38 protein-coding genes, 3 tRNA genes and 1 pseudogene (1 of these 42 only partly in view) are annotated in these 41,119 nt (G+C 69.5%); 21 read left to right on the top strand and 21 right to left on the bottom strand.

What is annotated here, in order from left to right; genetic code table 11:
* Together IE247_RS26400 and IE247_RS26395 are read left to right on the top strand one after the other, a co-directional pair.
* Positions 1-206 (top strand): annotated as a pseudogene (locus IE247_RS26400) (hypothetical protein); the annotation flags it as partial.
* Positions 207-322: 116 nt separating this feature from the next.
* A tRNA-Lys gene (locus tag IE247_RS26395) sits at positions 323-396 on the top strand.
* A 486-nt stretch (positions 397-882) separates the two neighbouring features.
* Here IE247_RS26395 and IE247_RS26390 read toward each other — a convergent pair.
* From IE247_RS26390 to IE247_RS26380, 3 genes are all read right to left on the bottom strand, one after another.
* The gene (locus IE247_RS26390; RefSeq protein WP_190125782.1) at positions 883-1,470 is read right to left on the bottom strand and encodes a lytic polysaccharide monooxygenase auxiliary activity family 9 protein; all 588 of its coding nucleotides are present in this window, start codon (positions 1,468-1,470) and stop codon (positions 883-885) included.
* Positions 1,471-1,784: 314 nt separating this feature from the next.
* Complete coding sequence (locus IE247_RS26385; RefSeq protein WP_190125781.1) at positions 1,785-2,954, bottom strand: SPFH domain-containing protein; 1,170 nt, start codon at positions 2,952-2,954, stop codon at positions 1,785-1,787.
* Entirely contained in the window at positions 2,951-4,627 is a 1,677-nt protein-coding gene (locus tag IE247_RS26380) for a peptidoglycan-binding protein (protein WP_190125780.1), read from the bottom strand. The genes IE247_RS26385 and IE247_RS26380 overlap by 4 nt, the downstream gene beginning before the upstream one ends.
* Positions 4,628-4,766: 139 nt before the next feature.
* On the opposite strand from IE247_RS26380, the gene IE247_RS26375 reads away from it, so the two are divergent.
* From IE247_RS26375 to glxA, 3 genes are all read left to right on the top strand, one after another.
* Positions 4,767-4,840 (top strand) — tRNA-Lys (locus IE247_RS26375).
* Positions 4,841-5,304: 464 nt separating this feature from the next.
* Entirely contained in the window at positions 5,305-7,266 is a 1,962-nt protein-coding gene (locus IE247_RS26370) for a glycosyltransferase family 2 protein (protein WP_190125779.1), read from the top strand.
* Positions 7,263-9,215 (top strand): radical copper oxidase GlxA, encoded by a 1,953-nt coding sequence (glxA, locus tag IE247_RS26365; RefSeq protein ID WP_190125778.1) that lies wholly within the window; start codon positions 7,263-7,265, stop codon positions 9,213-9,215. Before IE247_RS26370 ends, glxA begins: the two co-directional genes overlap by 4 nt.
* 72 nt (positions 9,216-9,287) lie before the next feature.
* Here the strand turns inward: glxA and IE247_RS26360 are convergent, their stop codons facing one another.
* The 5 genes from IE247_RS26360 to IE247_RS26340 form a co-directional block, all read right to left on the bottom strand.
* Positions 9,288-10,286, bottom strand: a complete 999-nt coding sequence (locus IE247_RS26360; RefSeq protein WP_190125777.1) for a glycoside hydrolase family 6 protein — start codon at positions 10,284-10,286, stop codon at positions 9,288-9,290.
* 148 nt (positions 10,287-10,434) lie between these two features.
* The gene (locus tag IE247_RS26355) at positions 10,435-11,100 is read right to left on the bottom strand and encodes a class F sortase (RefSeq protein WP_190125776.1); all 666 of its coding nucleotides are present in this window, start codon (positions 11,098-11,100) and stop codon (positions 10,435-10,437) included.
* A 10-nt stretch (positions 11,101-11,110) separates the two neighbouring features.
* A complete protein-coding gene (locus tag IE247_RS26350; RefSeq protein WP_190125775.1) occupies positions 11,111-11,731 on the bottom strand; it encodes a hypothetical protein in 621 nt (206 codons plus the stop codon).
* 207 nt (positions 11,732-11,938) lie between these two features.
* Positions 11,939-12,718 (bottom strand): HAD-IIA family hydrolase, encoded by a 780-nt coding sequence (locus IE247_RS26345; protein WP_190125774.1) that lies wholly within the window; start codon positions 12,716-12,718, stop codon positions 11,939-11,941.
* 105 nt (positions 12,719-12,823) lie between these two features.
* The gene (locus IE247_RS26340) at positions 12,824-13,576 is read right to left on the bottom strand and encodes a hypothetical protein (protein WP_229869361.1); all 753 of its coding nucleotides are present in this window, start codon (positions 13,574-13,576) and stop codon (positions 12,824-12,826) included.
* 223 nt (positions 13,577-13,799) lie between these two features.
* On the opposite strand from IE247_RS26340, the gene tsaD reads away from it, so the two are divergent.
* Together tsaD and IE247_RS26330 are read left to right on the top strand one after the other, a co-directional pair.
* Complete coding sequence (gene tsaD, locus IE247_RS26335) at positions 13,800-14,900, top strand: tRNA (adenosine(37)-N6)-threonylcarbamoyltransferase complex transferase subunit TsaD (RefSeq protein ID WP_190125773.1); 1,101 nt, start codon at positions 13,800-13,802, stop codon at positions 14,898-14,900.
* Between the two features lie 65 nt (positions 14,901-14,965).
* Positions 14,966-16,054, top strand: a complete 1,089-nt coding sequence (locus tag IE247_RS26330; protein ID WP_190125772.1) for a Gfo/Idh/MocA family oxidoreductase — start codon at positions 14,966-14,968, stop codon at positions 16,052-16,054.
* Positions 16,055-16,073: 19 nt separating this feature from the next.
* Here IE247_RS26330 and IE247_RS26325 read toward each other — a convergent pair whose 3' ends face one another.
* Complete coding sequence (locus IE247_RS26325) at positions 16,074-16,829, bottom strand: YidC/Oxa1 family membrane protein insertase (protein WP_190125771.1); 756 nt, start codon at positions 16,827-16,829, stop codon at positions 16,074-16,076.
* A gap of 107 nt (positions 16,830-16,936) precedes the next feature.
* Positions 16,937-17,263 (bottom strand): DUF6412 domain-containing protein, encoded by a 327-nt coding sequence (locus tag IE247_RS26320; RefSeq protein ID WP_190125770.1) that lies wholly within the window; start codon positions 17,261-17,263, stop codon positions 16,937-16,939.
* A gap of 132 nt (positions 17,264-17,395) precedes the next feature.
* On the opposite strand from IE247_RS26320, the gene IE247_RS26315 reads away from it, so the two are divergent.
* The 5 genes from IE247_RS26315 to IE247_RS26295 all read left to right on the top strand — a co-directional run bounded on the left by IE247_RS26315 (position 17,396) and on the right by IE247_RS26295 (position 24,592).
* Positions 17,396-18,409 carry an SEC-C domain-containing protein gene (locus tag IE247_RS26315; protein WP_190125769.1) on the top strand — a complete coding sequence of 338 codons (1,014 nt, stop codon included), beginning with the start codon at positions 17,396-17,398 and terminating at the stop codon, positions 18,407-18,409.
* 154 nt (positions 18,410-18,563) lie between these two features.
* Positions 18,564-20,102, top strand: a complete 1,539-nt coding sequence (locus IE247_RS26310) for an ATP-binding protein (protein ID WP_190125768.1) — start codon at positions 18,564-18,566, stop codon at positions 20,100-20,102.
* Between the two features lie 38 nt (positions 20,103-20,140).
* Positions 20,141-23,080, top strand: coding sequence for a Z1 domain-containing protein (locus IE247_RS26305; RefSeq protein ID WP_190125767.1), 2,940 nt, complete (start codon positions 20,141-20,143; stop codon positions 23,078-23,080).
* A gap of 76 nt (positions 23,081-23,156) precedes the next feature.
* Complete coding sequence (locus tag IE247_RS26300) at positions 23,157-24,143, top strand: NaeI family type II restriction endonuclease (RefSeq protein ID WP_190125766.1); 987 nt, start codon at positions 23,157-23,159, stop codon at positions 24,141-24,143.
* An 11-nt stretch (positions 24,144-24,154) separates the two neighbouring features.
* Positions 24,155-24,592 carry a very short patch repair endonuclease gene (locus IE247_RS26295; protein WP_268247245.1) on the top strand — a complete coding sequence of 146 codons (438 nt, stop codon included), beginning with the start codon at positions 24,155-24,157 and terminating at the stop codon, positions 24,590-24,592.
* Here IE247_RS26295 and IE247_RS26290 read toward each other — a convergent pair.
* A complete protein-coding gene (locus IE247_RS26290; RefSeq protein ID WP_190125764.1) occupies positions 24,586-25,662 on the bottom strand; it encodes a DNA cytosine methyltransferase in 1,077 nt (358 codons plus the stop codon). The genes IE247_RS26295 and IE247_RS26290 overlap by 7 nt on opposite strands.
* 106 nt (positions 25,663-25,768) lie before the next feature.
* Between IE247_RS26290 and IE247_RS26285 the strand changes: the two genes are divergently transcribed.
* Positions 25,769-26,584 (top strand): HNH endonuclease, encoded by an 816-nt coding sequence (locus tag IE247_RS26285; protein WP_308433261.1) that lies wholly within the window; start codon positions 25,769-25,771, stop codon positions 26,582-26,584.
* Positions 26,585-26,615: 31 nt separating this feature from the next.
* On the opposite strand, the gene IE247_RS26280 is transcribed toward IE247_RS26285, so the two are convergent.
* The gene (locus IE247_RS26280) at positions 26,616-27,254 is read right to left on the bottom strand and encodes an ATP-binding protein (protein WP_229869360.1); all 639 of its coding nucleotides are present in this window, start codon (positions 27,252-27,254) and stop codon (positions 26,616-26,618) included.
* Between the two features lie 209 nt (positions 27,255-27,463).
* Between IE247_RS26280 and IE247_RS26275 the strand changes: the two genes are divergently transcribed.
* Both IE247_RS26275 and IE247_RS26270 read left to right on the top strand, forming a co-directional pair.
* Positions 27,464-28,309: a helix-turn-helix domain-containing protein gene (locus IE247_RS26275; protein WP_190125763.1), complete on the top strand. Its 846-nt coding sequence runs from the start codon at positions 27,464-27,466 to the stop codon at positions 28,307-28,309.
* Positions 28,309-28,518 (top strand): DUF397 domain-containing protein, encoded by a 210-nt coding sequence (locus tag IE247_RS26270; protein WP_190125762.1) that lies wholly within the window; start codon positions 28,309-28,311, stop codon positions 28,516-28,518. The genes IE247_RS26275 and IE247_RS26270 overlap by 1 nt, the downstream gene beginning before the upstream one ends.
* 6 nt (positions 28,519-28,524) lie before the next feature.
* Here the strand turns inward: IE247_RS26270 and IE247_RS26265 are convergent, their stop codons facing one another.
* Positions 28,525-29,304, bottom strand: coding sequence for an SDR family NAD(P)-dependent oxidoreductase (locus IE247_RS26265; protein WP_190125761.1), 780 nt, complete (start codon positions 29,302-29,304; stop codon positions 28,525-28,527).
* Between the two features lie 32 nt (positions 29,305-29,336).
* Positions 29,337-29,849 (bottom strand): COG4315 family predicted lipoprotein, encoded by a 513-nt coding sequence (locus IE247_RS26260; protein WP_229869359.1) that lies wholly within the window; start codon positions 29,847-29,849, stop codon positions 29,337-29,339.
* Positions 29,850-30,020: 171 nt separating this feature from the next.
* Here IE247_RS26260 and IE247_RS26255 point away from each other — a divergent pair, with 171 nt between their 5' ends.
* Positions 30,021-31,007, top strand: coding sequence for a CHRD domain-containing protein (locus IE247_RS26255; RefSeq protein ID WP_190125759.1), 987 nt, complete (start codon positions 30,021-30,023; stop codon positions 31,005-31,007).
* Positions 31,008-31,060: 53 nt separating this feature from the next.
* On the opposite strand, the gene IE247_RS26250 is transcribed toward IE247_RS26255, so the two are convergent.
* From IE247_RS26250 to IE247_RS26235, 4 genes are all read right to left on the bottom strand, one after another.
* A complete protein-coding gene (locus IE247_RS26250; protein ID WP_190125758.1) occupies positions 31,061-32,389 on the bottom strand; it encodes a DUF445 domain-containing protein in 1,329 nt (442 codons plus the stop codon).
* A gap of 155 nt (positions 32,390-32,544) precedes the next feature.
* Positions 32,545-33,588, bottom strand: a complete 1,044-nt coding sequence (locus IE247_RS26245; protein ID WP_190125757.1) for an ABC transporter ATP-binding protein — start codon at positions 33,586-33,588, stop codon at positions 32,545-32,547.
* 8 nt (positions 33,589-33,596) lie between these two features.
* On the bottom strand, positions 33,597-34,484 hold the full coding sequence (locus IE247_RS26240; protein WP_190125756.1) for an ABC transporter permease: 888 nt from the start codon (positions 34,482-34,484) through the stop codon (positions 33,597-33,599).
* The gene (locus IE247_RS26235) at positions 34,477-35,277 is read right to left on the bottom strand and encodes an ABC transporter permease (protein ID WP_190125755.1); all 801 of its coding nucleotides are present in this window, start codon (positions 35,275-35,277) and stop codon (positions 34,477-34,479) included. The genes IE247_RS26240 and IE247_RS26235 overlap by 8 nt, the downstream gene beginning before the upstream one ends.
* A gap of 132 nt (positions 35,278-35,409) precedes the next feature.
* On the opposite strand from IE247_RS26235, the gene IE247_RS26230 reads away from it, so the two are divergent.
* Positions 35,410-37,884, top strand: coding sequence for a transglycosylase domain-containing protein (locus IE247_RS26230; RefSeq protein ID WP_190125754.1), 2,475 nt, complete (start codon positions 35,410-35,412; stop codon positions 37,882-37,884).
* A 34-nt stretch (positions 37,885-37,918) separates the two neighbouring features.
* Here the strand turns inward: IE247_RS26230 and IE247_RS26225 are convergent, their stop codons facing one another.
* Together IE247_RS26225 and IE247_RS26220 are read right to left on the bottom strand one after the other, a co-directional pair.
* A complete protein-coding gene (locus tag IE247_RS26225) occupies positions 37,919-38,275 on the bottom strand; it encodes a GroES family chaperonin (protein ID WP_190125753.1) in 357 nt (118 codons plus the stop codon).
* 55 nt (positions 38,276-38,330) lie between these two features.
* Positions 38,331-38,651 carry a DUF3618 domain-containing protein gene (locus IE247_RS26220; protein WP_190125752.1) on the bottom strand — a complete coding sequence of 107 codons (321 nt, stop codon included), beginning with the start codon at positions 38,649-38,651 and terminating at the stop codon, positions 38,331-38,333.
* Between the two features lie 159 nt (positions 38,652-38,810).
* On the opposite strand from IE247_RS26220, the gene bcp reads away from it, so the two are divergent.
* The 4 genes from bcp to IE247_RS26200 all read left to right on the top strand — a co-directional run bounded on the left by bcp (position 38,811) and on the right by IE247_RS26200 (position 40,979).
* The gene (gene bcp, locus IE247_RS26215; RefSeq protein WP_190125751.1) at positions 38,811-39,278 is read left to right on the top strand and encodes a thioredoxin-dependent thiol peroxidase; all 468 of its coding nucleotides are present in this window, start codon (positions 38,811-38,813) and stop codon (positions 39,276-39,278) included.
* A gap of 136 nt (positions 39,279-39,414) precedes the next feature.
* Complete coding sequence (locus IE247_RS26210) at positions 39,415-40,041, top strand: HNH endonuclease (protein WP_190125750.1); 627 nt, start codon at positions 39,415-39,417, stop codon at positions 40,039-40,041.
* Positions 40,038-40,895 (top strand): HNH endonuclease signature motif containing protein, encoded by an 858-nt coding sequence (locus IE247_RS26205; protein WP_229869358.1) that lies wholly within the window; start codon positions 40,038-40,040, stop codon positions 40,893-40,895. The genes IE247_RS26210 and IE247_RS26205 overlap by 4 nt, the downstream gene beginning before the upstream one ends.
* An 8-nt stretch (positions 40,896-40,903) precedes the next feature.
* Positions 40,904-40,979, top strand: a tRNA-Leu gene (locus IE247_RS26200).
* 63 nt (positions 40,980-41,042) lie between these two features.
* On the opposite strand, the gene rdgB is transcribed toward IE247_RS26200, so the two are convergent.
* On the bottom strand, positions 41,043-41,119 hold the 3' portion of the coding sequence (gene rdgB / locus IE247_RS26195) for an RdgB/HAM1 family non-canonical purine NTP pyrophosphatase (RefSeq protein WP_190125749.1). It continues 526 nt past the right edge of the window; only the last 77 of its 603 coding nucleotides appear in the window; its start codon lies beyond the right edge, outside the window; its stop codon occupies positions 41,043-41,045.

Genomic DNA, 41,119 nt, shown 5'->3' with positions numbered 1-41,119 from the left:
CCAGGAGTACGCGGTGGGCACCGTCTGCGCGGCCGTCCCGCTGACCGCCGGGGCGGCGGTGGGGCGCGGCCGTCCCGCTGACCGCCGGGGCGGCGGTGGGATGCCTGGCGCTCTCACTGCCGATCGAGCACGCCCACCGGCTGCGCGCGGCGGCCGAGAAGCTGAACCGCAGGGCGGCCCCGGTGGTGCTGTCCCTGGTGCTCTGAGCCATACGGAAGCGGTGCTCTTGAATCGGAGCACCGCTCTCCACGGCCTCATGGGGCGGGAGGGTCGGGAGTGGTTACCAGCACTCCTCGGGACCAGGTAATATTTACGTCGTCAAGCGCCGCTAGCTCAGTTGGTTAGAGCAGCTGACTCTTAATCAGCGGGTCCGGGGTTCGAGTCCCTGGCGGCGCACATGAACACCTCGGGCGTTCCGGTTCATCCGGAACGCCCGAGGTGTTTGCCGTGTTCGCTGTGTTCCTCCGCGGTTCTGCTGTGTTCCTCCGCGGTTCTCCGGTGCGTTTCCGGGCCCGCGAGTTCGCCGGGGCCACCGCCGGACGCATCGGGACCGCCGGACCCCGATGCGCGCGCGGGCGGCACGGCCGCCGCCCGGACACACGGATACGCCCGGCCGGCGGCCCCGGCCAAGGCCGCCGAACCGAGCGGGAAAGCGTTCGGAGCACTGTGGGGCAGTGCTCCGCCGCAGTGCCGCGCCCTCCGTGGCACCAGGCCCACGGAAAGCGCGGCACACACGATCGCGCCGGAGGTCACCCGGCGGGGCTGAGGACCCGGCTCCGGTCCCTCGGCCCCACCTGGTGATCACTCCGCCGGTGTTTCACGGCCGCCGTACGGGCCGGTGGGCCCATGGCTCCCGTGATTCCGTGCTCAGCCGATCTCTGATCAGAACTTGACGTCAGAGCAGGCGTAGAACGCGTTGGGCGTGTCGGCGACATTCCACACCGCGAGGATGAGGTGCTTGCCCGAACGCGACGGCAGGTTGCCGGAGTGCGACAGCGTCTGCGGAGGCTGCTTGCCACCGTAGGGAACCGTCAGGAACGGCTGCGACTCAAGCGCCGACCTGGTCAGCGGCTCGCTGGGGTTCCACCCGGCCTTCGTGATGTAGTACTTGAAGTCCGAGGTGGCGTGGCGGGCCGTGAAGCGCCAGTTGAAGGTGTGGCTCGCACCCGAGGAGACCTGGGTGGCGGGCCAGTTTCCACCGCGCGGGTTGTCGAGCGGCGCGAAACCTCCGTTGCCGCCCGCGCAGATCTGGCCGTCGGCCGGACCGGCGGCCGGGAAGCCCTTGAGGCCTTCGACGCTCTGCGGCTCCCACTGGATGCTGCCACAGTTCGACACCGTGCCATTGGCACAGAGCTTCTGACGGCTGATCGGAGAGTCGGTGTAGCCATGGCTGTTGGCACTGCCAGTGGCGAGCACAGTCGCGCCCGTCACGAGAAGGCCGACAGCGGCGGCGGTCATCTTCTTGCGCATGCTTCGCTCCAGGGAACGTGGGGGAGTTCAGTGAGCCGTGCTTGCACGCGTGCGTGGGGGTGTATCTCAAAGCGGATTGGGAGCGCTCCTTTCGCGCCCCTTCAGGTCTAGACCAAGCACCAATGTATTGACGGAAGTTCACCATGTCCAGACCAATTGGCAACCTTCACTTGGCCGGACGCCCGCTTCCCCTTAACTTCTCCGGCGAATCCTGCATATCGCCGCACTTTGCCTACGGCATACCTGCGGTGCTTCACCGGGTGATGGACCAACCCCCTCCACCTGCCCCCGATCCAGGGGCTCTCACTCCCGTCTCACTCCTCCCGGGCCCCTGAACGACTCGCGTAGAACGCCACCGTCAAATCCTTGACCAGGGCCTTCCGTTCATAGTCGTCCAGCTCGACCAGCCCGCGCGCGGTCAGCCGGGTCACCGTGTCGTCCACCGCGTCCACCACCGAGGTCAGCACGCTGTCCCGGTGCCGCGCGTCGATCGCCGCGATCTGCCGGCGCTGCATCGCCGCCGCCACCTCCGGCGCGTACTCGATCCCCACCGGCTGCGCCGAGAAGATCTCGACCCCCACCGGAACACACTCGGCGGAGAGCATCCGGGTCAGCGCGCCGCCCACCGCCTCCGCGTCGCGCAGCGTCGGCGCGTCCTCGTGGAAGGCGTCCGCCGGGAGCTGCGAGAGCACCCTCGCCATCGCCGACTCCACCTGCTCGCTCAAGTACTCCTCGTGGTCCTCCACCCCGAGCACCGCCCGGGCCGTGTCGCGCACCCGCCACACCACCAGGACCACCACCCGCAGCGCCGTGCCGTCCGCGTCCACGGCCGGCATCGGATCGCTGCGCCAGTGCCGCAGCCGCACATCGACCCGGTGGCGCAGCAGCATCGGGCTCATCCACAGCATTCCGGTACGCCGCACACTGCCCCGGTACTCGCCGAACTGGGTGAGCACCCAGACCCGGCCGACCTGGCCGCGCCCGATGCCGCCGAGGGCGAAGAGCGCGATGACCACGCCCAGCGCGAGCAGACACCACAGTCCGAGACCGATGCCGTGGAAGGGGTACACGGTCAGCCCGAAGAGCCGGGGCACCATCTCCGGGAGGGCGCCCGCGCCCCACAGCACCGTGCCGATCCCGGCGATCGCGCACGCCCCGGCCGCCAGCCCCGTCCAGCCGGGCAGCACCGCGCCGGGGCGCTCGGCCAGCTCCGGATCGCCGGGCGGCGCGGGCCGCGAGGGTACGGGAACGGCGGCGGCGGGGGTGCGCGGGACGGCGGGACCGGGGCCGACCCTCGGCTGCTCCCCCGTGCCCTTGCGCCGCGCGACCACGGCGGGCCGCAGCGCCACCGGCGGGGCGTCGGTGTCGCGGAAGAGAAGGTGGACCGGGATCTCGGTGGTCGCCTCCTGGGTGATGACCGGGGTGTGCCTCGGCGCTTCGGCCGGGGCGTCACCGCCCTCCGGCCCCGATGTCGTGGTGTTCATGACTGCTCTCGCCTCTTCTGTCGGGTCACTGCGACGGTCTCGGCCGAGGCCGCCCCGGCCCCGGCGACGGCGGCAGGGGCAGGGGCAGGGGCGGAGGCGGAGGCCGGGCCGCCGAACAGCCGCCGCCAGGTCTCCGGGCCCGGGTAGCCGTCGGCGGCGGGCCCGCGCCAGCCCTGGGCCCGCTGGAACGCCTCCACATTGCGCCGGTCCTCCTCGGTCCAGACCGGCCCCGGCCCCGAGGTGTAGTGGCGGCCGAAGCCGCGCTGGACCAGCCGTCTGCCGAGCCGGTCGACCGGCGCGCCGGACCGCCCGGGCCGGAAGTGCCCGCGCCCCGGGTAGGGCGGCACGGCCGCCCGGGCCTTCGCGTCCACCGCGTCGGCAGCGGCCGGGTCGGGAACCGGAGCAGGAACCGGAACCGGAGCAGGGGCCGGGGCCGTCGGCTCCGCCGCGACGGGCTCCGGCGGAATGTCCTGGCCCTCCCCCGTCACCAGCAGCCGCCAGGTCTCCGGGCCCGGCTCCCCGTCCGCGTCACCGCCGCTCCACCCCTGGGCCCACTGGAACGCCTCGGTCGCCCGGCGGTCCGCCTCGCCCCAGACCGGGCCGGGGCCCTCCGTGTAGAAGCGCGCGCCGCCGCGCGCGAGCAGCATCCGGCCGAGCCGGGTGACGTGCGCGTTGTTCGCGCCGGGGCCGAAGGCGGACTCGCCCGGGTAGGCGTCGGCCGCAGGGGTCCCCGCCGTCAGGGCGCCGGTGTCGGTGTCGGTGTCCGTCAGCTCCAGCCTGCGGTAGGCGACGTACTGGTCGGAGTCGCTCCAGTAGGCCATGGGCGTGGACTGTCTGCGGGTGTGCGGCCTGGTCTGCTCATAGGCCAGATAGGAGGTGCGCGCGTCGTCGGACCAGCCGCCGAAGATCGTGACGTGCGAGTCCTCGTTCGGGGCGACCGGATTGTGGAAGAGCAGGATGTCGCCGGGGCGCAGCTCCTCCCGCGCGATGCGGGTGCCGTACTGGGCGAGGGTCCCGGTCCACTCGTTGCGGGCCAGGCCCCAGGCCATGGAGACGAATCCGGAGCAGTCCTGGCGGTAGCCGTCGCTCCAGTACGTCTTCATGCTGTACGGAACCTTGGCGGCGAGCCACTCCTTGGCCCGGGCGATGATCTCGGCGCGGGTCGTCGCCCGCACCGGCATCGGCGGCGCGGGCACCGGCTCGGCGGCCGGACCCGGCACGGGCGCGGGCACAGCGGGTACGGGCACGGCGGGCGCGGGCACGGCCGGCACCGGTTCGACCGGCGGATCGGGCAGGGGCGCCGCCGGCGGCACGGCCGGAGGCGCGGAGGACGACGGTACGGGAGAGGGCGCGGGAGACGGTACGGCCGGCAGCTCGGCCGCCGGTGCGGGAGACGGAAGCGGAGCCGTAACCGGAGCGGAGGCAGGACCCGGGTCGGGAGCGGACGCGGGCGCGGTGGCGGGTCCCGGCGCGACCGGCGGCGCGGTCACCGCGTGGACCGGACCCGCCGCCCCGCCGAGCACCACCCCGGCGGCGGTGAGGAGCACCAGAGCCCCGCGGCGTCCGTGCGCCGCCGGACGGCCCCCGGACGGCAGCGCGCGCGGACGCGGGAAGCACCCGGGACAGCCGCAGTCGGGAGCGGGCTCGTACTCCTCGAACACCGGCACGCTCATCTCCATCCCTTCCGGACTTGTAGCGATTTACCCCATTTTGCGGGACTGCCGGGAAAAACCGACCATCCGACAGGCCGGTACGAGCGGGCAATGGTCGGGAGCACCTCCCGGGGTCCGGTAGAGTTGTCCAGGTCAGCACGCGCCGCTAGCTCAGTTGGTTAGAGCAGCTGACTCTTAATCAGCGGGTCCGGGGTTCGAGTCCCTGGCGGCGCACGCGCACCGGAAGCCCCCTCGCCTCAGGCGAGGGGGCTTCTGTCGTACGCCCGTACCGCACTCCCGAGCCCCGTGGAAGCTTTTCAGCCATCCACACATGCTCCCGGCATTTTCACAGACCCCCTGTGAACCGCACAAATGACCGATTCTAGGCTATTTGACCCTTGCGATCACGTGATCGGTCGGAGACCCTATTCTGATTCCGTCACCCTTGGCCGCACATCCGTCGCGGCGCAGTTGAGGGTGCATGGAATGCATGATTCCGTTGTGCGCGCCGGGGTGGGAGTCCCCTGCGCGGCTCCATCCGGCAATAGACATCGTGCAACCGCCGGATCACTGTCCGCTGTCCACGGCGGCGGTGGCCCGTAACCCATGCGTTCAGGCCACCGAGTCGAGGGGGCTCGCGGTCTGACGCGCCGACACCACATTCACGCGCGCCGCATACGCGTGCGGGGGGATGATCCATGACGTCGACGCCGAACGGCGCCGAGGGGTCCAGCGACCCTTCCCTGACAACCCAGCTCAGAGTGGTGCCCGGCCGCACCGGCGGCCGGCAGCCCCGCCCCCGCAAGGCCCCGCCCAAGTACGACTACGAGCACTACAGCAGGCTGGCCGGCCCCCTCACCCAACCCGATCCGGTCAAGCCCTACACCGTCGAGTACCGCTCCCTGCTCTCCCAGGAGCCGCACCGGATACGCGCGGCCCTCCTGCTGGGCGCGGCGCCGCTCGTCTCCCTCGGACTCTTCGTCTGGCTGATGCAGCCCTCGCACTGGACCGAGCGCGACCCCAACCTCAAGAACGACACCCTGCTCGTCCTCGACATCGTCATGCTGGTGTCGATCGGGCTGATCGAGCTGTTCCGCACGCTGAACGTGCTCTCCAACGCGCACGCGACGCTGGTCGCCCGCGACCCGATACCCGTGGTCCCCGAGAGCGGCACCAAGGTCGCCTTCCTGACCTCCTTCGTCCCCGGCAAAGAGCCCCTGGAGATGGTCACCAAGACCCTGGAGGCGGCCGTACGCATCCGCCACCGGGGACTGATGCACGTCTGGCTGCTGGACGAGGGCGACGACCCCGAGGTCAAGGAGGTCTGCGCCCGGCTCGGTGTGCACCACTTCTCCCGCAAGGGCGTCGCGAAGTGGAACCAGGCCAAGGGCGCGCACCGCGCCAAGACCAAGCACGGCAACTACAACGCCTGGCTCGACGCACACGGCGACGACTACGACTACTTCGCCTCCGTCGACACCGACCACATCCCGCTGCCCAACTATCTGGAGCGGATGCTCGGCTACTTCCGCGACCCGGACGTCGGCTTCGTCATCGGCCCCCAGGTCTACGGCAACTACGACAGCTTCGTCACCAAGGCCGCCGAGTCCCAGCAGTTCCTCTTCCACGCCCTGATCCAGCGCGCGGGCAACCGCTACGGCGCGCCCATGTTCGTCGGCACCTCCAACGCCGTCCGGATCTCCGCGCTGAAGCAGATCGGCGGTCTGTACGACTCGATCACCGAGGACATGGCGACCGGCTTCGAGATGCACCGGGCCAAGAACCCGGCCTCCGGCAACCGCTGGCGCTCGGTCTACACCCCGGACGTCCTGGCCGTCGGCGAGGGCCCCACCGCCTGGACCGACTTCTTCACCCAGCAGCTGCGCTGGTCCCGGGGCACCTACGAGACGATCCTCAAGCAGTACTGGAGAGGCTACGGCTCCCTGCCGGTCAGCAAGCTCTTCAACTACACCATGATGATCATCTTCTATCCGATGTCCGCCCTCAACTGGATCCTGGCAGCCCTCAGCTGCGCCCTGTTCCTGGGCATGGGTGCCTCGGGTGTGCAGATCGACCCGCTGATCTGGATGATGCTCTACGGAAACGCCTCGGCTCTCCAGATCGGCCTGTACATCTGGAACCGCCGCCACAATGTCTCGCCGCACGAGCCCGAGGGCTCCGGCGGCCTCGCGGGAATGATGATGTCGGCGCTCTCCGCGCCGATCTACGCCCGCTCGCTGATGGACGCCGTACTCCGCCGCAAGAGCTCCTTCGTCGTGACCCCGAAGGGCGACTCCTCCAGCCCTGACACGCTGTTCGGCACCTTCCGGATCCATCTCTTCTTCATCTTCGTCTTCGGCGCCTCGCTCGCCTCGTCCTTCGTCTTCGGCCACGATCATCCGGCGATGATCACCTGGGCCACGCTGGCGATGCTGATCACGGCCGCGCCGATCCTCGTCTGGCGGCACTCCCTCCACGAGGAGAAGAAGAAGCGGAAGCGCCGCAGGCGGCGCGGCGGCGGAGCGGGCAGGGCGGCCGGGTCCGCCCCCGCGCCCACGCCGCCCCAGCCGTCCCAGCCGCCCGCGACGCCCCGGCCGCCCGCCGGAACAGGTGACTCCGAACAAACCATGCAGATCGCCCTTGGGGGACGTAAGAAATGAGCAGGAGAGCCGCGCGGACCGATCACCGCAAGAGGCGCGCCCGTCGGCTGGCGATAGGCGTGGCGGTGGTCGTCGCGGTGGCCGGGATGAACGGCCCGGCGATGTGGCGCTACGGCACGGCGAAGTACCACGAGTACAAGATCGACCAGCCGGAGTACAAGGCCGCGAACGGCAAGTGGAGCTTCCTGGACATCCCGTCCGAGTTCCGGGTCAACGCGATCCACGCGGCGCTGCTGCACACCGGCAAGGTGCTGCTGATCGCCGGTTCCGGCAACAACCAGAAGAACTTCGACGCCAAGAAGTTCGAAACGGTGCTGTGGGATCCCAAGACCGACGTCTTCAAGAAGATACCCACGCCCGCCGATATGTTCTGCGCCGGACACACCCAGCTGCCGGATGGAAAGCTGCTGGTCGCGGGCGGTACCAAGCGGTACGAGAAGCTCCAGGGCGATGTCACCAAGGCGGGCGGTCTGATGATCGTCCACAATGAGGACCCCGACGCGCCCAAGACCCTCCCCGCCGGCACCAAGTTCACCGGCAAGAAGAACGGCAAGACCTTCGTCTCCAAGGACCCGGTCCTGGTGGAGAAGGCGAAGAAGATCTTCGACGAGAAGACCGGGCGGTTCCTCCGGACCGAGGCGGGGCTGGGCCGGATCTATGTCGAGGCCGAGAAGACCGGCAAGGAGTACGAGACCGGCACCGAGGACAACTACCGGGTGCACGGCCTCACCGGCGACGACACCCGCAATGTCTACGCGATCGCCCAGAAGCTCGCGCTCGACAAGAAGGACTTCCAGGGCATCAAGGACTCCTACGAGTTCGACCCGGTGGCGGAGAAGTACATCCCCGTCGACCCGATGAACGAGGCCCGCTGGTACCCCACGCTGACCACTCTTGAGGACGGGAAGGTGCTCGCGCTCTCCGGGCTCGACGAGATCGGCGCGATCGTCCCCGGCAAGGACGAGATCTACGACCCCGAGACGAAGAAGTGGGAGTACACCGGGAAGATCAGGAAGTTCCCCACCTATCCGGCGATCTTCCTGATGGACAACGGCAAGCTCTTCTACTCCGGCTCCAACGCCGGTTACGGACCCGCCGACGTCGGCCGTGACCCGGGCGTCTGGGACCTGGACACCAATGAGTTCGAGAAGATCCCCGGGCTGAGCGACGCCGACCAGATGGAGACCTCGGCGACCGTGATGCTGCCGCCCGCCCAGGACCAGCGGTTCATGGTCATCGGCGGCGGCGGGGTCGGCGAGGACGAGAACTCCAGCGAGAAGTCACGGCTGGTGGACCTCAAGAAGGACAAGCCGCGCTTCGAGGACGGCGCTTCCCTGGAGAAGGGCACCCGCTACCCGAGCGCCTCGCTGCTCCCCGACGACTCGGTCCTGGTCACCGGCGGGTCCCAGGACTACCGGGGCCGCAGCGGCTCCAATGTGCTCCAGGCCCGGACCTACGATCCGAAGTCGGGCGAATACACCCGTGTCGCCGACCCCCGGGTGGGCCGCAACTACCACTCCGGCTCGCTGCTGCTGCCGGACGGCCGGGTGATGATCTTCGGTTCGGACTCGCTCTACGCGGACAAGGCCAACACCAGGCCGGGCGTCTTCGAGCAGCGGATCGAGATCTACGAGCCGCCGTATCTCTACCGGGACACCCGGCCCGAGGTCAGCGGCGGCCCCGAGCGGATCGAGCGCGGCGGGAAGGGCACCTTCAAGGTCACCAGCGAGAATCCGCTCACCTCGGCGAAGCTGCTGAAGCCCAGTGCGGTCACCCATGTCACCGATGTCGACCAGCGCACCATCGCGCTGGAGACGACGAAGACGGCGGACGGCGTCGAGGTCACCGTGCCGGAGAACCGGGCGCTGGTGCCCTCGGGCCGGTACATGTTCTTTGTGACGGACGACCAAGGAACGCCGTCCGAGGCGGTCTGGGTCGAGGTGCCGTAAGCGGCACACCGTCCACACGCGCGGCGCGGGGCTCCGGACTTGTCCGTCCGGAGCCCCGCGCCGTTTCCGCCTCTACGCGCCCCGGGCGAGGCCCAGCGCGTACTCGGGCCACCACTCGCCCGCCCTGGGGCCGCCCTTGCACTCCCCGTCCGACTCCCCGGGGCGCTTGATCCAGAGATAGGCGTCCACCAGCGGATCCCCGGTGTCGACGGTCGGCGTCTCGCCGAGCGCCCGGCCGGGCGGATTGCACCAGTTCTCCTTGGGGTCGCCCCCGGTGTACGGGCCCTCGCCGTTGCGGCTGGTGTCGATGACGAACGGCTTGCCGTGGATCTTCGCGGAGAGCTTCTTGCCGAACTCGGCGCTCGCGGCGGTCGGATAGAAGTTGGAGACATTGAGGGCGAAGCCGTCCGCCTTGTCCACACCGGCCCGGCGCAGCGGCTCCTGGAGCGCGTCGGGGTTCGACCAGCCGGCGTTCCCCGCGTCCAGGTAGACCTTGGTGCGGGGCTGCTTCTTCAGCCGGTCGACCGCGCCCCACAGGAGCTGATAGCGCTCCTCGTGGAACTCCTTGGGGGTGCAGTTGTCCACCAGGTGGAGCACCGCGTCCGGCTCCAGGATCACGGTGGCCCGCCGGTCGCCGATGCCCTTGGCCGCCTGGTCGATGAAGTCGCGGTAGGCGTCGGCGTCGGCCGCGCCGCCCTTGGAGAACTGTCCGCAGTCGCGGTGGGGGATGTTGTAGAGCACCAGCAGGGCGTCCCGGTCGGCCTCGGCGGCCGACTCGGTGATGCGCCGGGTCTCGGCCTCGACGTTCTCCGTGCCGATCCACTCGGCGACCGGCTGGGTGGCTATCCTCTCGATCAGCGCGGCCTTCTCGTCCTCGCCGTCCTCCCGGTAGGCCAGGACCTGCCGGGCCGCGTTCCCCTCCGGGTTGACCCAGTACGGATCGGCGGCCCGGGGGTGCTGACTCACCTTCAGCTTCGGCTCCCCGCCGCCCTGCGACGTACAGCCGGAGAGCAGCAGTGCCGCCGCCCCCGCGATCCCCGCCGTGGCGCGTCCGGTCCGACTCATCTGCATCCGCTCCCCCTTGGCCGTGCTGGTCCGAGGCATCTCGGAGCCTGACGCCCCGGCCAATACCGGTCGATTCCATCCTGGCACACCAGGTCAGCGGGGTAGGAGGCCCATGCCCCCGGCCCACTGCCCGGTCCATCGCCCGGGAGGTCTCCTACCGTCGTACGCCGGTGAGATAGGCGGATACGACCACATTGGCCGTGTAGCTTCCGGTCGCCCGGTCGAAGGTGCCCCCGCAGGTGATCAGCCGCAGCTCCGCCCGGCCCTCGCGGTGCGGTCCGTACACCTTCCGCGCGTCGAAGCGCTCCCGGCCGAAGACCTGGACGTCGTCGATGGTGAACTCGGCGACCGAGCCGTCCGCCCGGGTCACCCGGATCTTCTCGCCGGGGCGGGTGGCGCTCAGACCGTAGAAGACGGCGGGTCTGGTCTCGGTGTCCACATGGCCGACGAGCAGGGACGCGCCCCGCGCGCCCGGCTGCGTACCGCCGCCGTACCAGCCGACCGTCCGGGGGGTGGCGTAGGGCGGCGGGTCGATCGCGCCGGCGGCGTCCAGGCCGCGCGGCACCACGGGGGCGGTGACGCCTATGGAGGGGATGTCGACACGGCTGGGCCGGGCGGGCTCCAGCGGACGGTGCGCGGGCGGCAGCGGCACCCCGAGGGGTCTGCCGACGGCGGCGGCGTCGCCGGTGGTGGGGGCCGAGCTGCCGCCGGGGCCGCCGGTGACCTCGTGGCCCCAGAGCCAGAGCCCGAGCAGCAGCACCGCCCAGGCGACCCCGGTGAGGAACCGGCCGGAGCCCGGCGCGCGTTCGTCGGCGGACATTCCGGCCGCCTCAGCGGGGGCCGGTGCGACGGCGGCGCGAGGAGCGGAAGGCGACGGCGAGCGCGGCGACGGCCGTGAGCACCAGCCCGACGACGGTGTGCGTGGTGCCGGGACCGGCGCTCCTGGACTCGTCCTGGTGCCGGGCGTCCGCGGCGAGTGCGGCCGTGCCGCCGCCGCCCGCCCTGACCGGGGCGACGGGGGTGGGCTCACCGGGCCGGAGGTGGCCCCCGGCGACCCGCAGCACACCGGCGGCGCGGTGGTGGCGGCCGTCGCAGGCGACGGTGATGTCGTGCGCGCCGGGCTTCGCGTGGAAGGCGAGGGAGGTGCTCCCGGAGAGCGTCCGGGACTCCTGGCCGGAGCCGTGGCGCTCCTCCTCGTCCTCGGAACGCCGGTCCCCGCCACCGCCGCCGCCGCCGAGCCGCGCGTCCGAGGCGAAGACCCCGGACCTGGCGGTCCCCTCGCGGGCCTCGCAGCCCCGCACCCGGATCTCGATCTCGTCCCCCGGCCGGACCTCGGCGGGATGGACGGTGACGGTGACGGAGTCCCGGGCGTGGGCGCCGGCCGCGGCGGGGGCCATGACCAGTGCCACGGCCACCCCCGCGGCACTCAGAGCAATCGACCTTGAACGCATGGTGAACCTCCTGATACAGAAAGATTCACGCGTGTGGCGCGTTTTCGCATCCGCAGCATCCGCCGTTCACCTGCCGCACCCGCCTGAGCTGCGCGAATGAGGGAGAGGCAGGGGTGAACGGCGGGCCGACGGGCGGGCGGGGGCTTCCGCCGGCCCGCCGCTCGTCGCCCGGATGCGCTCAGCCTCGCTCGATACGTTCAGCTGCGTTCAGATGCGTTCGACCAGGTCGGCGATCGAGTCCACGACGGTCGAGGGGCGGAAGGGGTAGCGGTCGATGTCCGGCGGGGTCGTCACCCCGGTCAGCACGAGGAAGGTCTCCATGCCCGCCTCCAGACCGGCCAGGACGTCGGTGTCCATCCGGTCGCCGATCATCGCGCTGGTCTCGGAGTGCGCGCCGATCGCGTTGAGCCCGGTGCGCATCATCAGCGGATTGGGCTTGCCCGCGAAGTACGGGTCCTTGCCGGTCGCCTTGGTGATCAGCGCGGCGACCGACCCGGTGGCGGGCAGCGGCCCCTCGGTGGAGGGCCCGGTCTCATCGGGGTTGGTGCAGATGAACCTGGCCCCGCCGTTGATCAGCCGGATCGCCTTGGTGAGCGCCTCGAAGCTGTAGGTACGGGTCTCCCCGAGCACCACATAGTCCGGGTCGTGGTCGGTGAGGACATAGCCGATGTCGTGCAGCGCGGTGGTCAGACCCGCCTCGCCGATGACATAGGCGGTGCCGCCGGGCCGCTGGTCGTCCAGGAACTGCGCGGTGGCCAGCGCCGAGGTCCAGATGTTCTCGACGGGCACGTCGAGACCCATCCGGGCGAGCCTCGCGTGCAGATCACGCGCGGTGTAGATGGAGTTGTTGGTCAGGACGAGGAAGGGCTTGCCGGTCTCCCGGAGCTTCCTGATGAAAGCGTCGGCGCCCGGGATCGGGACGCCTTCGTGGATCAGGACACCGTCCATGTCGGTGAGCCAGGATTCGATCGGCTTGCGCTCTGCCATCAACGGGACTCCTGCCGTGCGCGGCGTACAAAATGCGAGATATGTGAACGCCGGAGGCACCGCCCTGTGTCACCCCGACACCAACAGCCTAATGCGACCGGACGATCAACGTCCGTGAGCGCGCAACCGGCGGGCCACCAGCGCGGACGCGCCACCGCCCAGCAGGACCGCGGCGAGGGCCGCGCCGAGCCTCAGCAGTGAGCCGGGACCGGTGGTGGCGAGTTCGTCGCGGGTGACGGTCGCGCCGTAGCCGTTGTCGTCCAGGACGGCGAAACGGTAGTCGCCGGACTCGCCGAGCCAGTCGCCGTCGTCGCCCCGGCGCTGCACGATCGCGGCGTTGACGGTGACCTGGTTGGGCGGGGTGTCGGCGGTGAGCGCCAGCCGCACCCGCACGGTGACGGCGGCCCGCGCGGGCACGGTGAACCCGCCCGCGCCGCTCTCGTCCAGGACCGCGACCACCTCGTCCTCACCGCTCGTCTCCAGATCGGCAGGGAGCCACCGCGAGACGGCCGGGTCGTAGAACTCCAGCATCAGCCGCTCCCGGGTCAGCCCCCGGTCGCGGGCGGCCAGGACGATCACCGGATGGATATTGCGGCAGGGCGCGGCGGTGGTGTTGGCCAGCTCCACGTACCAGTGCTCGAAGCCGCCGCCGGGGTGGTGGACCGGGGGCCCGCCGTGGATACGGGTGGCGATCGGGAAGTCCTTGACGGACGGGGTGCCGCAGCGCGGCTGCCGGGCGTCGGCGGCGACGGCCGCGTCCGGAGGACGGTCGGCGGCGGACGCGGGCGCCCCTGGGAGCGCGGGAAGCGCGACGGCGGTTGCGATGGCGCCGACGACGAAGGCAGTGCGCAGTCGCATGGGAGTGGGGTGCCCTTCGCTGATCGTGCCGCGGGGCCGGGCGGGAAGCCCGTCCGAGGCCCCCTCCCCCGCGCGGGCCGTCCGATCGCGTACCGCGGCCCGGTCACCCCCGAACAGCCGCGCGATCCCGCTCCATCAGCGTATTTCCGAGCAGGCCGCCTATCCTTATTGCACATGACTCGCAATAACAATTGATGAGCAGAAGTGAGAGGAGTGGTCTGCGGTGGGCGCTGCGGTGGTGCTGGGCATCGAGTCGTCGTGCGACGAGACCGGGGCCGGTCTGGTCCGGGAGGGCAGGCTGCTGGGCCACGCCCTCGCGTCGAGCATGGACGAGCACGCCCGCTTCGGCGGAGTGGTCCCCGAGATCGCCGCGCGGGCGCACCTCCACTCCTTCACCCCCGTCGTACGGCAGGCACTGGACCGGGCCGGGCTGCGCATGAGCGACATCGGCGCGGTCGCGGTGACCACGGGACCGGGCCTGTCGGGAGCGCTCCAGGTGGGCCTGGCCGGCGCCAAGACCCTGGCGTACTCCCTGGGCGTACCGCTGTACGGGGTGCACCACCTCGCCGGACACGTCGCCGCCGACACCCTGGAGCACGGCCCGCTGCCCGACCCCTGCGTCGTACTGATCGTCTCCGGCGGGCACACCTCGCTGCTCCTCGTGCGCGATCTCGCCCGCGACCCCATCGTCCATCTGGGCGACACCCTGGACGACGCGGCGGGCGAGTGCTTCGACAAGGTCGCCCGGGTCTTCGGACTGCCCTATCCGGGCGGACCCGCCGTCGACCGGGCCGCCCGCGACGGCGATCCGCGCGCCGTGCGCTTCCCCCAGGCGCTGACCGGCCCCGGCGACGACCCGTACGCCTTCTCGTTCTCCGGGGTGAAGACGGCCGCCGCCCGCTGGGCCGAGGGGTACCGGCTGCGGGGCGAGGAGGTCCCGGTGGCCGACGGCGCGGCCTCGCTCCAGGAGGCGGTCGCCGATGTGCTGACCCGCAAGGCCGTCGCGGCCTGCCGGGAGTTCGGCGTGGGGACGCTCGTCGTGGTCGGCGGGGTGGCCGCGAACTCACGGGTGCGCTCGCTGGCCGAGCGGCGCTGCGCGGCGGCCGGGATCACCCTGCGGGTGCCGCCGCGCGGGCTCTGCACCGACAACGGGGCGATGATCGCCGCCGTCGGCGATCTGCTGCTCCGGGCGGGCGCGGAACCCGCGCCGCTGGAGGTGTCCATCGACCCCTCCGCGCCGCTGGAGTACGCGTCCCTCACCCCCGTCGTCCGGGCTCGGGCCCCGCGACGCCCGGCCGGAGGCACTCTCGTACCGCCGCGGTGAGACACCACAGGTCCGGGGCGTGCGGGCGGGTCCCGGTCGCGGACCTCGCGTGTTTTAGTGACCCCATGACTGGTACTGGTACCGGCGCCGCCTTCCGCGTCGGACTCATCGGCTACGGACTCGCGGGCTCCGTCTTCCATGCCCCGCTGATCGCCGCCACCCCGGGCCTGGCCCTGGACACCGTCGTCACCCGGGACCCGGGCCGCCGTGAGCGGGCCCTGGCCGAGTACCCCGGCGTACGGCCGGTCACCACGCCCGAGGAGCTGTTCGCCCGCGCGGACGGACTCGACCTGGTGGTGATCGCCTCCCCCAACAAGACCCATGTCCCCCTCGCCACCGCCGCCCTGGACGCGGGCCTCGCGGTCGTCGTGGACAAACCGCTGGCCGCCACCGCCGCCGAGGCGCGCTCCCTCGGAGCGCTCGCCGAACGGCGCGGTCTGCTGCTCTCGGTCTTCCAGAACCGCCGCTGGGACAATGACTTCCTCACTCTGACCCGGGTCATCGCGGACGGCGAACTCGGCGACGTACAGCGGTTTGAATCCCGCTTCGAGCGGTGGCGGCCACAGCTCAAGGGCGGCTGGCGCGAGTCCGGCGACCCCGAGGAGATCGGCGGACTCCTGTACGACCTGGGCAGCCATGTCGTCGACCAGGCGCTGACCCTCTTCGGCCCGGCCGCCTCGGTCTACGCGGAGGCCGACACCCGCCGGCCCGGGGCCGAGGCCGACGACGACACCTTCATCGCGCTGACGCACACCAATGGCGTCCGCTCCCATCTCCATCTGAGCGCGACGGCCGCGCAGCTCGGCCCGAGGTTCCGGGTGCTGGGCAGCTCGGCGGGGTTCGTGAAGTACGGCCTCGATCCGCAGGAGGCCGCCCTGCGCGCGGGCGAGCGGCCCTCGGCGGACGGCGCCGGGTGGGGCGTGGAGTGCGAGTCCGCCCGGGGCCGGGTCGGGGCCGGGGAGTCCGCGCTGACCGGCGGGGGCCGCCCGGTGGAGACCGTCCCGGGCGACTATCCGGCGTACTACGCGGCGATCGCCCGGGCCCTTCGCGAAGGCACTCCCCCACCGGTCACCGCCGAGGAGGCGGCCGACGCGCTGGAGGTGCTGGAGGCGGCGCGGCGGTCGGCGGATTCGGGTGTCGTGGTCTCCCTCTGAGCCCTCTGAGCCCTCTGCGTCACAGAGGATTCGTGAGCGCCCCGGCGGCCGGCATGTCCCGGTAGAGGACGGCCCGCTCGACCGCCGACCAGGTGGTGCTGGTGACGATGTAGAGCGCGGCGGCGAGCGGCACGACCGCCACGGTGATCAGGGTCGCGAAGGAGAGCAGCGGCATCATCCTCGTCATCACGGCCATGCCGGGCGGGGTGCCCGCCTCGCCCGGGGCGACCGGAGCGACCGGGGCGGCGGCGAGCTGGCGCTTGGTCCGGCGGTAGTTGAAGGTGGCGACGGCGGCGACGAGCACGAAGAGGCCGAGGTAGACCGCTCCCGCGCCGCCGAAGACCCCGCCGTCCGCGAGGGCGTCGGTCCAGCGCTCGCCGAGCGGTGCGGCGAAGAGCCGGTGATCGAGCAGCGCGTTGGGCTCGCCGCCGATGCTCGTGCTGGAGAACAGGTGGTACAGCAGGAAGAACGCCGGCAGCTGGAGCAGGCTCGGCAGACAGCCGGAGAGCGGCGACGCCTTCTCCTTGGCGTACAGCTCCATGAGCGCCCGCTGCTGCCGCTCGGGGTTGTTCCGGTGCTTCTCGCGCACGGCCGCCACCTGCGGCGCGAGCCGGGCATTGGCCTTCTGTCCGCGGGCGGCGGCGCGGGAGAGGGGGTGGACCGCGAGCCGTACGAACGCGGTGAACAGCACGATCGCGGCGGCGGTGGCCGAGGTGAGGAAGAGCGGCTGGAGCAGATCCGCGAGCCGCTCGACCAGACTGGCGAAAACGGACATGGGTGAGCCCTCCGAGGGGTCTCGTCGTGCCGGGATGCGAGGACATGGCGGCATGACGGTTCCGCGTGAAGGGCTGCTGAGCTGGTGTGACCTGCTTCGAGGCTCCCCTACGCGGCCGTCGGCAGGGCTCGCCCCGGCGCTCGGGGGCGGGTGCGGCCCGAGGCGTCGGGATCGCGCTGGGGAAGGAAGGCGGTGCGTCTCTCACGGTCGCGGATGGCGGTACGGATCCGCGTGCGCGGTACGGCGGGGGCGCATCGGGCGCTGATGACGGCGCAGACGACGAGCGCGGACCCGGCGGCGGCCGTGGCGGTGACGGTCGCGGCGAACGTGAGGGCGGCGGAGAGTCCGCCGCCGTCGAGGATCAGGATCTCGACGAGCAGGAGCAGCGCGAGGACGGCGGGCCGGAGCGTGCGCGAAAGCGCCCTCCACTCCATGTCCCCTCCCTCACTGCCCAGTACACCCGTTATACAGGATCGCTTTCCCGTTCTCCCCGGTTCCCCGGCTCCCTCACAGGGGTACCGCAGCGGCCTCTCGGTCGGCGCGCCGACCGCAGTACCGTGTCCACCATGCGCCCCGACACGCCTGCCGACCACATCGCCGAAGCCGAGCGCCTGCTGCGTACCGCGGCGCGCTACCCGGAGGACTCCGAGCCCCTGCTCCTCCAGGCCGCGGCCCACCTCGAACTTGCGGGCGCCCGCGAACGCGCCTCCGCCCTCTACGACCGCCTCACCGCCGCCGGCCCGGAGCGCCCCCTGCTGGTGAAGGCCCTCCAGGCGGCGAACCTCTGGGAGTACGGCCACGAGGCGGAGGCCCGCGCCCTGATCGCCGGCATCCGCGCGGCGGCCCCCGCCGATCCGGCCCCCTGGGAGATCGTCGCCGAGACCCTGGAGTCCCACGACGAGCTGGAAGCCTCCCACTCCTGCTTCACCTCGGCGCTCACCCTCCTCCTTCCCCCCGGCGACGACGAGATCCCCTACGAGATCCAGTCCCTGCTCACCGGCCGCCACCGGGTCCGCCGGCTCCTGGGCCTCCCCCACGACGCCTGGGACACCCTCGCCGACCGCGGCCACACCGCACGGGCCGCCATCTCCCTCGACGAGCTCCACGACCCCAAACGCCTCTGGGCCCTCGGCTCCGACAACCCGGCCGAACTCCGCGCCGAAATCGCCCGCCTCCGCTCCGAACTCGGCTCCTACCGCTCCGCCCTCTCCCGCCCCTTCCCCGTGGCGGTCCTCCACTGGCCCGAGCCCGAGCTGACCGAACTCCTCGCCGCGTACCCCGCGCTCGCCTCCGAATACCCCACCCACGCGGCCCACCTCACCCACATCGAGTCCTCCCTCCGCGACCTCGCCTCCACCGGCACCGCCAACCTCGGCATCGTCACCTCCACCGTCCCCGCCTACGAAGCCTTCGCCGCCGCCGAACAGTCCTCCCCCACCAACTCCGACCTCCTCCCCCAATTCACCACCACCCTCGCCGCCCGCGGCCGCGCCCTGCCCTGGCCTCCGGCGAGGACGGCGGCTTGCTGGTGCGGGGCGGGGAGGGTGTATCGGGAGTGCCACGGGGCTGACCGGAACTGACCATTCAGGCACCCGGCGCTTTACCAGTGCCTCCCGGTAACTTCCAACCGGGCTGACATGCGCGATAACCGTGCAGTACCGTCGATGAGTCCTGCTGAACTGACGGGCCCCTTCCCCCCACTCAGGCCCAGTCCTGCGTGCGCGAGGAAAATTCATGCCCTATACCCCCTCCCCTGACTGGCAATTCGACATTCCCACTCAGGGCAGCAAGCAGTTGCCGCCTGCCGCACGGTACGTCGAGTCCCTGACCCACCAGGGCTACAGCTTTGAGGCTGCTATCGCGGACCTCATCGACAACTCCATCGACGCGGCGGCGCGCAATGTCGCCGTTATCTTCCTCCGGGATGACGACCGCATCGTCAGCCTTCTGGTGATCGACGATGGAAAGGGCATGGACGAGCCCTCCCTGGACATCGCCATGACAGTAGGAGGCCGTGAAGAGTACGCAGACGGGGACCTGGGCCATTTTGGTGCCGGCCTGAAGTCGGCTTCCCTCTCACACGCCGGGTCACTCACCGTCGTCAGCCGTACGAAGCGCAGCCCGGCGGCGGGCCGGCGGTGGCTGATGGAGCGAGCCCAGGCGGACTTCAGCTGCGACATCATCAATGCCCGCTACTGCCAGGATCTGGTGGACCGGTACGACGGGGTCATCGGCTGGCACGGAACCATCGTCAGATGGGACGAGGTCCGGGCCTTCCAGACGATCACAGCGGGGCAGACGGACCGGTTCCTCAATGACGCCATCGAGCGGCTGGAGACACACCTCGGGCTCTACCTGCACCGGTTCCTCTCCCAGAAGGACTTCCATATCGACATCGTCGTCGAGGATGTCCGTACGCGAGAAGAGCTGGACCACAGAGGCGTCGAGGCCATCGACCCGTTCGGCTACCGCGTCCCGGGGCAGGCCGGTTTCCCGCGCACGTACAAGGCCCCCGTCGAAGGCATCGGGGATGTGAGTCTCACCGCGCATATCTGGCCGCCCAAGTCTCCTCTGGTGTCCTACCGCGGTATCGGACCGCTCGCTGACCGCCAGGGGTTCTATATCTACCGCAATGACCGCCTGGTCCAGGCGGGCGGCTGGAACGGTACCCGCAGCGCCGAATCCCACCACAGCCTTGCCCGTATCGCCCTTGATCTGCCGTCGGCCCCTAATGAAGTCTTCAGTCTCACGGTCAAAAAGGACGGAGTGAGTGTCACTCCGGCGTTCGCCCGTGGCCTGGAGAAGGCCACGGACGACAGCGGAGAGCCGTTCGCCGCGTATATGGCGGCAGCGCAGAATACCTATCGCGAGGCCGCCAAGCGGTCCACCGAGGTGCATCGCAAGGACGCTGTCCCGCCGGGCAAAGGCGTCGATCCCAAGCTGAAGCGCATACTCCGCGATGAGCTGCCGCAGCTGGAGAACGAGGAACCGATCACCTTCCGGTGGGACACGCTGCCAGCGGATGTCTTCTTCGATATCGACCGCGACGATCACGTCGTACGGCTGAACAAGCAGTACCGCCAGGCCTTCAACGGACACCGCCGGGCTGGGTCCAACGATGCTCCCGTCCTCAAGGGCCTTCTCTATCTAATGCTTGAGAAGAACTTCCGGCTGGGCCGCTCCAGCGCTCAGCGCAATGATGAGATGGCTCTGTGGAACAGCGTTCTGGTGACGGCCGCGAACTGTGAACTCAATCGTGCCGAAGCAGAGTAGCCAGCGTCTCTTTCCGTCCCGATCGCTGAGGAATCCCCATGCCTGACCATCTGCTCAATCTCCATGGTGATGTGCTGGCGGCCATGCGCCGCGGGCCGAAGAACTTCGCCCGGCTCGCTTTCGCTCTGTCAGAGTCGGAAGAGCCATCCGATGTCCAGGAAAATCTATTTCTCGACCGGCTCGCCAGCTCGGACACCGACCTCAAAGCTCTATGGCTCCGGGCGCTGACAGCGTGGGACTTCGCAGAGACCGCCGCGTGGTCGGCCACCCAGCCCCGCACAGACGAACGCCGGACCGAGATGTACGCGAAGCTCGGCTTCAGCTCCGCCCTCGGCAAAGCTCTGGATGATGCTGCCCCCGTCGACAAGGGGCCCCGGCAGGTGGTCATCAGCACCAAGTCGCAGGGCTGGTACTCCAAAGACACGGCGGCAGTCCGGCCCTTCTACTGGACCGCCTACGAGAGTCTCCTCCGCCGTAAGGGATGGAGCGAAGCCGCCGTGGCAAGCCTGGACGAGGCATCGCACGGCGTCGTCGAACGCCTCTCCGACCCCTCACGGCCAGAGGCTTTCGGCGCACGCGGCCTGGTCGTCGGCTATGTCCAGTCGGGCAAGACCGCGAACTTCACCGGTGTCATCGCCAAGGCCATGGACGCGGGCTACCGGCTGGTCATCGTCCTCGGCGGCACTCTCAACCTGCTGCGCAGCCAGACACAGCGCCGCCTCGACATGGAACTCATCGGCCGGGAGAACATCCTCCGGGGGGCAGACCCGAATGATCTGGACGCTGTCGTCGGAGTCGACTACCAGGATGACGAGGACTGGCCGCACAAGTTCGTCTCCCATGTCCAGCGCCCTTCCGCGCTCGGTGCGTTCGACATCGAGCGCCTCACCACGCGTGACAACGACTACCGGGGGCTGATGCAGGGGATCCGCGCACTCGACATCGAGAAGGTCGACCGCACCCTGCCGCTCTACGATCCGGCGAACCTGCACCATGCCGCGGCCCGTGTCATGGTCATCAAGAAGAACAAGTCAGTCCTCACCAACCTGGTGAAGGACCTGAAGAAGATCGGTCCGATCCTCGGCGAGATCCCCGCCCTGATCATCGATGACGAGTCGGACCAGGCTTCCGTCAATACGATCAGCCCGAAGAAATGGGAGCAGGGCCGGGTCACCCGTACGGCGATCAACGGACTGATCACCGAGCTTCTCGGCCTGCTTCCCCGGGCTCAGTACGTCGGATACACGGCGACGCCCTTCGCGAACGTCTTCGTTGACCCTGATGACTCGCAGGACATCTTCCCTCGCGACTTCCTTATCTCGCTGCCCAGGCCGTCCGGCTATATGGGCGTGCAAGATTTCCATGACATGGACAGTGACCTTCCCCTTGAAGAGCGGCCCCTAGCCGAGTCGCAGGAGAGGGCCCATGTCCGGGGGATCTTCCAGACGGATGACCGCCTGATGGAAGCGATAGACGCCTTTGTCCTGGCCGGAGCGGTGAAGCTGTACCGCATTGCGAATGGAGTTCCAGAAGGAAAGTTCCGCCACCACACCATGCTCGTCCATGAGTCGGTGAAAATGGCCGATCATGCGGAACTGGCCCTCCGGCTGAACTCTATGTGGCACTCGTCTTACAGCAGCTCGCAGGCACACATCCGGCTCGCGAAGCTCTACTCGGACGACTTCCAGCAGGTCTGCGCCGCGCAGTCCGACGGTTCCGTGGCCCCTTCTTCCTATGAGGAGCTGAGGCCGTTCATCAGCCGTGCCCGCCAGCTGATCAGCTCCGGCGGAAACCCCGTGATCATCGTCAACGGCGATACTGAGAAAGACTACGAGCAGGCCGACCTCGACTTCGACCGAACACCCCACGTCTGGAAGATCCTCGTGGGAGGAACCAAGCTCTCCCGGGGGTTCACCGTCGAGGGTCTGACCATCACGTACTACCGCCGTAAGACCCAACAGGCTGACACCCTGATGCAGATGGGGCGCTGGTTCGGATTCCGTGACGGCTATCGTGATCTCGTCCGTCTCTATATCGGCCGCGAGGAGCCCTTCGGCCGGGACAAGACCATCGATCTGTACCAGGCGTTCGAAGCCATCTGCCAGGATGAAGAGTCATTCCGGTCTCAGCTCGCGCAGTATGCGGAGATGATCGACGGTGAACCTCAGCTGACACCGTCACAGGTTCTGCCGCTGGTGTCTCAGCACCTGGCGCTCGTCAAGCCGTCCGGACGGAACAAAATGTACAACTCGGAGCTGGTGGAGATCCGCTCTCCCGGAAAGCCGATCGAGCCTGCGGCGTATCCCATGAGCACAGCGGGCATCCGGCGCAACACCGAGCGCTGGAAGCCTCTGCTCCATATCTTCGGTGCCGACTCCACAGCACTCACCCTGCCGCCGGACGACAGCAGCCCGCTCACCCGGACCTTCCAGGCCAAGACTGCCCTCGTCTCGCATGACTCCCTGGTCAGTGTGCTCAGGCAGCTGGAGTGGGAAGGCGACAACCACTTCGCGCCGCACCTCAACTATCTGGCCCAGCTGGACGGGACACTGGCAAAGGTCGACGACTGGCTGCTAGTCGCCCCTCAGACCACCGCGGCCCGGCGTGTCGAAGCGAGCATCCTCGGTTCCGCCCCTTGCTCGCTTGTCAGGCGTAGCCGCCAGCTCGGAAAGGTGTCCTTCGGGCGTATCTCCGGGCTTGAGCACCGCAAGTGGGCCCAGGGCCTGATTGACAACGCCCGGGACCAGCCCGGTATCAACAACGGAGATAGCGGTCTGGCTGTCGGTCCCCGCACCGGCATAGTCCTGCTGTACGCGGTGATCGAGGCGGCGAACGACGCCGAACTCACGGCCGCCGCTCCCGGCGGGGTCGTCGACCCGTCCCGTGTCATACCGGCGTTCACTCTGCTCTCCCCTTCATCGGCCAACGACTCCACCCGCCGGCTGCTGCGCTACCGGGCGAAGCGGTCCGGCGCCTGAGACACACAAGCGGGGGTGGCCATGGATCTTGGCCACCCCCTCCGCCTAGGCTGACTCCCTCAGCTCAACTGACGGGATGAACTCCTTGCTGCCTCTGGACATCTCTGCCGCTGCCAACATCGAGTCGAAAGCTCTGCTGGAAGACCCTGAGCTAGCTGCCGTCTATGAACACCTGCGCAAGCTCGACCCCACCGGCCAGCGTTTCGCCAGGGTTCTCCGTGACACGATCGACCAGCTGCTCAACGGCGAAGTGACCGGCAGATACGACTGGCAGAAACTTTTCAAGACCGAGAAGACACATGCCGGCACTCTTGTTGAGATCAACCTTCAGCGTGAGTTCAAGTTCGCCGACGGCGTAGATATGGACTACCGGATCGCTGGCACGGATGTCGACTGCAAGTACTCCCAGCAATTCGGTGGCTGGATGATTCCGCCGGAAGCAGTCGGGCACCTCTGCCTGCTTGTCTGGGCTAACGACGAGAAGAGCCGCTGGAGCGCTGGCCTGCTCCGTATACGCCCAGAGTGGCTGAACGGCAAGGCCAACCGTGACCTGAAACTCACCGTGAAGGCTGAGCACCGGAAGAACATTCTCTGGCTCCGGCATGATGCCGAACTCCCTGAAAATGTCCTGCTTCATCTCAACAGCAGCACGCGCGAAGCCATCCTCACCCTTCCCACCGGCCAGGCGCGTGTCAACGAGCTGTTCCGCCGGGTGCAGAACCGGAGGATCGGACGGGGTGTCGTGCGCACCGTGGCCCAGCAGGTCGACTACATGGCAAGGATCAGGGAAGGCAAAGGGCGCGCCCGGGCAGTACTGCGGGACCATGGAATCCTCGTCGCCGGGCACTACAGCAGCCATCAGGCAATCGCCCGGGCTCTCGGCGCGGAGATTCCACGGCATGGAGAGCTGGTCAGCTTCCGGGTCGCCGCAGCTGAGCCTCACCACGGCAGCCGCCCGCGCGTTGAGCTGGAGAACCAGTTCTGGGTCCTTGCGGACGAGGATGATCCAGTCGTCGCGGCACCACGCCTCCCTAAGCACACCGAGAAAGAGAACGACGAGTGACTGAGGAGTGGATCCCACCAGAGGGTTCCTGGGCTTCATCTGCGGCCCGGCGCCGGAACATGCAGGCCATCCGGAGCCGGGACACAAAACCAGAGCAGCTGATCCGCAGGCTCGTCCACGCCAAGGGGCTTCGCTACCGTGTGGCCGCGAAGCCCCTCCCTGGATTCCGCCGGACAGCGGATATAGTGTTCCGCCCGGCGAAAGTCGCTGTCTTTATCGACGGCTGCTACTGGCACGGATGCCCGGAGCACTACGTTGCCCCCAAAACCAACCCGGGGTATTGGTCAGGGAAGGTCGCAGGAAATGTCGCACGCGACCGCGACACTGACCAGACCCTGAAAGAAGCAGGCTGGACCGTGCTGCGATTCTGGGAGCATGAGTCACCCGAGGCGAGCGCCGATAAGATCGCCCGAACCGTCAACAGGCTCCGCAGGGCTGGGAATCACTGACTCCGAGACTCCGAAGCCTGCTCCCTGTACGCCATCAACGCAGCTTTGATCTTAAGGCCGACAGCCTTGGCAACTGGAGGGGGAAAAGCGTTACCGACCTGACGGTACGACGCCGTCTTCTTCCCCTTGAAAATCCAATGCTCCTCCCCCTCTTCAGGATTGAAGCCCTGGATCATAGCCGCCTGGCGCACAGTCAGCATGGGGCCTTGCCCCTTGATGTTCTTACCGAGGTCACGGCCAGGGTCACGCGTCGTTCTGGTTTTCTCATCAGGCTCATCTGCGACACCAAGTCCATTGATGCCAAGCTGACCCCAGGCTCTTTTGGCACGCGTAGGCCCAAGGTCGGCACCGCCATGCTTCTTCGACCCGCCGACGAGGGTCGGAGCGATTCCCTTGGACGCCTCGCCGTACCAGTCCTCGAAGTCTTTACCCTTAAGGCCGCGCGCCTTCATCGAATCCTTAAGGAGATCGCCGACGCTGAGAGGCGGGGCCTGTCCATCTGGAGGCAGATGCCAGCTCTCACTGTCAAAGTGCTTCCACACTTCAGGCTTGAGTGCGACAAGAATGCTGCGCGGCCTCAGCTGGGAGACTCCGAAGTCGCTCGCTTGCAGCTCTTCCCAGCTGGTCTCATAGCCCAGCTCTGCCAGCTCATGCCGAATCTCGTCCCGGTAGCCGTCAAACTTCGCCTGCATCAGACCGCGGACATTCTCGATCATGATGGCGGGCGGATCGAGCTGCCTGGCGAGCTTGATCACCTCAGGAAACAGGTCACGCTCGTCGTCCCGGCCCAGTTGCTTTCCTGCCAGGGAGAATGGCGGGCAGGGAACACCTCCGGCAAGCAAGTCAATCTTGCCGCTGAGCTTCCGCGCGTCTTGGCTCTCCACGTAGTCACGAAGGTCACCTTCATGGACATCCCAGTCCGGCCGGTTGAACCTGAGCGTCTGGCACGCGCTGGCATCCATCTCGATCAGCAGGGCATGCTCAAACCCAGCACGCTCAAGCCCGAGCGCCTGCCCCCCTGCCCCGGCGCAGATCTCCACCGAGACAAAGCTCTCCTCAGTGCTGGTCACGCACACTCCTTCAAGACTCGCTCAGCGGACACACCTTGCAATCCGCCCTCACAGAGGGTGACTGACCCCACTGACAACGCCTCCCTAGTTTGCGGCACGAGGAGCCATGCCCAGAAACATCCGCGCCGGGCGCCCATCACGCCGCAACGAACACACGTACGATATTGCTATGCGTAGCCCTGCATGGACCCGAGATGAACTGGTACTCGCCTGTGCACTGGTCGTGAGAAACGGCTGGCGCGAACTCCGTGAAGGCGACCGAGCGGTACAGGAGCTGTCGGAGCTGCTGCGCTCGCTGCCCCTGCACGACGGCATCGCCCAGAAGCTCCCCCAATACCGATCTGTCGGCAGTGTGAGCCGGAAGACAACAGATCTGGCAACGAATCACCCTGAGTACACAGGCAAGCGCACCAGGTGCGGCAAGCTCGACCATGTGATGATCGCGGACTTCATCGGCCGAGAGGCCGAGATGTTCGCGGTAGCCCAGGCGATCGAGGATGGAATCGGGTCGGGGGAACTCAGCCTTATCCCGCCACAGCTGGATGAGGTGGCCGAGGACGGCACTACCGCCCCGGAAGGGCGCCTCCTGGCCCGCTGGGCTCTTTCGCGGGAGCGGGACCCCAAGCTGCGGAGGCGCAAGCTGGCCCAGGTCCGCAAGCTCGGAGTGCCGCTCCAGTGCGAGGTATGTGCGTTTCACTTCGAGCGTGTCTATGGAGAACTCGGCCGCGACTACATCGAGGTGCATCACATACTCCCCCTTCACATCTCCGGACCGCGCGAGACCAGACTCGAAGACCTCGCCCTCCTGTGCGCCAACTGCCACCGCATGTGCCACAAGAGCCACCGCGGCGCATCATGGCGCACTCCGGCTGCCGTGCGGGCTGAAATCGCCGAGGCCGCGCAGACGGCCGGCCCCGCATAGCTCCTGGTGCCGAATGGTTTGCTGAGCGGCGTCACGCGGCTCCGGTCTCGCAGTGCATCTGAGCCCGCTTGAGAATGGCGTCCGGGTCGCTGCCGCGAGCTGCCGCCCAGTGGAGCAGGTCCGAGATCAGCCCCGTCGTGGAGTTCTCAAGAGCCGACGGATGGCTGACCTCGGCCTGCCCAGGACCGCCTGACGCCCGCCGGTAGCTTTCCAGGACCGCCATCGCGCGCTGGCTCCGCTGGCAGGGCCCTTCCGGCCTGAGGTCAAACTCGCACCACACCGACTTGCCAGCCGCCGTCACGGTGGTTCCCCAGCCTGACGCCAGCCCTGCCAGCAGGTAGAGCCCCCGGCCATACTCGGCGCCGTACTCCAGGGCGGAAAGCTCGGGCGGGGACTGGCTCCGGTCGTGCAGCTCCACACGGAGCGACCGGTCACAAGGCTCCATGACCAGCATCGCGGTCGTCCCCAGTCCCACATGTTTGATCACATTCGTCGCAAGTTCGGTGACCGCCAGCTGCACCTTCTCCGAGACTTCAGGAATGCCCCACTCGTGGAGCTGCTTCCTGGCGAACAAACGGAGGCCGCTCACTCCGGCCGGCTCCGCCTTAAAGGGCAGAGCGCTCCGGAGCCTGGACCGGGTGTCGGTGATCCCGTTGCCGCACATGGCCATCCCCTCTCCGCCGCGACAGCGCTGCGCCCACCGTGTCCGCACGGATGCGCTGCGTAGCGATATGAAGGGAGTATGACACTGAGAACTCTCTCTGTGTAACTTCTCATGCGACTCCATCGGGTGAATCCGACGAGGTCCAACTTCTCTTCTGCGTAGCCTTGTTGCTACCGCAAGCAGCTGCGTCCGACAAACGATGGAAGGCCTCCGCCATGTCCGCACGAGCCACCACTCGTCGCCGCCACCTCGGGGCGACGATGCGCAAGTTGCGCGCCCAGAAGGGCATGACGCTTGAGGAAGCCGGTCAGCTCGTCGGCATCTCCAAGGCCACGGTCAGCCGGTACGAGACGCAGGAGGGCCCGGTGAAGTGGCCCATCGTGGATGCGCTGTGCCGGGAGTACGGCGTGAGCGAGGCAGAGCGGAACGCTGTCGTCTCCCTCGCCAAGGGTGCGAGGCAGCAGGGCTGGTGGAACTCCTTCGCCGACTCCATCCCCGAGACCATGAACCTGTTGCTCACCCTGGAGGACGAAGCCGTCCGTGAGGACCACTTCAACTGCCTCTACGTGCCGGGACTGCTCCAGACCCGCGCATACACGGAAGCTGTTCAGCATGCCTCCGAGATGCGCCTGTCCCCGGAGGAGATCGAGCGGCTGGTCGACATCCGGATGAAGCGCCAGGACATCCTGACGCGGGCCAAGCCACTGCACCTGTGGGCGATTCTCGACGAGTCAGTGATACGGCGAGTGGTCGGGTCCCGGTCGGTGATGAAAGACCAGTTGGACCACTTGCTCAACGCGAACGAGTCACCAGGCATCACGCTCCAGGTACTGCCCTTCTCCAGGGGCGCGCACTCTGCGGCGATGGGCAGCTTTGTCATCCTTGGCGGCGCTGAACCGTCTCTCGATGTCGTGTACGTCGACATCCACGCCGGCTCGCTCTTCATGGAGAAGACCGCAGAGCTTGACCGGTACCGGCTCGCCTTCGACTACCTGCGCGCCCAGGCTCTGGATATGGCAGCCTCGTCAGCCCTGATCGAACGCATCCATGGGGAGCTGTGATGCACGACTGCACGCCCGTCATACCAAGCGATGCCTGGTTCAAGTCCGCGTACAGCGGAGCCGGCACCAGTGAGTGCGTCGAGATAGCCGCGGTGGAGGGCGGTGCGGCCGTACGGGACAGCAAGGACCGCCCCGGGGCACTGCTCGCGTTCTCCGGCCCGGCATGGGCAGGATTCATCGCGGCGGTCGGCGGTGGGCGGCTCGGCTGAGGCAGGTCAGTGGACCGAGAAGCCGCCGTCGACGAAGAGGGATTGGCCGGTGACGTAGCCGGAGGCGGGGGAAGCGAGGAAGACGGCGGCGGAGGCGAAGTCCTGGGGGAGGCCGTTGCGGCCGGTGAGGGTGCGGGCGGCGAGGGTGGTGACTTGGGTGGGGTTGGCGGAGAGGTGGGCGTTGAGGGGGGTGGGGACGAAGCCGGGGACGAGGGTGTTGGCGGTGACGCCGTGGGGGGACCAGGCCTCGGCCTGGGAGCGGGCGAGGGATTCGAGGGCGCCCTTGGAGACGCCGTAGGCGCCGCTGTGGACGAAGGCGCGGTGGGCCTGCTGGGAGGTGATGTGGATGATGCGGCCGTAGCCGCGGGCGGCCATGGCGGGGCCGAAGCGTTGGCCGAGGAGGAAGGGGGCGTCGAGGTTCACCGCCATGGTGGTGTCCCAGACGTCGTCGCTCAGCTCGCTCATCGGCGGCCGGAGGTTGATGCCGGCGGAGTTGACGAGGATGTCGGGCTCGCCGAAGATCTCGGCGGCTTCCTCGGCGGCGGTGCGCACCGAGGCGCGGACGGAGAGGTCGGCGGTGACGCGGGCGGCGCGGCAGCCGGCGGCGGTGAGTTCGGCGACGGTGGAGTCGAGGGCCGCCTCGCCGCGGGCGAGGACCACGACGCCGGCGCCCGCGCGGGCGAGGGCCTCGGCGATGGCGCGGCCGATGCCGGAGCTGCCGCCGGTCACCAGGGCGACGCGGCCTTCCAGGGAGAACAGCTCGGAGAGGTACGTTTGTGCGGCCATGCCCCAGCCTAACCAGGGCGAATACGGGGACTTCAGGCGGGCTCGCGGACGAGCTTCCCGTCCGGGGCGACGGTGAACCAGACGCCGTCCAGGCCCTGGCCGTTGACTTCGCCGGCGGTGGCGTCGCCGACGTAGTAGTAGAGGGGCCAGTCGCCGTAGACGGCCTGTTCGGCGCCTTCGGCGAGCTTGGTCTCCGTCAGGAGGGCGGGCCGGAGGCCGGGGCCGGGTTCGAGGCCGCGGGTGGCGGTGAGGGCGGGCCAGACGGCGACGCAGTCGGCGTCGCAGGCGCTGTCGCCCGCTTTGGCCCTGTCCTTGGTGAATGCGTAGAGCGTGCGGCCGGCGCCGTCGACGAGGATCTTGCCGAGCGGTGAGTCGGCGACCTTGACGGAGGCGGCCAGGTCCGGGGCGGGGGCCGGGGCGGTCGCCGTGGACGGGGTGGTCTCGGGGGTGTCGTCCCGGCTGGTGCAGGCGGTCAGGGCCAGCAGGGCCGCCGGGGTGAGGGCGAGCAGGGCGGCTGCGAACGCGGTGAATCGGCTTCTGGGCACGGGTGTTACCCCCGGTCGGCTGGGCGATGCGGTCGCCAGGGAGAACGACTCCAAATCGCCTGTGGTTCAGCGAAGTCGGGGAAAATTCCCGGGTGAACCGTACGGCCCCGTCGGCACGTGCGTCTCCACGACCGGCTCGAACGGGCCGGCCTCATGAGAGGACCCGGAACCATGCAGAAGCGATTCCTTTCCGTGGCGGCGAGCGCCGTACTCCTCGGAGCGGCGGGCGTCGCCCCCGCCGCCGCGCACGGCGGCAGCGGCAGCAGCCATGGGAACCACGGCGTACACGGGACGGGCGGCACCGGGAACGGCCAGGTGGGGGCCCAGGACCACCACGCCGTCAGCACCCCCGCCCCGGCCGGCCCCGCCGCCGCGTACACCGCCAGGCTCTCCGGGGACCAGGAGGTGCCCGTACCCGGCGGGCCCGCCGTCGACGACCCCGACGGCAGCGCGACCGCGCTGATCACCGTGAAGGGCGACCGCGTCACCTTCGCGCTGCGCTGGAAGGGCCTCGTGCCCAGCCTCGGCCACATCCACCAGGGCGCGGCCGGCAGGAACGGCGCGGTCAAGGCGTCCCTCTTCGGCAGCGCCATGCCCGACAGCGTGGACGCGGCCGCCGGGCGCACCACGGTCACCGACGCGGGGCTGGCCGAACGGATCCGTACCGACCCCGCCGGGTTCTACGTCAATCTGCACAGCGCCGAATTCCCCGGCGGTGCCGTCCGGGGGCAGCTCAAGCCAGTGAAGGGCCCTGTCAACCCGCTCGGCGTCATCCGGGGCGGCCCGCTGCGCGCGTTCTCCGACGGCGAGCAGGAGGTCCCGAAGAGCGACGCGTCCAAGGTCGGCGACCCCGACGGGCACGCGGTCACCTTCCTCAGGCCCCGCGGCACGACCGTCGACTACTCGCTGGCCTGGCTCAATATCCAGAGCCCGGCCCTCGGCCACATCCACCGGGGCGAGTTCGGCAAGAACGGCGATGTCGTCTTCAACTTCTTCAACCGGCCCGTCCCCGACGGCGTCTTCGCCGTCTCCGGCAAGCTGACCGGCCAGTCGCGCGACGCCGTCAAGCGCGTCCGCGAGACCCCCGGGAACTACTACTCCAACATCCACACCCCGGAGTTCCCCGACGGAGCCGTACGCGGCCAGCTCTTCCGCTGAGACTGAGACTGAGGCTGATCATCCCTGACGGCCGGCCCGCGACAGACAGCGGGTCAGCCGCCCAGCCCGTGCGCCACCGTGTAGATCAGCAGCCCCGCCAGCGCGCCGACGACCGTGCCGTTGATCCGGATGAACTGGAGATCGCGGCCGATGTGCGCCTCGATCTTCCGCGAGGTGTGCTCGGCGTCCCAGCTCGCCACCGTCTCGGAGATCAGTGAGGTGATCTCCCCCCGGTACGTGGTCACCACATAGACCGCCGCGTCCTCCACCCAGCCGTCCACCTTCGACTGGAGCCGCTCATCGGTGGCCAGCCGCGCGCCCAGCGAGAGCAGCGAGGCACGGGCCCGCAGCCGCAGCTCGCTCCGGTCGTCCTCGGCCGCCGAAATGATCATGGTGCGTACGGAGGACCACGCCGAAGCGATCACATCCTGCACCTCCGCACGGGAGACCAGATCCGATTTCAGCCGTTCCACCCTCGCCCGGGTCTCGGTGTCCGACTGAAGGTCGGAGGCGAAGTCGCGCAGGAACCGGTCGATCGCCCCGCGCGCCGGATGCTCCGGCGCGTCCCGCATCTCGGTGACGTAACGCAGCAGCTCCCGGTAGACCCGGTCCCCCACCTTCCGGTCGACGAACCGCGGCGTCCAGCCGGGCGCGCCCCCCTCGACCGTGTCCATCACCAGATCCTCGTGGGCGACCAGCCAGTCATGGGCGCGGGCGGCGATCAGATCCACGGCACGGCGGTGCGCCCCGTCGCCGACGACCTTCTCCAGCGTCTTGCCGACCGTCGGCGCGATCTCGGCGCTGTTGGCGCGCCGGGTGATCGCCTCGCCCACCACCGCCTGGACGTCGGAGTCCCGCAGCACGGTGAGCGCGCCGCGCAGCGCGGTGGACAGCTCGGACGTGACCCGGTCGGCGTGGTCGGGCTCGGAGAGCCAGTCGCCCAGCCGGCTGCCGATGCCGACCGAGCGCAGCCGGGCGCGGACCACGTCCTCGGAGAGGAAGTTCTCCCCGACGAAGGAGCCGAGGGAGGCCCCGAGCTGGTCCTTCTTGTTCGGGATGATCGCGGTGTGCGGGATCGGGACGCCCAGCGGGTGCCGGAAGAGCGCGGTCACCGCGAACCAGTCGGCGAGCGCGCCGACCATGCCCGCCTCGGCCGCCGCCGCCACATAGCCGGCCCAGGGGCCCGCTCCGGCGTTCTTCGCCCAGGTCGCGAGGGCGAAGACGGCCGCGACGAAGACCAGCAGCCCGGTCGCGAACAGTTTCATCCGCCGGACGCCGCGCTGCTTCTCGGCGTCCGCCTCCGTGTACGCGAAAGAGGGGAGCCCCGTCCGGCGTCCCCCGCCGCCGTTCTCGCCCGGTTCTTTCCCTGCTGTGCGATTCATCCACTCCACCTGTCCGCGCGCACCCCGTGCGCATTGTCCCTGCCTCAGGTACTCCCAGCGTGCACGTGGAGTTCCCGGGCGGGTACGGCGGGGTTCGGGGGACCCTCCCGCGACCAGGCCGTACGGGAGATCTACGGGGGATCTACGGGGGATCCTCAGCCGCCGGACACCGGTACCGGGTCCGGGTCCGGGTCCGGGTCCGGGTCCGGGTCCGATTCCTGGTCCGGGGCCGGGGCAGGCCGTTCCGCGTACATCTTCGCGATCACCGTCTCGATCTCCGGCTCCCGCACCGACAGATCCGCGACCGGATACCTCTCCGCCAGCGCGGCCACCAGCGGCGCGGCCGACTGCGCGGCCGGGAAGGCCAGCCACTGACGCGGCCCCTCGACCCGTACCGTACGGGCCAGCTCCGTCACCATGGGCGGCAGCTCGCGCTCCAGATCCACCACCAGTGTCCGCTCACTCCCGCCCGCCTCATGGAGACCGTCCAGCGAACCCTCGTACATCAGCCGCCCGTGGTCGATGACCATCACCCGGCCGCAGAGCTGCTCGATATCGGTCAGATCGTGCGTGGTGAGCAGCACCGTCGTCCCGTTCTCCTCGTTCAGCCGCCGCAGAAACCCCCGTACCTTCGCCTTCGAGATCACATCGAGCCCGATCGTCGGCTCGTCCAGATAGAGCACCTCCGGATCGTGCAGCAGCGCCGCCGCGATGTCGCCGCGCATCCGCTGGCCGAGTGAGAGCTGGCGTACGGGAACGTCCAGCAGCTCCGCCAGATCGAGCAGCTCGACGCACCGGTCGAGGTTCTCCCGGAAGCGGCGGTCCGGGATCCGGTACATCCGGTGGGCGAGCCGGTACGAGTCCTTCAGCGGCAGATCCCACCAGAGCGTGGTGCGCTGCCCGAACACCACCCCGATCCGGCGCGCCAGCCGGGTGCGCTCGCGCGCCGGATCGATGCCCGCGACCCGCACCCGGCCGCCGCTGGGGGTGAGGATTCCGGTGAGCATCTTGATGGTGGTGGACTTCCCCGCGCCATTGGGCCCGATGTAGCCGACCATCTCACCGCGCGCCACCCGGAAGCTGATCCCGTCGACCGCGCGCACCTCGCGCTTCTCCCGGCGCAGCAGGCCGGCCCGGCGGCGCACGGTGAAGACCTTCTCCACACCGTCCACTTCGATCATGTCGGCCGTGTCGGCCATGTCAGTACTCAACTTCCCGTACTCCGGTAGGAACGAAGCCCCGCCCGCCAGGCCAGTGCGGCCGCCCAGCAGCAGACGGCGGCGACCAGGGGCGGCGCGAAGGCGAGCTGCTGCGGCAGGTCGAGCGGATAGGGCCGCCCCAGCACATACAGCGCGGGCAGCCAGTTGACAAAGGCCAGCGGCACGATGAAGGTGACCCCGCGCACCAGATCCTCGGCGAAGACCGTCGGCGGATACTGCAACAGCGTGCTGCCGCCATAGGTGAAGGACGACTGGACCTCCGCCGCGTCCTGCGCCCAGAACTGGAAGGCGGCCCCCGCCACGAACACCGCCGCGAAGATCACCGAGCCGCTGAGCACCATCATCGGCACCATCAGCGCCTTGAGCGGGGTCCAGTCGACGTCCACCGTCACCAGCCCGTACGTCAGGACCAGCAGCCCCTGGGTGATCCGGCCCAGCCGGCGCAGCGCGAACCGGTCGGCCGCGAACTGGGCCAGCACCGGGGCGGGGCGTACGAGCAGGGCGTCCAGCGTGCCGTCGCGGATCCGGCGGCCGAGCCGGTCCACCGAGCCCATGGTGAGATCGGTCAGTCCGAAGGCGGTGCCGACCGCGCCGTAGAGAAAGGCGATCTCGCCGAGGCTGTAGCCGCCGAGCGCGTCGACGTGCGAGAACATCAGCAGGATCGCGATGAAGTCGAGAGCGGTCACCGTGAAACCGGCGAGGGTCGTCATCAGGAAGGACGCGCGGTACGTCATCGTGGAGCGGACCCACATCGCGACGATCAGGCCGTAGACGCGCAGCCCGTTCCGCAGGGCCCGTACGGCGGACTCCGGGCCCTCGTCGGTCCGAGCAGGCCCCGGGCCCTCTTCCACCTGGTCGGACAGAGGCTCAGCCACCCTGGACCACCACCCTGCGCGTCGCCGCGCTCTGGAGCAGCCGCCCCGCCACGAGCAGCGCCACCGCCCATCCCGCCTGGAAGGCGAACGCCCCCGCCAGCCCCCACCCGGTGCTCTTGCCCAGCAGCACATCCGCCGGCACCTGGAGCAGCGCCGACCAGGGCAGCGCCCGGGCCACCTCGCCCAGCGTCCCGGGGAAGATATTGAGCGGCAGCATCATCCCCGAGAAGAACAGCCCCGCCAGCCAGCTGATCTGCATCACCCCCGCGCCGTCCAGCAGCCAGAACGCCGACAGCGCGACCACGAAACGGATCGCGAAGCTCACCAGCACCCCGAGCACCACCGACACCAGGAACGCCGCCCAGGTCAGCACGGACCCCGGCAGCGCCAGCTCGAAGGCGAGCGCCCCGAACGCCATCGGGGCCACCCCCCGGCCCAGCAGATGGAAGGCCGCCCGGCCCAGATCGCCCGCCAGCCAGTAGAGCTGGAGGTCGACGGGGCGGTAGAGGTCGACGGCGATGTCGCCGGTACGGATCCGCTCGACCAGCTCGTCCTCGAAGCCGCCGCCCATCATGGCGCACGCCATCAGCAGCGCCTGGCCGAGCCAGACATAGGTGAGCGCCTCGGACACGTCGTAGCCGCCGAGCCGGGGACGCTCGTCCCAGAGGGCGATATAGGTGTACGCCATGATGAAACCGAAGACGGTGTTGGTGAAGATCCCCGCCGCCGTCGCCACCCGGTAGGTCGCGAAGCGCCGGAATCCCCCGGCCGCCACCACGCCGTACAGCCGCACCCGTCCACCCTCCCGCCCGCCGATGCCAAAGGGACAGACCCTAGTGCGGCCGGGTGGAAGCCCGCGAAGTATTTATGCGGGAAAGCAGGGAGGATACAGGGGATATTCACAGTAAAAGTGCACTATGGGCGCATGAGTGAGGAGCCGTCACAGCAACCGGACCGGCCGACCAGGGACGCGACCGCGCCCGCGACCGCGCCGGAGCCGGAGCCCGGACGGGGGGCTGGGCAGGGGTCCGGACGGGGCTCCGGGCGGGGGGCCGGACAGCCGCCCGGCCGACGGCCCCGGCGTACCGGATGGCGGCGGCTCGTCCCCACCTGGCGGATGACGCTCGGCGCCGTCCTCTTCCTCGCCCTGCTGCTGATCGGCGGATTCGCCGCCGGATACGCCCTCGTCCACATCCCGCCCGCCAACGCCACCGCCACCGCCCAGTCCAATGTCTACCTCTACGAGGACGGCTCCCAGATCGCCCGCGACGGCGAGGTCAACCGCGAGAACGTCCCCCTGGCGGACGTCCCCCTCACCGTCCAGCGAGCGGTACTCGCCGCCGAGGACCGGGACTTCTACTCCGAACGCGCGGTCGACCCCCAGGCCATGGTCCGCGCCGCCTGGAACACCCTCACCGGCAAGGGCAAACAGTCCGGCTCCACCATCACCCAGCAGTACGTCAAGAACTACTACCTCGGCCAGGAACAGACCCTCTCCCGGAAATGGAAGGAATTCTTCATCTCGGTCAAACTCAGCCGCGAACAGAGCAAGAACGAGATCCTCCAGGGCTACCTCAACACCAGCTACTTCGGCCGCAACGCCTACGGCGTCCAGGCCGCCGCCCAGGCCTACTACGGCAAGGACATCGAGGACATCGACACCGCCGAGGGCGCCTACCTCGCCTCCCTCCTCAACGCCCCCAGCGCCTTCGACACCAGCCTCCACCCCGAGAACCGGGGGGCCGCCGTCGCCCGCTGGAACTACACCCTCGACGGCATGGTCAAGGAGAAATGGCTGGACCCCGCCGAACGAGCCGTCCTCACCTTCCCCGAACCCCTGCGCGCCAGACCCGCAGGCGGGCTCTCCGGCCAGCGCGGCTATGTCGTCCAGGCCGTCGAGGACTATCTGACCGGCCACCGCATCCTCGACGAGAACACCCTCGCGGCGGGCGGCTACCGGATCACCACCACCCTGGAGCGCGCCAAGCAGAACGCCTTCGTCCGCGCCGTGGAGGACCAGGTCACCTCCCGGCTCGACCCGGACCGCAAGGCCGACCGCAACATCCGGGTCGGCGGAGCCTCCATCGACCCGGCCACCGGCCGGGTCCTCGCCATGTACGGCGGCGTCGACTACACCCGGCAGTACGTCAACAACGCCACCCGCCGCGACTACCAGGTCGGCTCCACCTTCAAGCCCTTCGTCCTCGCCGCCGCCTTCGAGAACCACTCCCGCACCCAGGACGGCAGACTGATCACCCCCGACACGATCTACGACGGCACCGACCGGCGCACCGTCCAGGGCTGGAGCGGACGGCCCTACTCCCCCGAGAACGAGGACGGCCACTCCTACGGCCCGATCACCGTCGCCGAGGCCACCGACAAGTCCGTGAACTCGGTGTACGCCCAGATGGCGATGGACGTGGGACCCGACCGGGTCAAACGGACCGCGATCGCCCTCGGACTCCCCGCGAGCACCCCCGACCTCACCCCCTCGCCCTCCATCGCGCTGGGCCCCGCCACCGCGAGCGTGCTCGACATGGCGGAGGCGTACGCGACCCTCGCCAACCACGGCAGACACGGCACGTACACGATCGTCGCCAAGGTCACCAAGGACGGCCAGGAGGTACCGCTGCCCGGACGGAGAAGCAGACAGGTCATCGACCGCGAGGCCGCCGACACCACCACCGCCGTCCTCCAGAGCGTCGTGAACGGCGGCACCGGCACGGCGGCGCTGTCGGCCGGCCGCCCCGCGGCGGGCAAGACGGGCACCGCGGAGGAGGACCGCGCGGCCTGGTTCGCCGGCTACACCCCCGAGCTGGCGACCGTGGTCGCCGTGATGGGACAGGACCCGGACACCGGCGCGCAGAAACCGCTCTACGGGGCGCTCGGACTGCCCAGGGTCAACGGCGGCGGCGCGCCCGCGCGGATCTGGGGGCAGTTCACCGGCATGGCGCTGGAGGGCGAGGAGATCGTGGAGTTCCGGCTGTGGCTCGGGCCGAACGCCCGCGACGAGCCCCGGACCTCCCCGCCGCCGAGCCCGACCGGGGCGGCCTCACCGCCCTGGCCGGGCCGGCCGAGCCCCGCCCAGAGCCCGCCGCCCACCGCCCCGCCGCCCGGGCCGACCACCGTGGGCAGCCCCCGGCCGGTGGACGACCAGGCGGCCACGGCGGGCGACGGCAGCGGGGCGGGAGGCGACGGCGGATTCGGTACGGAACCGGGCGGCGACCTCTCGATCGGCGGCCTGCCCGACGGCGGCATCGGCAGCATCGGCGTCGGCGCGGGGGCCGGGAGCGTGGGCGGGGTCGGCGGGGCGGGCGGAGTCGGCGGGGTCGGCGCCGGGCCGGAGGGCCCCGCCGGGCCACTGGGCGCGCCGGTCACGCCGCAGGCCACCGGACCGTGAGGGTCAGGCCGGTCACCACCCGGTCACCCGGCCCTCAGAGGTAAAGGCCCGTGGAGTCCTCGGAGCCCTGGAAGCGGTCGGCCGCCACCGCGTGCAGATCGCGCTCCCGCATCAGGACGTACGCCACCCCCCGCACCTCGACCTCGGCCCGGTCCTCGGGGTCGTACAGCACCCGGTCCCCCGGCTCCACGCTCCGCACACTCTGACCCACGGCCACGACCTCGGCCCAGGCGAGCCGCCGGCCCACCGCCGCCGTCGCGGGGATCACGATGCCGCCGCTGGAACGCCGCTCGCCCTCGGGAATGTCGGTCCGCACCAGCACACGGTCGTGCAGCATCCGGATCGGAAGCTTGTCGTGCTGGGTGCTCTGCTCATGGCTGTTGGCGCTCACGACTCGAACTTACCCGCCTTCGGGCGTTCCGTCGGCGCGCGGGGTCGACCAGTGCTCAGCCCTTGCTCTTGCGCGAGGAGGAGGCGAGCAGCCCGACCAGCCCCACGACCAGCAGAGCCACCGGGATCACCCGCTCCAGACGAGGCACCCCGTCCTCCCCGACAAACCGGGAGCGGACACCCGTCACCGTACGATTCACCGCCGCACAGGCCCGTCCCGCCGTGCGGTCCACCGTCCCGGCGACCTTCGCCTTCGCGTCGCCGATGACGGTCGAAGGGTGCACCCGCACCCCGATCTCATCGAGCGTCTCGGCAAGCTGCTCGCGCCGGCGGACAATGTCCGCCTCGATCTGCGCAGGGGTCCTCGCGTCCGACACCGCGCCGCCTCCGTGGTCGTGATCCGGTACTTCCTCACCGCCAGTCTGTCAGCTCGACCGCGCACGCACCCCACGGCACCCCTATTACGCTCGGCGGGGTACACCCGCACGGCTTGACTTCCGCCGGCGCGAACCGGCCCGGCCCCCACGAGGAGAACCATGAGCGAGCGACTCCAGCCCGGCGACACCGCCCCCGCGTTCACCCTGCCCGACGCGGACGGCAAAGAGGTGTCCCTCGCCTCCCACCAAGGCCGGAAGGTCATCGTCTACTTCTACCCCGCCGCCCTCACCCCCGGCTGCACCAAGCAGGCCTGCGACTTCACCGACAACCTCCAGCTCCTCGCCGACGCCGGGTACGACGTCATCGGCGTCTCCCCCGACAAGCCCGAGAAGCTCGCCAAGTTCCGTGAGCAGGAGAGCCTCAAGGTGACCCTGGTCGGCGACCCCTCCAAGGAGGTCCTGGCCGCGTACGGCGCCTTCGGCGAGAAGAAGCTCTACGGCAAGACCGTCACCGGAGTGATCCGCTCCACCATCGTCATCGACGAACACGGCAAGGTCGAGCGCGCCTTCTACAACGTCAAGGCCACTGGCCACGTCGCCAAAATCATCAAGGACCTGGCCATCTGACCCGGCCCCGCCCTGTCGAACGGCCCGTCCCGCCCTTGAAGCGGGACGGGCTGTTCCGCATTTCGGACGTAACCGTCCGGATGGCGGATCGTTGGTCCGTTCGGGTCACGAACGCGCGACCGGGACGGGGAGAGAGATGGCAGTGAGATACACCCGGGAGATGCTGGCGGAAGCGGCGGCCCGGACCGATGACTGGGACGCCGCGATCCGCTGGTGCGGACGTACGCCGACACCGGGCACCAAGCGCTATGTGCGGCAGAAGATGTCGGAAGCGGGGATAGACGTCTCGCATCTGGCCGACCGGCGGGTGCGACACACGGAGCGAATCCTGAATGAAGCGGTCGTGGCGTCCACATCCGTTCAAGAGGTCGTGCGCCGACTCGGGCTCAGCCCGGTGGGCGGCAACCACACGCATATCAGCCGACGCATAGCCGCGCTCGGCATCGACATCTCGCATTTCCGTCCGCAGCGGAGGCGGCCCGCCAGAAGAACGGCCGACGCGCTGCTCTCACTCGGGTCGCCGGACGGTGGAAGGGTTCCCGGGCGGCGTCTGCGCCGAGCGCTTCTGGGCCTCGGAGTCCCCGATGCCTGTGCCATGTGCGACACCGGCCCCGAGTGGAACGGGAATCCCCTCCGGCTGGAGGTCGACCATGTGAACGGCGAGTGGTGGGACAACCGCCGGGAGAACCTCCGGCTGCTCTGCCCCAACTGTCACTCGGTGACGGACACCTACCGGGGACGGAAGCGGGTATCGACGCCGTGAGCGAGCCGAAGTACCCCCGCGATCTGCTGGCGCGCACCGCCGCCGAGGCGGGCAGCCTGGTCGACCTGATGCGCAGAGTGGGCGCGCCGCTCGGCAGTGGCCCCCGCCGGTATCTGCGCGACAGGCTGGCGCACTACTCCATCGACACCTCCCACTTCGCCGACGAGCCACTGCCGCCGCGTCCGGCCCACTCGTACCCGAGGGAGGTGCTGGAGGCGGCCGCCGCCCACTCCCACAGCGTCGGGGAGATGCTCGCGTACATGGGTGTCGCGCCGTACGACAGCGCCTACAGCCATATCAGCGGCAGGCTGGTGAAGTTCGGCATCGACACCTCCCACTTCACCGGTCGGCGGAGACACGGTCCGCTCCTCCCCCGGGACGAACTCGCCCGGGCGGTCGCCGACTCGCAGAGCCTGCCGGGAGTGATACGGGCGCTCGGCGAGGTGTCACCGGGAGGAGTGAGCAGAGCGGAGGTCAGACGCGGGATCGCGGCATACGGCCTGTCGACCGCTCACTTCACCGGGCAGCGGCACAACGCGGGCCGTCGCGCACCCACTCGTAAGGCGGCGGAGGACATCCTGCGGAAGCTCCCGCCCGGCTCGTCCCGCACCAAGACCCTGCTGTTGAGGCGGGCTCTGGACGACGAGGGCGTGCCTCATGTCTGCTCCGCGTGCGGGCTCGGCGACAGCTGGCAGGGAAAGCGTCTCGTCCTGGAGATCGATCACATCAACGGCGACCGGCTGGACAACCGGAGGGATAACCTTCGGTATCTGTGCCCTTCCTGCCACAGTCAGACCGTCACCTTCTCGAACCGGTATCGCTTCACAACCACACCCCCGGGGCCAGTACAGTAAGGCCGTGGGGGCCCGTACCCCAGCTGGCCAAGAGGGCGTCGGCTTAGACCCGGCGTGTCGTGGGTTCGAGTCCCACCGGGCCCACAGTCAGAGGGCGCGGCTCAGCGACAAGAGCCGTGCCCTTCGGCATGCCCGCACGTGCGCGGCTCAGCCCAGCAGCTCCCGGATCACCGGCACCAGCTCCCTGAACGCCTTCCCGCGGTGGCTGATCGCGTTCTTCTCGT

Origin of the sequence: Streptomyces inusitatus, assembly GCF_014651115.1 — a bacterium.
Classification (GTDB): domain Bacteria; phylum Actinomycetota; class Actinomycetes; order Streptomycetales; family Streptomycetaceae; genus Streptomyces; species Streptomyces amakusaensis.
Note: the sequence above shows the minus strand (reverse complement) of the source record. Positions and strands in the feature narration are given on the sequence as shown.

Coding starts and splice junctions, on each gene's coding strand:
- glxA (WP_190125778.1), top strand. CDS start 7,263: ATGAGCAGGAGAGCCGCGCGGACCGATCACCGCAAGAGGCGCGCCCGT.
- IE247_RS26385 (WP_190125781.1), bottom strand. CDS start 2,954: ATGAACACCACGACATCGGGGCCGGAGGGCGGTGACGCCCCGGCCGAA.
- IE247_RS26315 (WP_190125769.1), top strand. CDS start 17,396: ATGCGCCCCGACACGCCTGCCGACCACATCGCCGAAGCCGAGCGCCTG.
- IE247_RS26310 (WP_190125768.1), top strand. CDS start 18,564: ATGCCCTATACCCCCTCCCCTGACTGGCAATTCGACATTCCCACTCAG.
- IE247_RS26270 (WP_190125762.1), top strand. CDS start 28,309: ATGCACGACTGCACGCCCGTCATACCAAGCGATGCCTGGTTCAAGTCC.
- bcp (WP_190125751.1), top strand. CDS start 38,811: ATGAGCGAGCGACTCCAGCCCGGCGACACCGCCCCCGCGTTCACCCTG.
- IE247_RS26305 (WP_190125767.1), top strand. CDS start 20,141: ATGCCTGACCATCTGCTCAATCTCCATGGTGATGTGCTGGCGGCCATG.
- IE247_RS26250 (WP_190125758.1), bottom strand. CDS start 32,389: ATGAATCGCACAGCAGGGAAAGAACCGGGCGAGAACGGCGGCGGGGGA.
- IE247_RS26275 (WP_190125763.1), top strand. CDS start 27,464: ATGTCCGCACGAGCCACCACTCGTCGCCGCCACCTCGGGGCGACGATG.
- IE247_RS26355 (WP_190125776.1), bottom strand. CDS start 11,100: ATGTCCGCCGACGAACGCGCGCCGGGCTCCGGCCGGTTCCTCACCGGG.
- IE247_RS26370 (WP_190125779.1), top strand. CDS start 5,305: ATGACGTCGACGCCGAACGGCGCCGAGGGGTCCAGCGACCCTTCCCTG.
- IE247_RS26285 (WP_308433261.1), top strand. CDS start 25,769: ATGCCCAGAAACATCCGCGCCGGGCGCCCATCACGCCGCAACGAACAC.
- IE247_RS26325 (WP_190125771.1), bottom strand. CDS start 16,829: ATGTCCGTTTTCGCCAGTCTGGTCGAGCGGCTCGCGGATCTGCTCCAG.
- IE247_RS26300 (WP_190125766.1), top strand. CDS start 23,157: ATGAACTCCTTGCTGCCTCTGGACATCTCTGCCGCTGCCAACATCGAG.
- IE247_RS26245 (WP_190125757.1), bottom strand. CDS start 33,588: ATGGCCGACACGGCCGACATGATCGAAGTGGACGGTGTGGAGAAGGTC.
- IE247_RS26210 (WP_190125750.1), top strand. CDS start 39,415: ATGGCAGTGAGATACACCCGGGAGATGCTGGCGGAAGCGGCGGCCCGG.
- IE247_RS26330 (WP_190125772.1), top strand. CDS start 14,966: ATGACTGGTACTGGTACCGGCGCCGCCTTCCGCGTCGGACTCATCGGC.
- IE247_RS26360 (WP_190125777.1), bottom strand. CDS start 10,286: ATGCAGATGAGTCGGACCGGACGCGCCACGGCGGGGATCGCGGGGGCG.
- IE247_RS26345 (WP_190125774.1), bottom strand. CDS start 12,718: ATGGCAGAGCGCAAGCCGATCGAATCCTGGCTCACCGACATGGACGGT.
- IE247_RS26320 (WP_190125770.1), bottom strand. CDS start 17,263: ATGGAGTGGAGGGCGCTTTCGCGCACGCTCCGGCCCGCCGTCCTCGCG.
- IE247_RS26390 (WP_190125782.1), bottom strand. CDS start 1,470: ATGCGCAAGAAGATGACCGCCGCCGCTGTCGGCCTTCTCGTGACGGGC.
- IE247_RS26255 (WP_190125759.1), top strand. CDS start 30,021: ATGCAGAAGCGATTCCTTTCCGTGGCGGCGAGCGCCGTACTCCTCGGA.
- IE247_RS26280 (WP_229869360.1), bottom strand. CDS start 27,254: ATGGCCATGTGCGGCAACGGGATCACCGACACCCGGTCCAGGCTCCGG.
- IE247_RS26350 (WP_190125775.1), bottom strand. CDS start 11,731: ATGCGTTCAAGGTCGATTGCTCTGAGTGCCGCGGGGGTGGCCGTGGCA.
- IE247_RS26230 (WP_190125754.1), top strand. CDS start 35,410: ATGAGTGAGGAGCCGTCACAGCAACCGGACCGGCCGACCAGGGACGCG.
- IE247_RS26265 (WP_190125761.1), bottom strand. CDS start 29,304: ATGGCCGCACAAACGTACCTCTCCGAGCTGTTCTCCCTGGAAGGCCGC.
- IE247_RS26340 (WP_229869361.1), bottom strand. CDS start 13,576: ATGCGACTGCGCACTGCCTTCGTCGTCGGCGCCATCGCAACCGCCGTC.
- IE247_RS26380 (WP_190125780.1), bottom strand. CDS start 4,627: ATGAGCGTGCCGGTGTTCGAGGAGTACGAGCCCGCTCCCGACTGCGGC.